Annotated in this window: 46 protein-coding genes and 1 tRNA gene (1 of these 47 only partly in view); 22 read left to right on the top strand and 25 right to left on the bottom strand. The window is 61.3% G+C overall.

The genetic code is table 11. The features are described 5' to 3' along the window. Nucleotides 1–24 precede the first annotated feature (24 nt). Nucleotides 25–933, bottom strand: coding sequence for a class I SAM-dependent methyltransferase (locus G6N74_RS24225; RefSeq protein ID WP_165120577.1), 909 nt, complete (start codon nucleotides 931–933; stop codon nucleotides 25–27). A gap of 104 nt (nucleotides 934–1,037) precedes the next feature. Between G6N74_RS24225 and G6N74_RS24220 the strand changes: the two genes are divergently transcribed. Next, nucleotides 1,038–2,048 carry a ligase-associated DNA damage response exonuclease gene (locus G6N74_RS24220; protein WP_165120576.1) on the top strand — a complete coding sequence of 337 codons (1,011 nt, stop codon included), beginning with the start codon at nucleotides 1,038–1,040 and terminating at the stop codon, nucleotides 2,046–2,048. Between the two features lie 3 nt (nucleotides 2,049–2,051). Beyond that, the gene (locus tag G6N74_RS24215) at nucleotides 2,052–3,653 is read left to right on the top strand and encodes a cisplatin damage response ATP-dependent DNA ligase (protein WP_165120575.1); all 1,602 of its coding nucleotides are present in this window, start codon (nucleotides 2,052–2,054) and stop codon (nucleotides 3,651–3,653) included. A 158-nt stretch (nucleotides 3,654–3,811) separates the two neighbouring features. Here the strand turns inward: G6N74_RS24215 and G6N74_RS24210 are convergent, their stop codons facing one another. Continuing rightward, nucleotides 3,812–4,885 carry a hypothetical protein gene (locus tag G6N74_RS24210; protein WP_165120574.1) on the bottom strand — a complete coding sequence of 358 codons (1,074 nt, stop codon included), beginning with the start codon at nucleotides 4,883–4,885 and terminating at the stop codon, nucleotides 3,812–3,814. A gap of 228 nt (nucleotides 4,886–5,113) precedes the next feature. Between G6N74_RS24210 and G6N74_RS24205 the strand changes: the two genes are divergently transcribed. From G6N74_RS24205 to G6N74_RS24190, 4 genes are all read left to right on the top strand, one after another. After that, the gene (locus G6N74_RS24205) at nucleotides 5,114–6,067 is read left to right on the top strand and encodes an NAD(P)H-dependent flavin oxidoreductase (protein ID WP_165120573.1); all 954 of its coding nucleotides are present in this window, start codon (nucleotides 5,114–5,116) and stop codon (nucleotides 6,065–6,067) included. 192 nt (nucleotides 6,068–6,259) lie between these two features. Further along, a tRNA-Thr gene (locus tag G6N74_RS24200) sits at nucleotides 6,260–6,335 on the top strand. 166 nt (nucleotides 6,336–6,501) lie between these two features. Further along, entirely contained in the window at nucleotides 6,502–7,815 is a 1,314-nt protein-coding gene (locus G6N74_RS24195; protein WP_165120572.1) for an ABC transporter ATP-binding protein, read from the top strand. Between the two features lie 3 nt (nucleotides 7,816–7,818). Then, nucleotides 7,819–8,610 carry an ABC transporter permease gene (locus G6N74_RS24190; RefSeq protein WP_281354033.1) on the top strand — a complete coding sequence of 264 codons (792 nt, stop codon included), beginning with the start codon at nucleotides 7,819–7,821 and terminating at the stop codon, nucleotides 8,608–8,610. 43 nt (nucleotides 8,611–8,653) lie between these two features. On the opposite strand, the gene G6N74_RS24185 is transcribed toward G6N74_RS24190, so the two are convergent. The 10 genes from G6N74_RS24185 to pdxR all read right to left on the bottom strand — a co-directional run bounded on the left by G6N74_RS24185 (nucleotide 8,654) and on the right by pdxR (nucleotide 21,010). Then, a complete protein-coding gene (locus tag G6N74_RS24185; RefSeq protein WP_165120570.1) occupies nucleotides 8,654–9,382 on the bottom strand; it encodes an FkbM family methyltransferase in 729 nt (242 codons plus the stop codon). A gap of 42 nt (nucleotides 9,383–9,424) precedes the next feature. Continuing rightward, nucleotides 9,425–10,735, bottom strand: coding sequence for a glycosyltransferase (locus G6N74_RS24180; RefSeq protein WP_165120569.1), 1,311 nt, complete (start codon nucleotides 10,733–10,735; stop codon nucleotides 9,425–9,427). Then, entirely contained in the window at nucleotides 10,728–12,128 is a 1,401-nt protein-coding gene (locus G6N74_RS24175; protein WP_165120568.1) for an FkbM family methyltransferase, read from the bottom strand. Before G6N74_RS24175 ends, G6N74_RS24180 begins: the two co-directional genes overlap by 8 nt. 16 nt (nucleotides 12,129–12,144) lie before the next feature. Further along, nucleotides 12,145–13,440 (bottom strand): glycosyltransferase, encoded by a 1,296-nt coding sequence (locus G6N74_RS24170; protein ID WP_165120567.1) that lies wholly within the window; start codon nucleotides 13,438–13,440, stop codon nucleotides 12,145–12,147. 11 nt (nucleotides 13,441–13,451) lie between these two features. Beyond that, nucleotides 13,452–14,435, bottom strand: coding sequence for a polysaccharide pyruvyl transferase family protein (locus tag G6N74_RS24165; RefSeq protein WP_165120566.1), 984 nt, complete (start codon nucleotides 14,433–14,435; stop codon nucleotides 13,452–13,454). Nucleotides 14,436–14,450: 15 nt separating this feature from the next. Continuing rightward, nucleotides 14,451–15,689 carry a glycosyltransferase gene (locus G6N74_RS24160; RefSeq protein WP_165120565.1) on the bottom strand — a complete coding sequence of 413 codons (1,239 nt, stop codon included), beginning with the start codon at nucleotides 15,687–15,689 and terminating at the stop codon, nucleotides 14,451–14,453. 8 nt (nucleotides 15,690–15,697) lie between these two features. Beyond that, entirely contained in the window at nucleotides 15,698–16,405 is a 708-nt protein-coding gene (locus G6N74_RS24155; protein WP_165120564.1) for a class I SAM-dependent methyltransferase, read from the bottom strand. Between the two features lie 151 nt (nucleotides 16,406–16,556). Continuing rightward, nucleotides 16,557–17,621 (bottom strand): GDP-mannose 4,6-dehydratase, encoded by a 1,065-nt coding sequence (gene gmd, locus G6N74_RS24150; RefSeq protein ID WP_165120563.1) that lies wholly within the window; start codon nucleotides 17,619–17,621, stop codon nucleotides 16,557–16,559. A 74-nt stretch (nucleotides 17,622–17,695) separates the two neighbouring features. Next, a complete protein-coding gene (locus G6N74_RS24145) occupies nucleotides 17,696–19,285 on the bottom strand; it encodes a trimethylamine methyltransferase family protein (RefSeq protein WP_165120562.1) in 1,590 nt (529 codons plus the stop codon). Between the two features lie 231 nt (nucleotides 19,286–19,516). Beyond that, the gene (gene pdxR / locus G6N74_RS24140; RefSeq protein ID WP_165120561.1) at nucleotides 19,517–21,010 is read right to left on the bottom strand and encodes a MocR-like pyridoxine biosynthesis transcription factor PdxR; all 1,494 of its coding nucleotides are present in this window, start codon (nucleotides 21,008–21,010) and stop codon (nucleotides 19,517–19,519) included. A 272-nt stretch (nucleotides 21,011–21,282) separates the two neighbouring features. Between pdxR and pgi the strand changes: the two genes are divergently transcribed. Then, the gene (gene pgi, locus G6N74_RS24135; RefSeq protein ID WP_312857914.1) at nucleotides 21,283–22,926 is read left to right on the top strand and encodes a glucose-6-phosphate isomerase; all 1,644 of its coding nucleotides are present in this window, start codon (nucleotides 21,283–21,285) and stop codon (nucleotides 22,924–22,926) included. Nucleotides 22,927–22,932: 6 nt separating this feature from the next. Next, nucleotides 22,933–23,640 (top strand): HAD family hydrolase, encoded by a 708-nt coding sequence (locus tag G6N74_RS24130; RefSeq protein WP_165120559.1) that lies wholly within the window; start codon nucleotides 22,933–22,935, stop codon nucleotides 23,638–23,640. A 46-nt stretch (nucleotides 23,641–23,686) separates the two neighbouring features. Here the strand turns inward: G6N74_RS24130 and G6N74_RS24125 are convergent, their stop codons facing one another. Both G6N74_RS24125 and G6N74_RS24120 read right to left on the bottom strand, forming a co-directional pair. After that, nucleotides 23,687–24,343, bottom strand: a complete 657-nt coding sequence (locus G6N74_RS24125; protein ID WP_165120558.1) for a histidine phosphatase family protein — start codon at nucleotides 24,341–24,343, stop codon at nucleotides 23,687–23,689. 135 nt (nucleotides 24,344–24,478) lie between these two features. After that, the gene (locus tag G6N74_RS24120; protein WP_205826841.1) at nucleotides 24,479–26,401 is read right to left on the bottom strand and encodes a long-chain fatty acid--CoA ligase; all 1,923 of its coding nucleotides are present in this window, start codon (nucleotides 26,399–26,401) and stop codon (nucleotides 24,479–24,481) included. Nucleotides 26,402–27,471: 1,070 nt separating this feature from the next. Between G6N74_RS24120 and G6N74_RS24115 the strand changes: the two genes are divergently transcribed. The 5 genes from G6N74_RS24115 to G6N74_RS24095 all read left to right on the top strand — a co-directional run bounded on the left by G6N74_RS24115 (nucleotide 27,472) and on the right by G6N74_RS24095 (nucleotide 32,726). Beyond that, complete coding sequence (locus G6N74_RS24115; protein WP_165120557.1) at nucleotides 27,472–29,067, top strand: ABC transporter substrate-binding protein; 1,596 nt, start codon at nucleotides 27,472–27,474, stop codon at nucleotides 29,065–29,067. A 64-nt stretch (nucleotides 29,068–29,131) separates the two neighbouring features. After that, nucleotides 29,132–30,139: an ABC transporter permease subunit gene (locus G6N74_RS24110; protein ID WP_119820924.1), complete on the top strand. Its 1,008-nt coding sequence runs from the start codon at nucleotides 29,132–29,134 to the stop codon at nucleotides 30,137–30,139. A 7-nt stretch (nucleotides 30,140–30,146) separates the two neighbouring features. Further along, nucleotides 30,147–31,052, top strand: coding sequence for an ABC transporter permease subunit (locus G6N74_RS24105; RefSeq protein WP_165120556.1), 906 nt, complete (start codon nucleotides 30,147–30,149; stop codon nucleotides 31,050–31,052). 1 nt (nucleotide 31,053) lies between these two features. Beyond that, nucleotides 31,054–31,899 carry an ABC transporter ATP-binding protein gene (locus tag G6N74_RS24100; RefSeq protein WP_165120555.1) on the top strand — a complete coding sequence of 282 codons (846 nt, stop codon included), beginning with the start codon at nucleotides 31,054–31,056 and terminating at the stop codon, nucleotides 31,897–31,899. Beyond that, nucleotides 31,896–32,726, top strand: a complete 831-nt coding sequence (locus tag G6N74_RS24095; RefSeq protein WP_165120554.1) for a dipeptide ABC transporter ATP-binding protein — start codon at nucleotides 31,896–31,898, stop codon at nucleotides 32,724–32,726. Before G6N74_RS24100 ends, G6N74_RS24095 begins: the two co-directional genes overlap by 4 nt. Nucleotides 32,727–32,769: 43 nt before the next feature. Here G6N74_RS24095 and G6N74_RS24090 read toward each other — a convergent pair whose 3' ends face one another. Continuing rightward, entirely contained in the window at nucleotides 32,770–34,572 is a 1,803-nt protein-coding gene (locus G6N74_RS24090; protein ID WP_165120553.1) for an IlvD/Edd family dehydratase, read from the bottom strand. Between the two features lie 192 nt (nucleotides 34,573–34,764). Between G6N74_RS24090 and G6N74_RS24085 the strand changes: the two genes are divergently transcribed. Next, nucleotides 34,765–35,217 carry an SRPBCC family protein gene (locus G6N74_RS24085; RefSeq protein WP_165120552.1) on the top strand — a complete coding sequence of 151 codons (453 nt, stop codon included), beginning with the start codon at nucleotides 34,765–34,767 and terminating at the stop codon, nucleotides 35,215–35,217. Between the two features lie 103 nt (nucleotides 35,218–35,320). After that, nucleotides 35,321–35,617, top strand: a complete 297-nt coding sequence (locus G6N74_RS24080; RefSeq protein WP_165120551.1) for a hypothetical protein — start codon at nucleotides 35,321–35,323, stop codon at nucleotides 35,615–35,617. 98 nt (nucleotides 35,618–35,715) lie between these two features. Here the strand turns inward: G6N74_RS24080 and G6N74_RS24075 are convergent, their stop codons facing one another. Further along, nucleotides 35,716–36,894, bottom strand: a complete 1,179-nt coding sequence (locus tag G6N74_RS24075) for an Mrp/NBP35 family ATP-binding protein (RefSeq protein WP_165120550.1) — start codon at nucleotides 36,892–36,894, stop codon at nucleotides 35,716–35,718. Nucleotides 36,895–37,064: 170 nt separating this feature from the next. Here G6N74_RS24075 and G6N74_RS24070 point away from each other — a divergent pair, with 170 nt between their 5' ends. The 6 genes from G6N74_RS24070 (at nucleotide 37,065) to G6N74_RS24045 (ending at nucleotide 44,094) form a co-directional block, all read left to right on the top strand. Then, the gene (locus G6N74_RS24070; protein WP_165120549.1) at nucleotides 37,065–37,961 is read left to right on the top strand and encodes a LysR family transcriptional regulator; all 897 of its coding nucleotides are present in this window, start codon (nucleotides 37,065–37,067) and stop codon (nucleotides 37,959–37,961) included. Between the two features lie 96 nt (nucleotides 37,962–38,057). Next, nucleotides 38,058–38,537 (top strand): formate dehydrogenase subunit gamma, encoded by a 480-nt coding sequence (locus G6N74_RS24065; RefSeq protein ID WP_165120548.1) that lies wholly within the window; start codon nucleotides 38,058–38,060, stop codon nucleotides 38,535–38,537. After that, the gene (locus G6N74_RS24060; RefSeq protein WP_165120547.1) at nucleotides 38,534–40,090 is read left to right on the top strand and encodes a formate dehydrogenase beta subunit; all 1,557 of its coding nucleotides are present in this window, start codon (nucleotides 38,534–38,536) and stop codon (nucleotides 40,088–40,090) included. Before G6N74_RS24065 ends, G6N74_RS24060 begins: the two co-directional genes overlap by 4 nt. A gap of 12 nt (nucleotides 40,091–40,102) precedes the next feature. Further along, nucleotides 40,103–42,979 carry a formate dehydrogenase subunit alpha gene (gene fdhF, locus G6N74_RS24055; protein ID WP_165120546.1) on the top strand — a complete coding sequence of 959 codons (2,877 nt, stop codon included), beginning with the start codon at nucleotides 40,103–40,105 and terminating at the stop codon, nucleotides 42,977–42,979. Nucleotides 42,980–42,983: 4 nt separating this feature from the next. Beyond that, a complete protein-coding gene (fdhD, locus tag G6N74_RS24050) occupies nucleotides 42,984–43,814 on the top strand; it encodes a formate dehydrogenase accessory sulfurtransferase FdhD (protein ID WP_165120545.1) in 831 nt (276 codons plus the stop codon). Then, a complete protein-coding gene (locus G6N74_RS24045) occupies nucleotides 43,804–44,094 on the top strand; it encodes a formate dehydrogenase subunit delta (RefSeq protein ID WP_119820942.1) in 291 nt (96 codons plus the stop codon). The genes fdhD and G6N74_RS24045 overlap by 11 nt, the downstream gene beginning before the upstream one ends. A 32-nt stretch (nucleotides 44,095–44,126) precedes the next feature. Here the strand turns inward: G6N74_RS24045 and G6N74_RS24040 are convergent, their stop codons facing one another. The 9 genes from G6N74_RS24040 to G6N74_RS24000 form a co-directional block, all read right to left on the bottom strand. Next, the gene (locus tag G6N74_RS24040) at nucleotides 44,127–44,975 is read right to left on the bottom strand and encodes a sugar phosphate isomerase/epimerase family protein (protein WP_165120544.1); all 849 of its coding nucleotides are present in this window, start codon (nucleotides 44,973–44,975) and stop codon (nucleotides 44,127–44,129) included. Between the two features lie 133 nt (nucleotides 44,976–45,108). Further along, nucleotides 45,109–46,533, bottom strand: a complete 1,425-nt coding sequence (locus G6N74_RS24035; protein WP_165120543.1) for a gamma-aminobutyraldehyde dehydrogenase — start codon at nucleotides 46,531–46,533, stop codon at nucleotides 45,109–45,111. A gap of 116 nt (nucleotides 46,534–46,649) precedes the next feature. Beyond that, complete coding sequence (locus G6N74_RS24030; RefSeq protein ID WP_165120542.1) at nucleotides 46,650–47,465, bottom strand: ABC transporter permease; 816 nt, start codon at nucleotides 47,463–47,465, stop codon at nucleotides 46,650–46,652. 194 nt (nucleotides 47,466–47,659) lie between these two features. After that, on the bottom strand, nucleotides 47,660–48,628 hold the full coding sequence (locus G6N74_RS24025) for an ABC transporter permease (RefSeq protein WP_165120541.1): 969 nt from the start codon (nucleotides 48,626–48,628) through the stop codon (nucleotides 47,660–47,662). Further along, nucleotides 48,625–49,620 carry an ABC transporter ATP-binding protein gene (locus G6N74_RS24020; RefSeq protein WP_165120540.1) on the bottom strand — a complete coding sequence of 332 codons (996 nt, stop codon included), beginning with the start codon at nucleotides 49,618–49,620 and terminating at the stop codon, nucleotides 48,625–48,627. Before G6N74_RS24020 ends, G6N74_RS24025 begins: the two co-directional genes overlap by 4 nt. A gap of 206 nt (nucleotides 49,621–49,826) precedes the next feature. Then, a complete protein-coding gene (locus tag G6N74_RS24015) occupies nucleotides 49,827–50,984 on the bottom strand; it encodes an ABC transporter substrate-binding protein (RefSeq protein WP_165120539.1) in 1,158 nt (385 codons plus the stop codon). Nucleotides 50,985–51,117: 133 nt separating this feature from the next. After that, on the bottom strand, nucleotides 51,118–52,029 hold the full coding sequence (locus G6N74_RS24010) for a LysR family transcriptional regulator (RefSeq protein WP_091917323.1): 912 nt from the start codon (nucleotides 52,027–52,029) through the stop codon (nucleotides 51,118–51,120). Nucleotides 52,030–52,072: 43 nt separating this feature from the next. After that, nucleotides 52,073–52,711 carry a DedA family protein gene (locus G6N74_RS24005; RefSeq protein ID WP_165120538.1) on the bottom strand — a complete coding sequence of 213 codons (639 nt, stop codon included), beginning with the start codon at nucleotides 52,709–52,711 and terminating at the stop codon, nucleotides 52,073–52,075. After that, the gene (locus G6N74_RS24000) at nucleotides 52,708–53,307 is read right to left on the bottom strand and encodes a class I SAM-dependent methyltransferase (protein WP_165120537.1); all 600 of its coding nucleotides are present in this window, start codon (nucleotides 53,305–53,307) and stop codon (nucleotides 52,708–52,710) included. The genes G6N74_RS24005 and G6N74_RS24000 overlap by 4 nt, the downstream gene beginning before the upstream one ends. Nucleotides 53,308–53,625: 318 nt before the next feature. On the opposite strand from G6N74_RS24000, the gene G6N74_RS23995 reads away from it, so the two are divergent. Beyond that, nucleotides 53,626–54,065: the 5' portion of a response regulator transcription factor gene (locus tag G6N74_RS23995; RefSeq protein ID WP_165120536.1), read on the top strand. It continues 235 nt past the right edge of the window; the window shows 440 of its 675 coding nt (coding positions 1–440); the start codon lies at nucleotides 53,626–53,628; the stop codon falls past the right edge of the window.

The raw sequence follows: 54,065 nt of genomic DNA, 5'->3' as shown, positions 1-54,065 counted from the left end.
CTCAAGGGGGAGGGAAAACCCGCGCTATGCCTTGCGCGCCACCGCGATCAGCCCGTCCACCGGCTCGCGGCGGTCCTGCCGGATCACGGCGGTCTCGATGGAAAGCGGCGCAAAGCCGTTCGCGGCAAGCATGCCGCGCACATAGCCGTCCGAATGCGCGTAACGCCGCGATGGCTGAAGGACAAAATCCCCCTCGCCACGCAAAAGCTCCACAGAGAAGGCGAACAGCCCCTCGGATTTCAGCATCACCGCCGCGGTGTTAAAAACGCCGTCGAGCGCGCCGACATACATGAAGACGTCCGCCGCCGTGACGAGATCGGCCGGCTCGCCGTCATAGGCGAGCGTCTGCAGATCGGCCTTGACCAGTTCGTCATAGACGGCCTTGTCGCGCGCCTTGCGCAGCATTTCCGCCGAGATGTCGTAGCCGACGAGATGATCGTAGTTGGCCCGCAGGCGCTCGCCCATCAGCCCGGTGCCGCAGCCGAGATCGATCGCACGACCAAAGCGACCGGCATGCGTAGCGCGGATCGCCTCTGCCAGCAGGTCCGGCACGCGGTATTCGAGCTTGTTGACCAGCGCATCGTCGAATTTCGGCGCATACTGGTCGAACAGGGCCTCGACGAAGGCGCTGGGCGGCGCGTCGGCCGCCTCAGTGGCGCCGATCAGTTCGAGCTTCAGCGCAGCGCCCGGACGATCCAGCGGCTCCAGTTTCAGCACCATGCGCCAGGCTTCCGCCGCTTGTGCGAGATTGCCGGCGGCCTCGTGCATTTCGCCGAGCCGGAACCAGCCCATCGCCCATGCCGGCGTACGCTCGACCGCGCCGAGCATGAGTTCGGCGGCGGCGGCGTGATCACCCGACCCGAACAGGAATTCGGCGTAATCGGCGCGGCGGTCCGCCAGCAGGTCACCGGAAGAGGTTTGCAAGGGTTTCAAGTGGCGCATTCCTGCGGCGGAAGCGCCGGTGGAGCGCTATATCGCTTGTCAGGAGCAAAATTCAACAGGCTTTTCTGGACGCTACAAAACCCTATCTTGAGCGGATGCGCGCACGCGACCTGCTCCACACCCGCCCGGAAGGGCTCTATTGCCCTCCCGGCGATTTCTATATCGACCCGGTCCGGCCGGTCGCAAGCGCCCTGATCACCCATGGCCATTCGGATCACGCTCGCTCGGGCCATCGCTCGGTGCTGGCGACGCGCGAGACGCTCGAAATCATGGCCCTGCGCTACGGCGCGGATTTTGCCGGCACGACGCAGGCAGCCAGGCTCGGCGAGACGATCGATGTCAACGGCGTCGCGGTGACCTTTCACCCGGCAGGCCATGTGCTTGGCTCTGCCCAGATCTGCGTCGAAAAGGACGGCATGCGCATCGTCGCTTCCGGCGACTACAAGCGCCGGGCGGATTCGACCTGCGCGCCCTTCGTGCCGATCCGCTGCAACGTGTTCATCACCGAGGCGACTTTCGGCCTGCCGGTGTTCAAGCATCCGCCCGATAGCGGTGAAATCGCGCGGGTGCTGAAGTCGGCCGAACAGTTTCCCGAGCGCGCGCATATGATCGGCGCCTATGCGCTCGGCAAGGCGCAGCGTGTGATAAAGCTGCTGCGCGAGGCCGGCTATGAACGGACGATTTTCATCCACGGCGCGTTGGCAAAGCTGTGCGACTATTATGAAAGCCAGGGCATTGCGCTCGGCGATCTCCAGCCGGCAACGGTGGACAGCGGTGCGAAAACCGATTTCGCCGGCGCCATCGTCGTCGGCCCGCCCTCGGCCTTCGCCGACCGCTGGGCGCGGCGCTTTCCCGACCCGGTTTCGAGCTTCGCGTCGGGCTGGATGCGCATCCGTCAGCGCGCCAAGCAGCGCGGCGTCGAACTGCCGCTGATCATCTCGGATCATTCGGACTGGGACGAACTCACCGAGACGATCACCGAGACCGGCGCCGGCGAGGTGTGGGTGACGCATGGCCGCGAGGAGGCGCTGGTGCGCTGGTGCGAACTCAACGGCATTGCGGCGAGCCCGCTGCATCTGGTGGGTTATGAGGATGAGGGGGATTAAGCGATGAACCGCTTCGCCGAACTCCTCGACCGGCTGGTGCTGACGCCGTCGCGCAATGGCAAGCTGACGATGATGACCGACTATTTCCGCACCGTCGAAGACCCCGATCGCGGACTGGCGCTAGCAGCGCTTACCGGCGACCTGTCGATCGCGGCGGTGAAGCCGGCCATGCTGCGCATGCTGATCACCGAGCGGATGGACCCGGTGCTGTTCGGCTACTCCTACGACTATGTCGGCGACCTCGCCGAAACCGTCTCGCTGGTGTGGCCGGAGCCGGACGCGCATCTCACCGCCAACAGCCAGCCGACGCTTGCCGATGTGGTCGGCGCGCTGCAATCGGCGAGCCGATCGGACGGGCCGAAAGTGCTGGTGCGCCTGCTCGACCGGGCCGACATCTCGGCGCGATACGCCATCATCAAGCTGGTGACCGGCGGCCTGCGCATCGGCGTTTCGGCGCGACTTGCAAAGCAGGCGCTGGCCAATCTCGGCGCCGTAGACGTGACGGAAATCGAGGAGCTGTGGCACGGGCTGACGCCGCCTTACACGGAACTGTTCGCATGGCTGGAAGGCAAGACAGAGCGTCCGGAAAAGACCGCCAAGGCGCTGTTCCGGCCGGTCATGCTGTCCAATCCGGTCGGTGACGGCGACCTCGAAAAGCTCGATCCCGCCGACTACGCGGCCGAATGGAAATGGGACGGCATCCGCGTGCAGGCTGTTTGCGAGGGCGGCGTCAGGCGACTCTATTCGCGCACCGGCGATGATATTTCGCCGGCCTTTCCCGATCTCGTCGAGGCCATGGTCTTCGACGGCGCGCTGGACGGCGAGCTGCTGGTTGGCGATCCGGTTCATGAAACCGGCACGTTCTCCGATCTACAGCAACGGTTGAACCGCAAGACCGTGACGCCCAAGATGCAGCAGAGCCATCCGGTTTTCGTGCGCTGCTACGACCTGCTGCAGGACGGCACGGAGGATTTGCGCGCCCTGCCCTTCATCGAGCGTCGCGTCCGGCTCGAAGCCTTCGTGGCCAAGCTCGATCCCACGCGCTTCGACCTCTCGCCACTGGCGCCGTTTGCGGATTGGGCAGCGCTTGAAGACATGCGCCGCAACCCACCGCATCCGGTGATCGAGGGCGTCATGCTGAAGCGCCGGGATTCGCCCTATCTTGCCGGGCGCCCGAAAGGCCCGTGGTTCAAATGGAAGCGCGACCCTTTCACCGTCGATGCCGTTCTGATGTATGCGCAACGCGGCCACGGCAAGCGTTCCAGCTTCTATTCCGACTACACGTTCGGCGTCTGGTCCGGGCCGGAAGGCGGCGAGGAACTGGTGCCGGTCGGCAAGGCCTATTTCGGCTTCACCGACGAGGAACTGCGCCAGATTGACAAATATGTCCGCGACAACACCATCGAACGTTTCGGGCCGGTGCGTTCCGTGCGCGCCGACCGCAAACAGGGGCTGGTGCTGGAGGTCGCCTTCGAGGGGCTGAACCGCTCGACACGGCACAAATCCGGCGTCGCCATGCGCTTCCCGCGCATTTCACGGCTGCGCTGGGACAAGCCGACGGCGGAGGCCGACCGCATAGAGACGCTGCAGGCGCTGCTGGATTAGGATTTGTTGGTATTCAGGTGATGTCGGCCTGCAAATGACAGTTTTCTGCGCTTCCGGTGCTCACGTACCCAAATGTACGCTCCGCTCCGGTTCTCGAAACCCATCATTTTCGGCACGACCTGACCTGAATCTCAACAAACCCCAGGTAGGGGCGGAAGTTACTGCGAAATCGAAACCTTGATTGCGTAGATGTCCACCGCCTTGCCCGTGCCGGCAACATCGGAATTGATGGCGATGGTGCCGCCTGCGCCGGGTTTCTTCTTCGCGAAATCGATCTCGAAAAGATAATCGCCCTCCTCCTGGCCGAGCGCGTAGCGCTTGCGTCCGCAATCGCCGAGTTCGCCGAAGTTGCAGTCCACCGACATCTGGGTTTCCTTGCCATCCTCGCCGCGGGCAACGATGTCGAAGGTGGCCGACTTGCCACCGACCTGCTCGAGCACGCCCTGGCCGATATCGAACAGCACGGTCGCGCCCGACTGGCCGGAACGTATACGCAGGAAGCTGCCCGACGCATCCTGCATGACTTCCGCCTTCGAATCTCCCGGCGTCGTCACTTTCGTGGCGTCCTCGGGTGAGAAGACACTGATCCAGTTGCGGTTCGCGTCAGCCTGTCCCGGCCTTATCGGAGCGCCTTCGTTTTCCGGAATGAAATCCTCGCTCTGGGTCGCCGCCGGTGGGTTGGGAACCGAAGTGTCGCGCTCGGCCGGCGATTTCAGCAGACCGGTCTGGTAGGCCCACCAACCGCCGATGCCGATCGCGGCAAGCAAGGTTGCGGTGACGAAAATCCGGGTGAACGGTATATGGAACCTGCGCGCCCGCGCCTCGTTGCGGTCGGGCTCGACGGGCGTTGCCCTGTCGCCGGCAAGCGGCCCGGCGCTTGTCGCCTCTCCCCGGCCAGGCATGTCGACGCGCGGCACCGCAGCACCTGCCGGACCGTCGACAGCAATTTCCGGCGTCGAAGCCGTCGAAGCGCCGCCGCGCTCGGGGCGGACATCGTCGAGCCCCGGCTCGATCGCCGGCACGGCAGGCTGGAATTCCGATTCGATCTCGGTGATCTTGGCCTGCATGGCCTTGCGGCGGTTGATCGCCGCCTCCACCGTCAGGCTGGGGTTTGCCTTGAGCGCGCGGTCAAGGGCGGCAAATGCCGAACGATAGACCCTCTCGCGGAAGGCCCGATCATCGGCATCTCCTTTTTCGAAGGCGTTTCGGATCGCCTTTTCGATCGCATCCAAACCGTTTTCCCCACGATGAAAGTAAGTGCTACCAGATGGTTAGACGTAGCCGCGTAATCAAGCAACGGCCAGCGGGGGCAATTAGCCTCCTCAATTCGGCCGCAACGACGATTTTCCCCGCAAAGTTTGTATCAATTCTGTCAGAATTGCTGATTGCCCGCTGGAATCGATCTGCTAAAACAGATTACGTTTACGAAAACGTCAATATTTTAGCGAGAGGCACGAACAGTGGCGCTACCTGACATTTTGAAGAAAAACCTGCGTATCCCGGTCGTCGGGTCGCCGCTTTTCATCATTTCTCACCCGCCGCTGGTGCTGGCGCAGTGCAAGGCCGGCGTCGTCGGCTCGTTTCCGGCGCTGAACGCGCGGCCCGAATCACAACTCGATGACTGGCTGGCCGAAATCACCGAAGATCTCGCCAGCTATGATGCCGCCAATCCCGATCGGCCGTCTGCTCCCTTCGCGGTCAACCAGATCGTCCACAAGTCCAACACCCGCTTGCAGCACGATCTTGAGCTTTGCGTCAAATACAAGGTGCCGATCGTCATCTCCTCGCTCGGCGCGGTGGAAGAAGTCAACCAGACGGTCCACTCCTATGGCGGCATCGTCCTTCACGATATCATCCATGACCGTCATGCCCGCAAGGCAATCGAAAAGGGTGCAGACGGACTGATCGCGGTGGCGGCGGGGGCCGGTGGCCATGCCGGCACGCTGTCGCCTTTCGCCCTGATACAGGAAATCCGGCAATGGTTCGACGGCCCGCTTCTGCTGGCCGGCGCTATCGCCAATGGCGGAGCGGTGCTTGCAGCTCAGGCGATGGGCGCCGACCTCGCTTATATCGGCTCGCCCTTCATCGCCACGACGGAAGCCCGCGCCGCGGATCCTTACAAGCAGATGATCGTCGAATCGAAGGCTGCCGACATTATCTATTCGAATCTCTTCACCGGCATCCATGGCAATTACCTCAAGGGTTCCGTGCGCGCCGCCGGCATGGACCCGGACAATCTCGCCGTCTCCGACCCTTCGACGATGAATTTCGGCGGCGACAGGTCCAAGGCCTGGAAGGACATCTGGGGCTGCGGCCAGGGTATCGGCGCGGTGGGTGAAGTAGGCCCGGCATCCGCCCTTGTCGACCGCCTGGCCAACGAATATGCGGCGGCTAAACTGCGCCTGGCAGCGTAGGCGCTCGCTGGCCCGGCGTATATGAAGTTCACAGACCGTGTTCGCCGACGAGGCGAGGCGTGTCAGGCGCCGGTTTCATCGGCGCACCACGCTGTGCAACGGTATTTGCAAATTACGCGATAGCGGCTTGAATTTGCCGCGCAATGCAGATATCACGCGCCCACTGTTTCGCGCGTCAGCGTGAAAAGAGTTGCCGCTTTAGCTCAGTTGGTAGAGCACATCATTCGTAATGATGGGGTCAGGTGTTCGAGTCACCTAAGCGGCACCACTCGCTCATTCCCAAAATCGACTTCCGCCGAAGGCGAGGAAGCGACAAATCGAAGCCGACCACCACGCAATTGCCGTTTCGGCAGAAACAATGCTAGTGCGTGCTGACGCATGATCGACGGCGTCAGGCTCTCGCCGTTTGGGCGGCGATATGAGGAAAATCGACCTTGCAAGACGTAGTTCTTCAAATTGAAAATCTCACGAAGAAATTTTCAGCGAAGCAATCGCCTGGTCGAGCCCTCCGAAACGCGCTGTTTCCCAGCCGGGCGATACTGGATCGGTCGTTTGTTGCTGTCGACGATGTTTCGCTAAAGCTTTCGCGTGGCGAGGTCGTCGGGATAATCGGCCACAATGGCGCCGGCAAATCGACACTGCTCAAGATGATATCGGGGGTCGTTCCGCCAACTTCGGGAACGGTGAAGATACAAGGCCGGGTTTCGGCGATGCTGGAATTGGGATCGGCAATCAATCCCGAATATAGTGGCATCGAAAACATATATTACTACGGTGCTGTTCTCGGAATCGACCGGAAGACCATGAAGAGTCTGGAAGAGAAGATCATCGAGTTTGCAGACATCGGGCAGCATATAAATCGGCCGGTCAAATTCTACTCGAGCGGCATGAAAGCGCGCTTGTCGTTCGCCATCGTCACCAGCATCAATCCAGACATACTGATCGTCGATGAAATCCTGTCGGTCGGCGATGCCGCGTTCTCCGCGAAAAGTGCCGCACGGATGCGGGAACTCATCGGAAGCGGGGCTGCAGCGCTTATTGTGTCCCACAGCGTCGCCACGATGACGAGTTTATGCGATCGCGTCGTCTGGCTCGATGAAGGAAAGGTCGTCATGAACGGCCCCCCATCCGAGGTCATCACGCAATATTCGGCGACCATGATGATGTCGTCCGCTGCCCGCAAACAGCATTTGCTCGACCTTATCTCAACGGACAAATCCACACCCAAGGCGGCCGCACCATCGGGCAAGACCGAGAAAAAAGGCATATCCGAGAAGGAAGCGGCAAGGAGCGAGCCTCCTCCGGCCATGATCGTCAACAATGGCGGCGCCAGTATAGAAGCAGTGGAAATCGTCGACGAAAAGGGACGGCCGACGCGGCAACTATCGTCCGGGCAGCACTATACGATCAAGATCACGGCGGCCACCGAGCGGGTGATCAACGATCTAAGCATCGGCCTGTCCATAAGAACCCGCAATGGCGACGTCCTTGGCGGCCAGATCTACAAGCTCAAGAATCGGAAGGCCCCGGGGACAGTCAACGTGGCGTGCTCGTTCCTGAATCCAATCGTCACCGGGCACTACTACCTGACCTGTGACATTCGATCCGACAACCGAAAAAACATCCATCACATCATCGACCTTGTCACCCCGTTTACCGTCTTGTCCCCGCCGAAGAACTGCGTTGGCCAGATAGATTTCAACCTTTCCTGGTCTGTCGAAAATGACCAGGTGGCGAAGGTGTCTTGAGCGATGGCTTTTGTGGCGTCCAAACTGACAAGGCCGGGCCAAGGATCCCTGACACGGGAAATCTGGCGGCGCGAGCTGCGCGCGATGACGGCAAATCGCGCACTGTCGTTTCTGTGGCTGATCTTCGAGCCGATCGCCATCCTGTTCCTGATATGGTTCGTGTTCAAAAGAACACTCTTCAATGTGAACGGACCATCCTATTTCATATATATGGGAACCGGCTACATAGCCTGGCAGTGTTTTATTCGCATCCTTATTTCCGGATGCAACGTTTTCATAAAATACAAAACGATACTGAATCAGTCGACCGCGAGCCCGATAAGCATATTTCTTGGCGTCGTCCTCGCAGAAGCCACTGTCAGCATAATTCTGTTTTCGATATATTTCATCCTCGCGCTGTTCATGGGATGGCGCCCTGGCTACTCGCTATTTCTATTTCCTTTTGCCTTCGTGACGCTACTGTCCGTGGCTGCGTTATTTGCGCTTGCGGCAGGATCGATCAACGTCTTCGTAAGGGACGTCGGGAACGTCGTGGGGATGATCTCAAGGTTCGGCATGTGGATATTGCCGATATTCTGGAAGCCGGAGCACGTCACCGGGATATTCCATACGATCTCGGTCGGAAATCCCGTTTTCTTCCTGCTCGAATTTTGCCGCTGGACCATCGATACATCGACCGTGACGGCAGGCACGATGGACAGCATCCCCTACTACGTCTCGGCGATATGCGTCATCGGAGCCATATCAACCTGGATTTATCGGCGGCTGAAGCCCAGCATGGCCGAATATCTGTAGCGCGATCCACTCATGACCGACCTGACGCCGCTTCGTCGTCAGGTCACGGCTTTGCCGGGCGGAAGACGGCATTTCCCCATTTGAGCTGACCCGACGCATCGTAGACGAAGTCGTAGAAGTCATACAGCGCATAGCCGAAGCCGCCGAGATAGCCGGCGACGTCATAGAAGGTCGCCTGCCCCTCATAGACGGGCACAAAAATCATCTCGCAATAAACGGATGCGACGGCATTTCGCGACAAAAGGCCTTGGGTTCCCTCAAGAACCTGGCGTTCGAACCCTTGTGTATCGATCTTCAACAGGTCGATGCCGGCGATGCCTTCCGAAGCACAATAGGCATCAAGCGAAACCGCTTTGACCGAGCACTCGGTCGAAGGCGCGGATTGCGGCATGTATTTGCCCGAGTCTTCGTGAAACGGAAGCAGCGAGTTGGTGACGCTCAATTCAGCGTGCACATGCATCGTCTTGGTTCCGTTCACCGCATCGGCAGCCGCTTCGACGCAGGTTACCCTCGGCTGGTTTCGAAAACGGGCCTTGAGCTTTGCCGCGGATGCCGGAAACGGCTCAAAGGCATGGATCTGCGCGCCGGGAAACGCTTCCAGCAGCACCGCGGTCGTCTGTCCGACATTGGCGCCGACATCGAATATCGTGGCAGTGTCCGGCATGAAGCCTTGATGATCAGACACCCAGTCCTTCGGGCGGAACCCGCGTGCGAATTTTTCTTCCACCGGCATTTCATTCCCAACGAGTTGAGCCAAGTTGAAACCTTTCATCGAGATCATCCTCGGAAGATACCTCTTCCGATCAGGCTTTTCCTAAAGCCTATTGCGGCCAGCGAGTTCGCCAAACAACGCCTTGTAGCGCTGCGCCTGAACGTCGAAAGCACACTCCCGTTCTATCAGCCTGCGGGCATTCTGCGCCATTCCGGTCCTGTCCGATTTCAATATCCGCAGAGCGACTTCGCCGAAAGCCCCGGCATCTCCGGCAGAAGCCAGCGCGCCAGTTTGACCAGGCAGGACGAAGTCGGGCACTCCACCCGTGTTGAAGCCCACGACCGGCGTGCCGCAAGCCATGGATTCGAGCATTGTATTGGGCAGATTGTCTTGAAGCGAAGGGAGAATGGTTATGTCCGCCGCGGCATAGGCCGCAGCCATTTCCCGATCGTCGCGAATGGTTCCAAGGGACCGGTGTTCTACCGCTGAAGGAAGCTTGCCACCGCCCACGGTGACAAGAAGAGCGCCCGGCAGACCAGCGCGGATGCGCTCCATGATCTGCGCCACGAACTGGCCCCCCTTTCTTCCGTTCGAAAGATTGGCAGACACCAACAGCACAATAGGCCGGTCCACAGGCAACCCCAAACTGTGGCGGGCCTCGTCTTTCGGTCGCGGCGAGAATGTTTGCAGGTCGACAGAGTTGGGTATCACCTCGATCCGCCGCTCGCCAAGCAATGCGCTCTTCGTGCATTGTTCGGCCATCCATCGGCTTGGCGCGACGATGGTCAGGCGATCGGCAGGGATACTGGAATATGCGCGGCGTTTCCGCTCGAAATTTCGACGCGAAAGGTCGTTTGGTCCCGGTCTGAAAAGCTGCGGACATTGGCCACAAGCCTCCTCAAAACGTCCGCACCCATTGTCGTAGTGGCAGCCTCCGGTAAACGGCACCATGTCGTGAAGCGTCCAGACGATCGGGGCGCGCGTGTCGGCGATCCAGGCAATGGTTTCGGGAGTCAGAAAAATCGATACCCAATGCAGGTTCACGATATCGCAGGACGGAATTGAGAGCCGAGCCGCTTTCTGCGGTATGATCGGCTGGAGTTCGAATGTCTCGGCCAATTTCGGGCGCAGGGCCGTACCCGCTCTTGCCTGCGCCGAGCGAACCGCGCGAAGCGCCAGACGCCTGGCGGCCTCAAGCGGATTGGCGGAAGGCTGCGGATGCAGATCACCGGCTTGATATCCATCAAGACAAACAAAGCGTGCGTCCAGGCCTGCCTGTCCCAGCGACGCGTGCAAACGCTGGGCAGCAAGTGCTGCGCCGCCCTGCCCCCGGATGGCGTTGACGACGGCTACGGACATTGAAGCGCTTTTTGTTCGATCGTGTGCGATGGGACCGGATTGACGGTCAGCCATCTCCGCCGCCCTTCGGCGTTCCGCGGGTCATGCGGCGCCACAAAGAACCAAGAATTGCACGAAATGAATTTTGAAGCTGATGAACGCGGGCATCGAGTTCCTGTTGCCGGTAACGTCGGCGCTCTATCTCGGCGTCCCTTTTGACCAGCAAGGCTGCAGTGGCGCGCGCCCTCGCCAATTCAAGATCAAGCTGGCGCTGCCGAACGCGATACCGCTTCGCCTCCGCGCTCTTGCGTGCAATCTCGATGTTCTTCTGCCCAATCTCGGCATCTTTCTGATCAAGCAGCGTGGTGTGCTGCCGGGCTCTTTCCAGCGCCCGGGTAAGATCAGTGCCACGTTGGCGCAGGAGTTCCGATGTGCGTTGAGCCGTGGTGCGCTGAGCCCTGACCTTCTTCAGAATTTCTTCCAGTTCGGTCGCTCGCGCGCGGAGCACTTTCAGCGCCCTCTCGGACGCCACGTTTTCCTTGCGCGTTTCTTTTAACGCCTTTTCAACTGCTGCGGCGCGCTCGCGTGCGGCAGCCAGTGTTCCGGTGAGATGCGTTGCTTCCTTTTCCTTGACGTCCGCTTTCGCGCGAATACGGCCGATATCAAGAAAAGCCTTATGCAGCTTCTGGTCTCTTATCTCGTCGATTATCTTTCCACGAACGATGCCGGGAAACGAATATTGCGCGCCTTTCGGATGCGTCTGCTTCTCTACGAAACACTGCATTTGATACGACTGAAGTTTCTTGGCGTCTTCCTCGGCCGCGACGAAGATGCGGTTCTGGGCTATTTTTCGACCGAGTTTGTAGCCGAAACTGTCCATATAGGAGTCAAGGTGCTCCGCCTGCTCGGCGTTGTTGGCTTCAATGACCAGCGCCCGCGGCCGGATCTTGTCCAGCCCCAGACCGTTCAGAACGCGTATTTCACCGCCCTCCACATCAATGGAGATGAAGTCGATCACTTCTTTCGGCGCATACTCGCTAATGATGCTGGAAAGCGTCCGGGCAGCGACTACGGTTCTGTCAAAACCCTCAACCTTGAGATCGTGCTTCTTATAGGACGCCTTGAGTTGCTTGACGTCCCCCTCTTCCAGTTCCAGCCGGGAATAGACGCCAATCTCTTCGGTATAAAAGGGAACCTCGCGCAAGTTCTCATCGTCGACGCAAGCCAACTGGAGCGTGCGCGCGAGAGGGCGATTTTTCTCGCAAATCCTGGAGTATTCCGGATGGGGCTCGACGCAAATTCCGCGCCATCCCTGCTGCTCGAATGAGAATGTATTGCTCAAATAGACGCCATCAAAGGCGCCGACGTCTACATAGAATCCAGTCGACCTGTCCTCGAAGAGATGCCAAAGCAAACAGTCTTCGGCGTTTTCGCCATAATAACGAACAAGTCGTTCATACTCGGACATCTTGATACTGGCAGCTCTACGCGCTTAACAATGCGCCCTGTTTTGTTCTCGCCCGCCGATTACTAACTTCAACAAAAAGATCCATGTAGCGTCTGGCCATCAGCTTGACATTAAAATTAAGCGCATATTCCCGAGAGGAAGCTGACAGCCGAGCCAATGACTCGGGATTGTCTAGATAGTGCCAAATTCGATCAGCTAACTTGTCCGGACTTTCGACGGAGCCAAGCAATCCGCTGGTTCCGTCTTTTATGACTTCTCCGCAACCCCCTACATCGAACGTCGCAGCCGGTAAGCCGCAGGCGATCGCCTCCACCAACGTATTGGGTAAATTATCCGCTTCCGTCGGAAAAAGAAAGAGATCGGCCGCACGGAATATCTTAACTAGCTCATGTTCCTTGGAGATATACCCCATACGCCGTGACTTGATATTCGTCAGTTCGCGAATCCAGGGAAGCTCACCCTCTCCCACCAGCAGCACATCAATTCTGGAGGTCGCCACTTCGTTCAGCCTGCGAAGAGTAACCTCCAGGGCCTTGCCGCCCTTTCGCGCATTGCCGCCGACCCGTTCGGCCGCAAACACAAGCACTTTTGCGTCTTCTGCAATCCTGAGCGACTGGCGTGCTGCCTTCTTGCTGCCGGGAGAGAACAGATCAAGATCAATGCCATTCGGAATCGTCCTGATATTTTCGGGCACGACCAGCTTGGTATCGTGGCAGAGCTGCCCAAGCCACTTCGACGGCGTAACGACGGTAAGATCGCTGTGTGCGTAGATGCTGCGCTTCCACCGCCACAGGCCGGCCGATTGATCCTTCTTTATGGGAGGATAGAAATTCATATGCGGGCAAGGGCCGCAGCCGTCTCGCCAAAGATCGCATCCCATCGAATAGGCGCAATGGCCCGTCAGCGCCCACATATCGTGAAGTGTCCAGACAACAGGCGCTATTTGAGAAAGATCCACTATCAGGTCGGTCTGGAAAAAACCGTCCAGCGTCCCGCCATGCAGATTGTGAAGGTTGATGACATCAGGCTCAAATCTTCGTGCCGTGGCAAGGATTCGCTGCCGCTGCACAGGAAGGAACCGATATTGCCAGCCGCTCCATTTCTGAAACGCCCCAGTCAGCTGGCGTAGGCGCCGAGCATAAGGGCTGCCCTCGCGGCCGATATCTATGACGTCCTTTTCGTTGGTGACCTTCCGTGCAACCGCACTGATCAGGCGGGTGCGAAACTGGGAAACCAGCTCGGCATTCAGCCGGTAAGCAGCGATTGCTGCGCCGCCTGCCTTGTCGCTCGATCCGATGGATAGCACTCTCATGGTGACCAGCCTTAAAGAGCAGAGCCATTTGGCTGAGAGAATTGTCGCTTCCAGGCCTCGATCGCCTCGACCGGCCGGTTGACTACCGTAGCTCGGTCCTCGGCGAGCAAGGTCTTCAGATTTCCGACATCCTTGCGCTCGATAACGGGCAGGTTGAAGTCACGACCCATTTCCGTAGCCCTGTTGTCCACCGAGACGATCATGGTGCGGCGCTTGTGCTGCAGTGCGCGTATTCCCGCATGCAAGCGCGTGCCTACATATTCAAGGTCAAGGTTCGACGACAACACCTCGTCGAAAGCCTTCAGTGTCGGATCGACGATCTCGGCACGCGTGCCGCAGATGGACTTGGAGTATTCCAGGTCGCGCGATCCCTGCAGCCAGAGATACACCTTGCTGTATTGCTTCGCCAGAATGTTGAAAAGATACTTATCCTTTTCAGGATACGGCTTGTAGTCGGTCAGGGTGAAGATGACGTTCTCCGCCTTGCGCTGCGGAATCTGGCTCGTGTGCTCGGCATCGAGATCCCACAGGGTCATGCACCCGGTGTTGACGACGTTGGGAAGCCCCATCTCCTGCAGCTTGCGCTGGGTATATCCGTCTCTGACCGAATGCAGCATGTTTCCATGCAAAAAACGCTTGAGAAGAGTACGAGTATAGAAGGTCGGCTCCTTCTGGTACTGCCACCAACCCACGCCCATCAAAATGACGTTCTTCAATCTGAAGTAGTCTTTGTAGCTTACTTTCCACTGATTATATTTCCACATATCTGCAGTAAGCAGATTTGTGCCGCCGACAATCGCGAACGGACTCTGCTCGAGGATCTTGAAGCTTTCGCTCGACAAATAATCGTGCGTTGGCAAAGAGCAGAAAAAGCTGCGCGGATAGATTCGCCTCAACTGAGTATTGACTGCATCCATAATAATCTGGTCACCCAGATTTTTTGTACAGACAGAAGTGTCAAGAAGCGCGATGAGTGGAGTATTTTGTTCTGTCATAGTTCCGCAATATTCTCACGCGCTCAACAAAATTCGTTGGAACTCGTCGACCGAATTGTTCCGAGCGTAGTTAATACAGTTGGTGGAAAGGCCCTGATACTCTGGTTCCGAGGGGCGCGGCAAGGAAAAAAGGACTTCCGCCATTTTAGCAATATTTGCCGATGGATAGACGAAACCCATTCCAAACCGCTGAACCCGGTAGCCGACGCAGCCGTGATCGGTCGCTACGATCGGCTTGCCGGACCTTGCCGCGTTTGCCATGACACCGCTCGAGCTTTCGAAGTCGCGCGCATAGGGAAGCAGGACATAGTCCGTTTCGCTGTAGCGGCGCTGAATCTCGACTTCAGGCAGATATTCATCCACCCATTCCAGGAGCCCGGCCTTGCGGGCGGCCACCAGTTTCGGCCGCAGTGGTTCGCTTTCGGCGACGAGCGAACCACATAGCACGAACTGGAAGCGTTCCTTGAGGTTCGGGCGCGCCTGAAGAAGCCGCGTAAAGTCCTCGATGCCCTTGCGCTTCGATTGCAGGCCGACGAGAAGAACCCTGGTCTTGTCGTGAACTTCGCTCGCGTCCGGCGCCAAAGGAGCCGGACCGACATAGCGCGGCGGCGGATCCGGAAGCTGGACGAGGAACGAACGCCCGATTCGCGTTGCCAGCGTCCGGTCGAACGCCCTTTCATCGAGAATGGCAACGCGTAGTCCCGGTATCGCACGTCGCAGGGAACGCAGATTTTGACGCTGCCTTTCGCGACGGAACCAGACCCGGAATTCGCGCCGCAGGCGCTCGATCGGATTGCGTGGTCGCGGCGCCTGCAAGCCGCGAAGCAGGTAGCGGGCATCGTATTCTATCGCCACCAGAGGTGTGCGCCCGAGCGTGGCCCTGAGTTCATTTCTGTGAGCAACGCACGCATCGGTGAACTCGCGATTCAGTTCGTTGATGCCCGCTGCCAGAATGCGCTCGAACTGGAACTCCTTGTGCAGCGAAACCAACGCGCCGATCAGTGCTTCGACGGCCTCGCCACCGATCTTTCCGTACCAAAATCCGGCAGGCAATGGCACCTTGCGATGCAAGGTGACGGGCGTGCCTTCGAAGAGTTCGAAGTAATGCTCGGTTTCTGCTTCCTCGCGCGTAAGGATGTGCACTTCCCAGCCTTGCGCAAATGCACCTGCAGCCGCCATCGCACTGTAATAGAGGCGGCTGCCGCGAAAAATCGGGTCGATAATCAGTAGCCGACGCGTGGCTGGCATATTCATAGGCCCGCTCATCCGCGCGTCTGACGGGGAGGAAGGAAATCGAGAAGCAGTGGGTTGCTGATAGCCTGCCTCGACGCCACGAAAATCGCGCGCGCATGGGAGCCCCACGCATCCTTGCGCGTCCAGTCCGTCGGGAATTCTTCGTGGTAGGGCTGAAAGACCGGGACATAGACGTGCGAGAACAGTTTGTTCAGGCGATTATGCAGCCAGGCCCGCGTCGGACGCGTGCCTGTGCCGCTGAACGACTGCGAGGCCATTTCTTTCTTTTCTGCCACCGCCACAAGCTTGTCTTCGGACCCGAAGGAAACACAGGTTTCAAGCAGAAGCATCTTTTCGCAGCGCGATGCCATCCAGTTCAACGCGGTTTCCGGATCGCCAAGGTGATAGAGCAGCCCGTAACAATAGACGATCGAATGCGGCTTCACGTCTACGTCACCCGGACGCTCGAGGTCTCCAAGAACCGTCGATACTTTGCCTGCGCCCTTCGGGTTCAGGCGCTGATTGAGAAGATCAAGATTTTCCTGACGCGCATCGATCGCGGTTACGCTGCAGCCTCGATCCAGAAAGAAAGTCGTATGGTCGCCAGGCCCCGAACCCAATTCGAGGACGTCCGACTTCTCTATAGGCAACGACAGGCGTGCGAGATGCTCCAGGCGACGCGCATTGTGCCTCTGGTAGTGCACGCTTCCAAAAATCTCGGAAGGCGTCTTGGACATACTCGGACCTCGGCATCCTTCTGTGTATCGGGCGGCTAGACGCCGTCGATCACACTCGATCAAGTAACGGAAACTGGGTGGACATTCCTTCGACTAACAGGAACCGGCTGCGTCGATCAAATTCGATGTGCAGCCGGGTTCGCAGCCAAACTCAACGATCATTGCGCCACGCTTCCCGCGACACGACGCGCAAATCGCTCTGGACCATTTCGCTGACCAGGTCCTTGAACGGCGTCGAGCTCGCCCAGCCCAGCTTTTCGCGTGCCTTGCTCGGATCGCCGAGCAGCAAATCGACTTCGGTCGGACGGAAATAGCGCTTGTCGATCTCGACCAGTATCTCTCCGCTCTTGGCGCATACGCCCTTTTCATCGACGCCGGACCCCGTCCATTCGATGCGACGATCGACTTCGCCGAATGCCAGGTCGACGAATTCACGCACGGTATGCGTTTCGCCGGTGGCAAGCACATAATCGTCCGCAACTTCCTGCTGCAGGATGCGCCACATGCCTTCGACATAGTCGCGGGCGTGGCCCCAATCGCGCTTGGCGTCGAGATTGCCGAGATAAAGCTTGTTCTGCATGCCGTGATGGATGGCAGCGACGGCGCGCGTGATCTTGCGGGTCACGAAGGTCTCGCCGCGTGTCGGCCCTTCATGGTTGAACAGGATGCCGTTCGAGGCATGCATGCCATAAGCTTCGCGGTAGTTCACCGTAATCCAGTAGCCATACAGCTTGGCTGCGGCATAGGGGCTGCGCGGATAGAACGGCGTGGTTTCGCGCTGCGGCGTTTCCTGGACAAGCCCGTAAAGCTCCGAGGTCGAAGCCTGATAGAAACGCGCGCGCTTTTCCATGCCGAGGATACGGATGGCTTCGAGGATGCGCAGCGTGCCGATGCCATCAGCGTTCGCCGTATATTCCGGCGTTTCGAAGCTCACCTGCACATGGCTTTGCGCGGCCAGATTGTAGATCTCGGTCGGCTGCGTCTCCTGGATCAGGCGAATGAGGTTCGTCGAATCCGTCATATCGCCATAGTGAAGATGGAATTTCACATCGGTGTTGTGCGGATCTTCATAGAGATGGTTGACGCGCTCCGAATTGAAGGACGAGGCCCGGCGCTTCATGCCGTGGACCACATATCCCTTCTTCAGCAACAACTCGGCGAGATAGGCTCCATCCTGGCCGGTCACTCCAGTAATGAGCGCTACACGTTCATTCATATCTTGATTCCACTTGATGACGGGCAACTCCTTAGAGGCAACGCCGCCATCAATCAACTGTGGTGATTCCGCACTTAACCGCCCATGCCGCTGCGCGGCAGGAGGATATTTTCAAAACGTGCGCGCAGGCGATCATCGATATTCTTGGGAACGTGGCGCGGGAAGCGCTCGGCCAGTATCTTTTTCTTTTCAACGATCGCGCGCTGCAAAATGTCGGGCCGACCCTTCTCGTTCCATTCCTTTGGACTGAAGCGATCGCCGATTGCAGGATAGAAATATTCGGTCTGCATCAGCCTCAACGTCTGCTCGTTGCCGAGATAATGGCCTGGCCCGTTCATGCAGACTTCCGTGATCGTATCAATCGACAGCGCCTCGTCGGTGACCTCGATGCCGCGCACGCAGCGCTGGCAATGGCCGAGCATGTCGTTGTCGATGATCAGGCTTTCCAGGCAGAAACCGAGAAGCGAGGCGTGCATACCGGCTGACTCATAGACGAGATTGAGCCCCGACAGCCCGGCCATGACATTGGTGATGCCCTTTTCGTAGCCGGACTGGATATCGGGCAGCTTGGAATCGGCCATGCCGGCAGCCGAGCCGCCCGGCAGGTCGTAGAATTGCGCCATCTGCGCGCAGGCCGCCGTCAGCAGCGCCTGCTCGGCCGAGCCGCCCGACATCGCGCCGGTGCGCAGGTCCGACACGAATGGCCAGGTGCCGAAGATCGCCGGATGACCGGGTTTCAGCGCGTTGACGTAAACGAGACCGGCCAGCACCTCGGCAACGGCCTGAACCACCGCGCCCGCGATTGCCGCCGGTGCAGTAGCGCCCGCCTGCCCCGCCGAAAGCAGCAGGATGGGAATGCCACCCTCCACGCAGGCTTCAAGCACGCCGCAGGCGTCCTCCGCGAATTTCATCGGCGGCACGACGAAGCAGTTGGAGTTGGAGACGAACGGCCGGGCGCGGAAATTCTCCTCGCCGCCGGCAATCGCGTAGAGCATCTCCAAGGCGGGTGCTACGTTCTCGCGCACGGTGAAGCTGGTGCCGACATGCTTCGACGTGCCCATGACGCAGGCATAGAGCGTGTTGAAGTCCATATCGGCGGGATCTGGGATGTCGCGTGGCACCATCGGCCGCTGGAAGAAATGGATGTTGTCGAGCCCGTCGACGATGCGGGCGGCGTCATAGATGTCCTGCAACAGCGATTCGCGGTATTCGCGCTTTTCGACGTCGACCAGATGCACGGCGGCCCCCGCCGTGCCGTAATGGACGCGCTTGCCCTGAATCACCATGTCGTGCCTGGGATCCTGGCCGTGCAGCGTGAAGTTGCGCGCGGCGGTCCTGACGGTCGACATGACCAATTCACGGGGAAAGCGGATGCGGCCGTCGGCACTGTAGCTTGCGCCGACGCGGGTCAGCGCCTCGATACAGCTTGGAATTGCATTGGCGAAACCGACAGTTTCCAGAAGGGTCAGGACCGCCTCGTGGATTCTTTCGAGATCGTTCTGGCCCAACGGCTTGTACCTGCCGCCTTCCAGCCCGGGACGAATGGGGCGGACGTCGTCCGCCAAGGGGGCTGCACGCATGGCGCGCCGCGCTTCCCGGCCGCCGGAACGGCGGGAACGTTGATCTGCTGCCGTATGGTCATGCTGTTCCAGGGCGGTCGACATCGAAACCTCCACCGTATTTTGGAAGCATCCCCGCGCCGAATGTGCCTTCGGTCACGCTGCTTCGTTCCCCTTGATTGCAAGACTATGCAGCGGCCAAACGGCGTGCGTATGGGCCACGGATTTCCGCCAGATGGGCCACAGAATGCGGCTTGTTCAGGCTGGATTCGATGAAGCGCCTGCGCATCCGTCGGAATGCGCAGGCGAGGTCATCGCAGCTTGGGAGGGCTACGGTTAGGCCGCGGCTGGCCTACGTCCGGCTGCCGTTGCCAGTTCGCGGATACCAGGCTCGATGTGCTGGAGCGCGATCGACGAAATGCCAAGCCGCATGAAGCGCGACGGCTTGTCGGCCTGGTCGAAGAAACGGTCGCCCGGTTCTATAATGACGCTGCGCGCTGCGGCCGCTTCTGAAAGCCCGCGCGAATCCGTGCCGCGCGGCCCTTCCAGCCACAACGATGTGCCGCCAGCCGAATCCGTCGAGCGCCATTCCGGCAGGAAGGCCGAGATCGCCTGGACCAGACGCTTGCGCCGTTCGTCAAAGGCCGACGACAGGCGGCGCACCAGCGCCTCGTGATGGCCGAGCGACAGGAACAAAGCCACGGCGCGCTGGTTGTTTGCCGGCGGGTGGCGCAGCATGAAGCGGCGCAGCGCCCTGAGTTCGGAGATAAGATCGGCCGAGGCGACGATGTAGCCGAGCCGCAGGCCTGGCGCCAAGGTCTTCGACATGGAGCCGACATAGATGACGCGGCCCGAACGGTCGATGCTCTTCAACGCCTGCTGCGGCGCTTCATCGAGCAACTGGCTGTCATAGCCGTCCTCGATGATGATCTGGTTGTGACGGCTGGCGCGCGCCAGAAGATCCTGCCGGCGCTCGGCGCTGAGCGGCACCATGGTCGGGCAATGATGGCTCGGGGTCACGAAGACGAAGCCGGCATCGTTCGGGATCGAGGAAGTGACGATGCCCGACTGGTCCACCGGGGTCGGATGGATGTCGGCACCGGCGAGCCGGAAGATCGAGCGCGCGTCGGGATAGCCCGGGTCTTCCATGGCGACCTTGCTGCCCTTGGTCATAAGAAGCGTCGCCAGCATATAGAGCGCGTGCTGTGCACCGAGCGTGACGATGATCTCGTCCGGATTGGCGAAGATGCCGCGCCGCGGCAGCAGACGCGCCTGGATCTGCTCGATCAGCAGCGGGTCGTCGCGATCGACCATGTCGGCTGCCCAGTTGCGGATTTCGAGAACGGCCAGCGCCATGCGGTTGCATTCGCGCCATTCGGCAGTCGGAAACAGCGCCGGATCGAACTGACCGTAGACGAAGGGGTAGGAAGACTTGATCCAGTTTTCCTGCTTGGCCGGGCGCGGCATATCGCTTGCGGCGATCTGCCGGCGCGACTTCCAGTCGATCTCATTGGCCTGGTCGATAGACTTCTGCTGCGGCTTGGCCGGCGTTGCCAGCACTTCCGGATTGACGAAGTGGCCACGCCGCTCGCGCGCGACGAGAAAGCCCTGGTCGACAAGCTGCTGGAAGGCCAAAACCACGGTGCCTCGCGCGACGCCGAGCTTTTCGGCCAGGATGCGGCAGGACGGCAACGGCATGGAAGCGGCGATCTGGCGGTCGAGAATGGCGGCGACAATCGCTTGGCGAATCTGGGCCTGAAGGGTCTGGCCCGACTCCGCCGAAATACGGAACAGCCCCGACCATATGGCCGAATCGTTTCTCTGTGGCATGAGCGTTTCCTTAAACAGGCGCAGTATTTTTCTCTTTTTGGACCATTGGAGCGTATCTGTGGTCCAACCGGTTGCGCCAATGAATTTTTCTAATCGTAAGGATTTATGCCAGTGATCTATCCCTTGACGGCCCGACTCCGCGCCAGCGTGGGCCAGAAAACTCAAATCGATTGAAATTTTCATCCACACGAGCGTCAAACTCTCTCCATGATCTGAGTGGTCTGATAAGGTGAACTGAAATCATTGCTGCAGAGAAATTTTGGAGAATGGCCGTGACCGACGCCCCCCTTCACTCCGCGCTGACGGCGCTTCGCGACGATCAGGCCGACACGCCGAAAAACATGCGCGAGGCCTTCAAGGCCGATCCCCAGCGTTTCGCCAAGTTCTCGCTGACTGATGGCGACCTTTTGTTGGACTGGTCCAAATGCGCCGTCACGGCTGACACCATGGCACTGCTGGACAAGCTGGCGCACGCGGCCCGGCTGCCGGAGCGCCGGGATGGCATGTTCTCGGGCAAGAAAATCAACGTCACGGAAGGGCGCGCCGTGCTGCATACGGCCCTGCGCGACGGCCCCGGCGACACGGTGCTACTGGATGGCAAGGATGTGATGGGCGACGTGCGGGCGGTACTGGATGCGATGGCCGCCTTCGCCGACGCCGTGCGGTCCGGTGCTGCACCGGGCGCGACGGGCAAGAAGATCACCGACATCGTCAATATCGGCATCGGCGGCTCCGACCTCGGCCCGGCGATGGCGACGCTGGCGCTGGCACCCTACCATGACGGGCCGCGCGCGCATTACGTCTCCAATGTCGACGGCGCGCACATCCATGACACGCTGAAGGGTCTTGAGCCCGAAACGACGCTGTTCATCATCGCTTCCAAGACCTTCACCACCATCGAGACGATGACCAACGCCGAGACTGCCCGCAAATGGGTGGAAAAGGCGCTGGGCAAGGAAGCCGTGTCGAAGCATTTCGCCGCCGTCTCGACCGCGCTCGACAAGGTAGCAAGCTTCGGCATCGCGCCGGAGCGGGTGTTCGGCTTCTGGGACTGGGTCGGCGGACGCTATTCGCTGTGGTCGGCAATCGGCCTGCCGATCATGATCGCAGTTGGGCCGAAGAATTTTCGCGATTTCCTCGCCGGCGCGCATGAAATGGACCAGCATTTCAAGACAGCGCCGCTGTTGAAGAATATCCCGGTGGTGATGGGGCTGATCGGCTATTTCCACCGCGTGGTCTGCGGCTATCCGGCGCGCGCGGTCATCCCCTACGACCAGCGTCTGTCGCGGCTGCCGGCCTATCTGCAGCAGCTCGACATGGAATCGAACGGCAAGCAGGTCACCGTCAACGGCTTGCGCGTGACGACGCCGACCGGCCCGCTGGTGTGGGGCGAACCCGGCACCAACGGCCAGCACGCCTTCTTCCAGCTTCTGCACCAGGGCACGGACATCATCCCGGTCGAGTTCCTCGCGGCGGCCGAAGGGCATGAGCCGGAGCTTCGCCACCATCACGACCTTCTGCTTGCCAATTGCCTGGCGCAGTCCGAAGCCTTGATGAAGGGCCGCACGCTGGAGGAAGCACGCCGGCAGATGCTGACCAAAGGCATGCCGGTGGAGGAGGTCGACCGCGTCGCGCCTCACCGCGTGTTCCCGGGCAACCGGCCGTCGGTGACACTTCTCTATCGCAAACTCGACCCGCATATGCTGGGGCGGCTGATCGCACTTTACGAACATCGTGTTTTCGTGGAAGGGGTGCTCTACGGCATCAATTCCTTCGACCAGTGGGGTGTCGAACTCGGCAAGGAACTGGCGACTGGTCTTCTGCCTGTCGTTGAAGGAACGGAAGATGCCGCGCGCAACGACGCCTCGACCGCCGGTCTGGTGCGTCATATCCACCAGCTAAGGGCAGCGGGGTAGATTATCTTGAACGGCATCAAAGGCATCCTGTTCGATAAGGACGGGACACTGATCGACTTCCAGAAAACATGGTTCGCCATCGGCGATCGCATGGCGCTGAAAGCGGCCGACGGCGACCGCGTTAGAGCGGATGCGCTGATGGCTGAAGCCGGCTACGATTTCGACCGGAAGTGTTTTAGGGCCGACTCGGTCTTTGCCGCAGGCACCAATGCCGACATCGTGGCGCTGTGGTATCCGGAAATCGGCGTTGAAGAACGCCAGGCGATGACGGTCGGCTTCGACACCTTCACCGCGGAAGAAGGTGCGGCAGCCTCCGTGCCGCTGCCGGGCAGCAAGGACGCGATCTCCAGCCTGCATGGCTCCGGCTTCCGGCTCGGCGTGGCGACCAACGACTCCACCGGCGGCGCGGAGAAAACCCTGCTGGCGCTCGGCGTGGCGCAAATGTTCGATGCCGCTTACGGTTACGACGCCGTCGCCAACCCCAAGCCCGCCCCCGACGCGATCCACGCCTTCGCCGACCTGACCGGCTTGAAGCCCTCTGAGATCGCCATGGTCGGCGACAACCGCCACGACCTCGAAATGGCCAAGGCCGGCGGCGCAGGACTTGCCATCGGCGTGCTCAGCGGCACCGGAACGCGCGAGACGCTGGCGCCACTGGCGGATGTCATTCTGGATTCGATCGCAGATTTGCCGGGGTATCTGGCGTCGGCCTGACCCTCGCCAGCAATTGCGGCTCATACCGGAAAGTCTGGTGCAAAGGCTATGCGCGACGGTCTTCCGGCGCCGAGATTTGGCTCTGCGTCAAATGGGAGACGTCAGCAAGGCTGATCACGGACCGGTTTCTCCAGAAATCGTCCTGACGCAAATGCGTGATGCTTCCGGATTTGGCGGGAAAACTTACGAAGCCGGCGGCTTCGATCGGCATCTTGATCCACGCTGCTATAACGAGAGTAAGCGCAAAACCGTGTGTCACGATAATCTGTGTCTCGCAGTCCCGCTCCACGATCGCATTCACACAGCGAAAGACGCGGGCCGCAACCTCGCGACGTGTCTCCGCATCGTCGATACCGCCGCGATGATCTAGCCGATTGTGGTCCGGCGCCGGGACGTAACGTGCGTCCAACCATTCCTGCGCCTTTCCGCCTGCTGAACCATAGCTGATTTCACGCAGATCGGCAGTCTGGAAGAACGGCTGCCGAAAGCGCTCGGAAATGGCAGCCGCGGTTTGAGATGCGCGCAGAAGGTCCGAACTATAAATCTCGACGTTGCTGTCACCAACCAACGCCGCCAGCCGCGCAGCTGTCGCTTTTGCTTCGTTCTCGCCTTGCGGGGTCAGGCCGGTATCGTACCAGCCACCCACCTTGTTCTCCATATGATGGATGGACTGGGTGTGCGTTACGACAAACAGATTCTTCATGCGGTGTCCGAGGTTGGTAATCGCCGTCCAGCGTCCTGCAGCGGTTCCGAATACGGCTGGACGCGATCAGTCTTGCGTGTCTCCCGCGGATCGGGGGAGACACGCAAGACGGTCAACGGTGAAAATCCGGTCGGACTACCCTCTAAGCTCCCGCCGCAGAATTTTCCCGACATTGGTCTTCGGCAGTTCCGTGCGGAATTCGATCAGCTTCGGGCGCTTGTAGCCGGTCAGGTTCTGCTTGCAGTAGGCGAGCAGTTCCTCGGCGGTCAGGTTGGGGTCCTTCTTGACCACGAAGAGTTTTGGCACTTCGCCCGAATGCTCGTCCGGCACGCCGATTGCCGCCACTTCCAGCACGCCCGGATGCTGGGCGACGACCTCCTCCAACTCATTGGGATAGACGTTGAAACCGGAGACCAGGATCATGTCCTTCTTGCGGTCGACAATCTTGGTGTAGCCGGCCTCGTCCATGAAGCCCATGTCGCCGGATTTGAAGTAGCCGTCGGGCGTCATCACCTTGGCTGTCTCGTCCGGACGGTTCCAGTAGCCGGCCATGACCTGCGGGCCCTTGATGCAGATTTCGCCGACCTCGCCGAGCGCCACATCCCGGCCGTCCTCGTCGCGGATGGCAATTTCGGTGGAGGGGATCGGCAGGCCGATCGTGCCGCTGAACGCGTCGGCGTCGAACCGGTTGGCCGTCGCAACGGGTGCGGTTTCCGAAAGGCCGTAGCCCTCCGAGATCAGGCAGCCGGTCAGCTTCTGCCAGCGATCGGCGACGCCGCGCTGCACCGCCATGCCACCGCCGAAGGACAGCAGCAGCGGCTTGAAGTCGAGCTTGCGGAAATCCTCGTTGTTGAGCAGCGCGTTGAACAGCGTGTTGAGGCCGGGGAAGACATTGACCTGATACTTGGCGAGTTCCTTGACGAAGCCCGGAATGTCGCGCGGATTGGGGATCAGCACGTTCTGCGCTCCCTGCTGCATGCCCATCAGCGCGTTCACGGTCAGCGCATAGATATGATAGAGCGGCAGCGCGCAGACGAAAGTGAGGGTTGCCGGCCGCGGCTTCTTCACGAAAGCCGTTTCCATCCACAGCAGGTTCTGCGCGACATTGGCCAGAACGTTCCGATGCAGCAGGATCGCGCCCTTCGACACGCCCGTGGTGCCGCCGGTATATTGCAGGAAGGCGACGTCATCGGCTTCCGACTTGACCGGCTTGAAGGTGCGCGCGGCCCCTTCCTTCTGCACCGCCGGGAATTTGGTATGGCCCGGCAGCGACCAGGCCGGAACCATCTTCTTGACGCGGCGCACGACCAGATTGACGATCAGTCCCTTCACTCCGAGCATGTCGCCCATCGAGGCGACGACGACGTGCTTGACCGGGGTCTTGGCAATTACTGCCTGAAGCGTTGTGGCGAAGTTCTCAAGGATGATGATTGCTTCCGCACCCGAATCCTTGAGCTGGTGCTCAAGCTCGCGCGGTGTGTAAAGCGGATTGACGTTCACCACCGTATAGCCGGCGCGCAGAATGCCCATCATCGCCACGGGATATTGCAGCACGTTGGGCATCATGATCGCCACGCGCGCGCCCTTGGCCAGGCCCTTCGACTGGAGCCAGGCGCCGAAGGCAGCAGACTGGCGTTCCAGCTCACCATATGTGATCGTCTTGCCCATGCAGGTGAAGGCGGGCCGCGTCGCGAATTTCTTGGACGAGTTGACCAGGAAATCGCCGATGGAATCGAATTCCAGCGGAGCGATTTCGGCCGGAACGACAGACGAATAGCTTTTCAGCCACGGCTTCCCCGCCGCCGTAGCGGTTTTCTTTGCCGACGGCTTGTCGGCAGCCTTGGCTGCTTTCGGCGCAGCTGCGGCTTTTGCCGGGGTTGCATGGCCGGCAGCGCCGTTCGTCAGCGGCACCTTGGCAGCTGCGGGTTTGGGCGGAGTTTCGGCCTTGGCTGCCGGCTTCGCGACCTTGGGCGCGGCAACCGCTTTCGGCTTCGCGGCAGCGGGCTTCTTTGGTGCAGTCTTCGCCGCACCGGCCTTGGCTGCCACAGCATTCGGCAACTCGATAAGTGCAGCTTTCGCAGCCGGCTCGACGGCAGGAGATGAAGCAACCGACGCCTTGCTGGATGCGGCTTTCGTCGCCGGCTTGGCGCGCGATTTCGACGGCGCGGATTTTGCGGCTACTGGTTTTGCTACGGGTTTGGCAGGGCTTGAGCTCTTCGAGCTTGTCTTTGCGGTGGCAGGCGCGGTCTTCACCGCCGGCTTGGCCGCAGCCGTCTTTGCGACGGGCTTGGCCGTTGCCTTGGCCACTTGAGTGGGTTTAGCAGCTTTCGCCGGCGCGGCCTTGGCCGCTGGTTTGACTGCGGCGGCTTTCACCGCCGGCTTCGTCTGCGATTTCGCCGCTGGTGTTGCCTTGCCGGTTGCTGCCGCTTTCGCAGAGGGTTTCGCCGCCGGCTTGGCGGCTGCGGGCTTAGAGGATTTCGCAGCACTCACAGCCTTCGGCGCCTTGGAGCCGGCCTTCGTGGAAGCCGCGGATGCCGTCGTGGCAGCCGCCTTCGGCGCCGCTGTCTTTTTCGCTGGGGCTTTCTTGGCCGGATCGTTTTTCACTGCCGCCGCAGCCGTTGCCTTGCCCGCCTTGCTGATCGTCGTCTTGGCCACTCGTTCCTCCCTGCCCTGTATTCTATTTCTTGGTCTCTCGGTCCTCACCGTGCATTCGCCCCGGCTTGCCCGCCTCGTCTGCCTCCTGCAGCATCTCGCGCAAAACCGCTGTGTCTCTATGTATTGTCACAAGGGCTGGCCATGCAAGTCTTGCCCCAGCGTAATGAAGGCAATGAAATTTACTGCTTGTTTCTGAACAATTTTTCAGAGCAGCCGCGCTTCAATGGTAAAATCCTGATCAGGCGAGAGGCGCGAAAATCAAGCTTTCGCCGTCATTGCACGACTGCGACGCTCTATTTCGCCGAGGCGCCCCAGGATGAAATATTATGTCTATAATTTATCGGCTTCTTGAAACTTTGTTCCTCTTCCCAAACGGCATGTAGACAGGGAGTTCCAAAGCCCCGAAAACGATGCTTATATGCGGGCTCGAAGCCTGTTCAGAGGGGCTTGGTATCATGACAGGGAGTGTTTCAATGATAAGGAAGCTGACTTTTGCAGCTGCGCTTGCGGCTGCAACCGTCTTGGGCGGCGCGGCGGCAAATGCCAAAACGCTGGTTTACTGCTCGGAAGCGTCGCCGGCCGGTTTTGACCCGTCGCCATGGAGCGGCGGCAACGATTTCGACGCATCCTCGCGCACCATCTATTCGCGCCTGGTCGAATTCGAGCACGGCAAGACGACGATCACGCCCGGCCTCGCCGAAAGCTGGACCGTTTCGGATGATGGTCTCGAATACACCTTCAAACTCAAGCCGGGCGTCAAGTTCCAGACGACCGACTATTTCACGCCGACCCGCGACCTCAACGCAGACGACGTGATCTTCTCCTTCGAGCGTCAGTGGAAGAAGGACAACAAGTGGTTCGAATATCTTCCCGGCACCGGCTGGGAGTATTTCACCGGCATGGGCTTCCCGGAGCTGCTCAAGGAAATCGTCAAGGTCGACGACCTGACGGTAAAGTTCGTGCTCAACAAGCCGGAAGTCGCCTTCCTGCCTGACCTTGGCATGGACTTCGCATCGATCGTCTCCAAGGAATATGCCGACTCGCTCGAAAAAGCCGGCACCATGCAGCAGTTCACGCAGAAGCCGATCGGCACTGGTCCGTTCCAGTTCGTCGACTACCAGGTCGACGCCGTCATCCGCTATGCGGCATGGGACGGCTACTTCGGCGGCCGCCAGAAGATCGACGACCTGATCTTCGCGATCACGCCCGACCCGGCAGTGCGCGCGCAGAAGCTGAAGGCCGGCGAATGCAACATCATGTCCTATCCTGCTCCGGCCGACATCGCCGGCCTGCAGGCTGACGAGAACCTGAATGTTGCCGAACAGGAAGGCCTCAACATCGGCTACATGGCCTACAACACGACCGTGGCGCCGTTCGACAAGGTCGAGGTCCGCAAGGCCCTCAACATGGCCGTCAACAAGCAGGCGATCATCGATGCGGTCTATCAGGGCGCCGGCCAGGTGGCCGTCAACCCGATCCCGCCGACGATGTGGTCCTACAACACCGCGATCAAGGACGACGAATACAATCCGGAAGAATCAAAGAAGATGCTTGAGGCCGCCGGCGTCAAGGATCTGTCGATGAAGATCTGGGCCATGCCCGTCAGCCGTCCGTACAACCCGAACGCACAGCGCGTCGCGGAACTGATCCAGGCCGACTACGCCAAGGTTGGCGTGAAGGCCGAGATCGTCAGCTACGAATGGACCGAGTATCGCGAACGCGGCAAGCAGAAGGACCGTGACGGCGCCTTCCAGCTCGGCTGGACCGGCGACAATGGCGATCCGGACAACTTCCTGTTCCTGCTTGGCTGCGATGCCATCGGCCAGTCCAACTACGCGATCTGGTGCAACAAGGAGTTCCAGGACCTGCTTCTGAAGGGCAAGGCCACGACGGATCAGGCCGAACGCACCAAGATCTACGAAGAAGCGCAGGTCGTCTTCAAGCGCGAAGCGCCGTGGTTGACCATCGCTCACTCGAAGGTCTTCATGCCGATGTCCAAGAAGGTCTCGGGCTTCGTCATGGACCCGCTCGGCATCCATCGCTTCGACGGCGTCGACATCGCCGAATAACAAGGCAAGCGAATCGAGGGGACGGCGCCTTTAACGGGGCGTCGTCCCCTTCTCGCAAGAAAAAATGCTCCGATATATTCTCAACAAGCTCGCTCTGATCGTTCCGACGATCTTCGGCATCTCGCTTGCCGCATTCGCCTTCGTGCGCCTGCTGCCCGGCGACCCCATTCTGGCCATGGCCGGCGAACGCGGCGTCAGCCCCGAGCGCTATCAGGAACTGCTCGAACGCTTCGGCTACAATCGCCCGATCTGGCTGCAATATTTCGACTACATCGGAAACGTGCTGCAGGGCGACTTCGGCATCTCCATCGCCACCAAGCGCCCCGTCATCGGCGAATTCCTGGCGCTGTTTCCGGCGACGCTGGAACTGGCCACGGTCGCCATGATCATCGCGGTCGTCATCGGCATTCCGGCCGGCATCTTCGCCGCCGTCAAGCGCGGCTCGTGGTTCGATCAGTTGACCATGGGCGCGGCACTGACCGGCTATTCCATGCCGATCTTCTGGTGGGGCCTGCTGCTCATCATCTTCTTTTCCGGTTATCTCGGCTGGACGCCCGTGTCGGGCCGTATCGGCCTGCAATATTTCTTCCCGCCGGTCACCGGCTTCATGCTTATCGACAGCCTGCTGTCGGGCAAGAGCGGCGCTTTCAGCTCCGCCGTCAGCCACCTGATCCTGCCGTCGATCGTGCTTGCCACCATTCCGCTTGCCGTCATTGCGCGCCAGACACGCTCGGCCATGCTGGAAGTGCTGGGCGAAGACTATGTGCGCACCGCCCGCGCCAAGGGCCTGACGCCGCGCCGCGTCATCGGGATGCATGCCTTCCGCAATGCGCTGATCCCGGTCGTCACGACGATCGGCCTGCAGGTCGGCACGCTGATGGCTGGCGCCATCCTCACCGAGACCATTTTCTCCTGGCCGGGTATCGGCAAGTGGATGATCGATTCCATCGGCAAGCGCGACTATGTCGTGGTGCAGAGCGGCCTGCTTTTGATCGCGCTGATCGTGATGGCCGTCAATCTGATCGTCGATCTCCTCTACGCCGTCATCAACCCGCGAATCCGCGTGCAGTGAGGCAAAGATGAGCAACGAAACAGCCACATTGCCCGTAGAAGCCAAAGCCCGTTCGGGCGCCTTTGGCGAGTTCTGGCACTATTTCTCCATGAACCACGGGGCCGTCCTCGGCCTCATCGTCTTCGTCCTTCTCGTTCTGGTCGCGATCTTCGCGCCGCTGATCGCACCGCATCTGCCCAACGAGCAGTATCGCGACGCGCTTCTGACACCGCCGATGTGGCACGAGGGCGGCAAATCGACCTTCATCCTCGGCACTGATGCCGTCGGCCGTGATATGCTCTCGCGGCTGATCTACGGTGCGCGCTATTCACTGTTCATCGGTCTCGTCGTCGTCGTCTTCTCGCTCACCAGCGGCATCATACTCGGCGTGCTCGCCGGCTATTTCCGCGGCTGGGTCGACACGCTGATCATGCGCGTCATGGACATCATCCTCGCCTTCCCGTCGCTGCTTCTGGCGCTGGTGCTGGTGGCGATCCTCGGGCCTGGCCTGTTCAACGCCATGCTGGCGATCGCGGTCGTCCTGCAACCGCACTTTGCCCGCCTGACCCGCGCTGCCGTGATGGCGGAAAAGAACCGCGAATACGTCATCTCGGCCAAGGTCGCAGGTGCCGGGCATCTGCGGCTGATGGCGGTGACGATCCTGCCGAACTGTCTGGCACCGCTGATCGTGCAGGCGACGCTGTCCTTCTCGAACGCCATTCTCGAGGCTGCGGCACTGGGCTTCCTCGGCATGGGCGCACAGCCGCCAACGCCGGAATGGGGCACGATGCTGGCGGCAGCGCGCGAGTTCATCCTGCGCGCACCCTGGGTGGTGACCTATCCCGGCCTTGCCATCCTTATCACCGTGCTTGCCATCAACCTGATCGGCGACGGCCTGCGCGACGCCTTCGACCCCAAGCTGAAGAGGTCGTAAGATGCCGCTTCTCCAAATCAAGAACCTCTGCGTTTCGTTCGACACCAGCGTCGGCGCGTTCATGGCGGTGAAGGGCATCGACATGTCGATCGAGCCGCGCGAAGTGCTGGCGATCGTCGGTGAAAGCGGCTCGGGCAAATCCGTGTCGATGCTGGCGGTGATGGGCCTTCTGCCCAAAACCGCGACGGTGACCGCCGACCGCATGGCCTTCAACGGCGTCGACCTGCTCGGCCTCACCGGCGAGCAGCGCCGCAAGATCATCGGCCGCGACATCGCCATGATCTTCCAAGAACCGATGGCAAGCCTCAACCCGTGCTTCACCGTCGGGTTCCAGATCGAGGAAGTGCTGCGCGTGCATATGGGCATGGACCGCGCCCAGCGCCGCGCCCGCGCCATCGAGCTCATGCAGCAGGTTGGCATTGCCGAACCGGCCGAGCGGCTTGGTTCCTACCCGCACCAGATGTCGGGCGGGCAGTGCCAGCGCGTGATGATCGCCATTGCCATCGCCTGCAATCCGAAGCTGCTGATTGCCGACGAGCCGACGACCGCGCTCGACGTGACCATCCAGAAGCAGATCCTCGATCTTCTGATGCGCCTTCAGGCCGAGCACGGCATGGGGCTGATCATGATCACCCACAATATGGGCGTGGTGGCCGAAACCGCCGACCGCGTCATCGTCCAGTACAAGGGACGCAAGATGGAAGAAGCCGACGTTCTGTCGCTGTTTGAATCGCCGAAGAGCAACTACACCAAGGCGCTGCTTTCGGCCCTGCCCGACAACGCCACCGGCGACCGGCTGCCGACAATCTCCGACTTCGCACTCGACCCCGAGGGAGCGACGGCATGACCCAGACGGTCCTCCAGGCAAAGAACCTCGTTCGCGACTACCATGTCGGCGGCGGCCTGCTGACGAAAGCGCGCACCGTTCACGCGGTGAAGGGTGTCAGCTTCTCGGTCGAAAAAGGCAAGACGCTGGCCATCGTCGGCGAAAGCGGCTGCGGCAAGTCCACGCTCGCCCGCATCATCACGCTGATTGACCCGGCGACTTCCGGCGACCTTCTGATCGACGGCAACAAGGTCGACATCGCGCATTCGGCGCTGACGCCGGAAATGCGGCGCAAGGTGCAGATCGTGTTCCAGAACCCCTACGGCTCACTCAATCCGCGCCAGAAGATCGGCGACGTGCTCGGCGAACCGCTGAAGATCAACACCGACATTCCGGCAGCCGAGCGGCGCGACCGCGCCATGGCGATGCTGAAGAAGGTCGGGCTCGCACCTGAGCATTACAACCGCTATCCGCATATGTTCTCCGGCGGCCAGCGCCAGCGCATCGCGATTGCCCGCGCGCTGATGCTGAACCCGAGTCTGCTGGTGCTCGACGAGCCGGTCTCGGCGCTCGATCTTTCGGTGCAGGCGCAGGTGCTGAACCTGCTTGCCGACCTGCAGGACGAGTTCCAGCTGACCTACGTCTTCATCAGCCACGACCTGTCGGTGGTGCGCTACATCGCCGACGACGTGATGGTGATGTATTTCGGCGAGGCAGTCGAATACGGCTCGCGCGACGCGGTGTTTTCCGACCCCAAGCACAGCTACACCAGGACGCTGTTTGCCGCGACGCCCCGCGCCGACGTGGAGAGCATCAAGGCTAGGTTGGCGAAGAAGAAGGCGGCTTGAGCCGACGCCCACCTCCCCCTTGAGGGGAGGGAAATGCTGCGCTTCAATGATTGTCCCGCGGAACACCCTTCGTCTGCGCCACACGCTGGTATTTCACCGCCGGCTTCAGCACCATGCCTTCCGACAGCTGGTCGACCATGCCGCGCTGGATTTCCTGCCATGGCGTCTGGTGCTCGGGGAAATGATAGCCGCCGTTGTTCTGCAGCTCGGCGCGGCGGCGCACGATCTCGTCGTCGGTGACGAGGATGTCGGCAGTGCCCTTCCGCAAATCGATGCGCACCCGGTCGCCTGATTTCAGCAGCGCCAGCCCGCCGCCGACCGCCGCTTCCGGCGAGGCGTTGAGGATGGACGGCGTGCCGGATGTGCCGGACTGGCGGCCGTCGCCGATGCAGGGCAGCGAGTGGATGCCCTTCTTGATGAGATAGGCGGGCGGCTGCATGTTCACCACCTCGGCACCGCCGGGATAGCCAACGGCGCCTGCCCCACGCATGAACAAAAGCGTGTGCTCGTCGATGCCAAGTGCTGGATCGTCGATGCGGGCGTGATAATCCTCCGGCCCGTCGAACACCATCGCCTTGCCTTCGAAGGCTTCGGGGTCCTTGGGGTTGGAGAGATAGCGGTCGCGGAATTCCGGCGATATCACGCTGGTCTTCATGATGGCGCTGTCGAACAGATTGCCTTTGAGGTTGATGAAGCCGGCACTTTCCTTGAGCGGATTCGAGACCGGGTGGATGACCTCCGGGTTGAGGTTTTCGACATTGGCGCAGTTGTCGCCCATCGAGCGGCCATTGACCGTCAACGCGGCGGGATGCGGCAGCAGGCCGGCCTTGAGCAGTTCGGCCGCCACCGCAGGCACACCGCCGGCATGGTGATAATCCTCGCCGAGATATTCGCCGGCCGGCTGGAGATTGACCAGCAGCGGGATCTTGTGGCCGACAGCCTGCCAGTCGTCATTGTCGAGCTTGACGCCGAGATGGCGAGCGATGGCGTTGAGGTGGATCGGCGCGTTGGTCGAGCCGCCGATGGCTGAATTGATGACGATGGCGTTTTCGAAGGCTTCGCGGGTCATGATGTCGGACGGCTTCAAATCCTCATGGACCATGCCGACGATGCGCTTGCCGGTCTCGTAGGAAATCTGCCCGCGCTCGCGATAGGGCGCGGGAATGGCGGCCGAACCCGGCAGTTGCATGCCGAGTGCTTCAGCCAGCGAGTTCATCGTGGTCGCCGTGCCCATGGTGTTGCAATAGCCGACCGACGGTGCGGACGAGGCGACGATGTCCATGAACTCGTCATAATCGATCTCGCCGGCCGAAAGCCGCTGGCGCGATTCCCAGACGATGGTGCCCGAGCCGGTGCGCTTGCCCTTGTGCCAGCCGTTCAGCATCGGGCCGACCGAGAGCGCGATGGCCGGGATGTTGACGGTGGCCGCGGCCATCAACATGGCCGGCGTGGTCTTGTCGCAGCCGATGGTCAGCACGACGCCGTCGAGCGGATAGCCGTAAAGCACCTCGACCAGCGACAGATAGGCGAGGTTGCGATCAAGCGATGCGGTCGGGCGCTTGCCCGTCTCCTGGATCGGATGACAGGGAAACTCGAAGGCGACGCCACCGGCTGCCACGATGCCTTCGCGCACCCGCTTGGCGAGCTCGATGTGATGGCGGTTGCAGGGTGACAGGTCCGACCCGGTCTGGGCGATGCCGATCAGCGGTTTGCCCGATTGCAGTTCCTCGCGCGTCAGGCCGTAATTCAGGTAGCGCTCGAGATAGAGCGCGGTCATGCCCGGATTGTCGGGATTGTCGAACCACTCCTGCGAGCGGAATTTTTTTGTTGTTTTTGCGCCGGCCATGAGGTTCTCCCGAATTTGGTGCTGAATGGTTATGACAAGGCGGGAACGCTCGCAAGGGGCACTTTGGGCGTTCCGGGCCGCAAGCTTGAGGAGAAGCGCATGAGTGTGCGTGGCAGCCCCCAACACTTTGGTGCGATGGACAAGACCTGCCGGGTTCGCTACGCCTCATGAAGCAATCAGTCGGAGGACGTCATGGCCCTGATTATCGAAGGCGAGGAACACATCGCGGCACCCGTGCAGAAAGTGTGGGAAGCGCTGAACGACCCGGCGGTTCTCAAGGAATGCATTCCGGGCTGCCAGAACCTGGAAATGAAGACGCCGACCGACATGGCCGCAACCGTGGTGCTGAAGATCGGGCCCATCAAGGCGACATTCGCCGGCGAGGTCACTCTGAAGAACCTGAAGCCGCCGCACTCCTACACCATTCAGGGCGAAGGCAAGGGCGGCATCGCCGGCTTTGCCAAGGGCGGCGCGGATGTGACGCTGACCGAGGACGGCGCGAACTCCACCCTTCTCAAATATGAGGCCAAGGCCGATGTCGGCGGCAAGATCGCACAGCTTGGCAGCCGATTGATCACCTCGACGTCGAAGAAGCTGGCCGGCCAGTTCTTCTCGAGTTTCAATGAGAAAGTGAGCGCCGGGTAACAGTTCGTTATGGCAAGGTTGTCAACTTTGTGAACTGACGGACTATTTTTGAGCCTTGTGCGGCTGGACGTAGCCTGATTGTCTCTTCTTCGTGAGGTGAAACATGAGAGTTATCGTCCTGTCGGCAATGGGCTTTCTTTTGCTGGCAATAGCCGGTTGTGTCAGTGCGCAAGATCAACAACCGGATCAACAGCCAGCAGCCCCGCAGTCGCAGCAGCAAGACCAGCAGACTGCCAATCCCGACTCCGCCAATACCGATATCGACCACGACAGGATGTTAAGCACGCAACGGCAAGGCGACGATCGTTATCCGGTTTGCAGCCCGATGGATTCGAACAACCATGTGGATGTTTCCACAGGCAAATGGGTCGGTCCCAGCTGCCAGATGGAAGCTGACTGAGGGTAAGGGGGTCTACGGTAGAAAGCGTAACGCGCTTCAACGATGACCCCACCCGGCTCTTTGGGCCACCCTCCCCTCAAGGGGGAGGTGAAGTCTTGCTACTCGAATACGATGCTCGGCACAGCAGCTTCCGCCGCCCCGCGTTCTTCGTTGACCCGCTCCCAGACCTTCGAGGCGATGCCGCGATAGATCTTGGCTTCCGGTCCCTCGGGCTTCGACACCACGACCGGCGTGCCGGCGTCCGAGGTTTCGCGGATTTCCATCTGCAGCGGCACTTCGCCAAGGAAGGTGACGCCGAGACGCTCGGCCTCCTTCCTGGCGCCGCCGTGGCCAAAGATGTCGTAGCGCTTGCCGGTGTCGGGGGCGATGAAATAGCTCATATTCTCGACGATGCCGAGTAGCGGCACGTCGACTTTCTTGAACATATTCAGACCCTTGCGGGCATCGATCAGCGCCAGATCCTGCGGTGTCGAGACAATGACCGCGCCGGCCAGCGGAACCTGCTGGGCCATGGTGAGTTGCGCGTCGCCGGTGCCGGGCGGCATGTCGACCACGAGCACGTCGAGCGGACCCCACTCGACCTCACGCAGCATTTGCGTGAGCGCCGACATGACCATCGGCCCGCGCCAGATCATCGGCGTTTCCTCATCGACGAGGAAGCCCATGGACATGACCTTGAGGCCGTATTTTTCCATCGGCTTCAGGATCTTGCCATCGACCGTCTGCGGCCTGCCGTGGAGATCGAGCAGCTTCGGCATGGACGGGCCGTAGATGTCGGCGTCGAGCACGCCGACCTTCAGCCCGTTCGCCGCGAGGCCGAGCGCGATGTTGATGGCGGTGGTGGATTTGCCGACGCCGCCCTTGCCGGATGCGACCGCGATGATCGCCTCGATGCCCGGCACGCCACGCTTGCCCGGTTGATGGCCGGCCGGCGCTTGGGGCGCGGGCCGAGCTACCGGAGCGGCAGGAGCCGGACGAGGCGCTGCCGGACGCGCCGGCGGCGGGGGCGCTTCCATGCCGCCGCCCTTTTTCTCGGCGGTCAGCGCGACAACGGCGCCGGCAACGCCGGGAATGGCGCGCACCACGCGTTCGGCTGCAGCACGCAGGGGCTCCATTTCCTTGGCCCGTGCCGCCGGCACGGTGATGGAGAAGAAGACCTTCTGGTCAGCGATGAAAATCTCGGAAACCAGGCCGAGACTGACGATATCGCCGGAAAAATCCGGGCCATTGACCGTCTTCAGCCGTTCGAGAACGATTTCCTTGGTGACAGTGGTCATGGCAGCCCTTTTCGGTCCTTAGTCGCGTTTCAGATAATGCAGTTCGGCCAGAACACCAAGAAGCCAGTGAATGTCTGCGACAATGGCAGCTTGCATGGACGGTGATTTTCCCGGACCTTGCGCAAACAACATTTGACCGGCACCCGCCGGTCGCCTGACAGCGACATGAAATGATCGACAAGCTGGAATTCTTCATAGCTCTCGCCAAGCAGCAGCATTTCGGCCGCGCGGCGGAAGAGTGCGGCGTGACGCAGCCGACGCTTTCGGCTGGCATCAAGCAGCTGGAAGAGGCGCTGGGCGTGATGCTGGTGCAGCGCGGCTCGCGTTTTCAGGGGCTGACGCCGGAGGGAAGCCGCGTGCTGGAATGGGCGCGGCGCATCGTTGGCGATGCCCGCACCATGCGTGAGGAAATGCGCGCGGCGCGCCACGGGCTTGCCGGCCATGTGCGGATTGCGGCGATCCCGACCGCACTTGCCATGACGCCGCGCCTGACCACGCCGTTTCGCGAAAAGCACCCGGGCGTGACCTTCTCGATCCTGTCGCGCACCTCGATCGAGGTGCTGACGCTTCTCGAAAACTTCGAGATCGATGTCGGCATCAGCTATCTCGACAATGAGCCGCTTGGGCGCGTGGCGACCGTGCCGCTCTACTCGGAGCGCTATCAGCTCATCACCGCCGCCGGCAACCCGTTTTCCGACAGCGAGACCGTGACGTGGGCGGAGGTGGCCGCGCTGCCGCTGTGCCTGCTGACCCCTGACATGCAGAACCGGCGCATCATCAACCAGCATCTCGGAGAGGCCGGAGCGGAAGCGCATCCGACGCTGGAATCGAACTCGATGATCGTGCTGTTTTCGCATATCCGCACGGGAAAATGGTCTTCGATCATGCCGCTCAACCTTGCCGAAACCTTCGGCTTCGCCGAGCCGATCCGCGCCATTCCCATCGTCGAGCCGGATGCCAGCCATCTCGTCGGACTCGTTGCCGCGCATCGCGAACCGCATACGCCGCTGGTTTCGGCACTGCTGCATCAGGCACGGATATTGGCTGCCGATCTTTCCCTTCTTTGATAGAAATTTCCTATCGTTCAACGAAAGAGCTCTCTTGATTGAGCTTTTCCGTTTTGATTAGTTCTAAAGTGAGGAAATACATAGGGAGGGCGCTGCATGTCGATGCAGGCTGCAAGTACCCAGATCGCGTCGCGGGCGACGGCGATTATTGACGAGATGAAGGCGCTCGAAGGCCCTCTCCTGCCCATCCTGCATGAGATCCAGGAAGAATTCGGCCATGTGCCCGCCGAAACGCTGCCGATCATCGCCAAGGCGCTGAACATCAGCAACGCCGAAGTGCACGGCGTTGTCACTTTCTATCATGATTATCGCAACCATCCGGCCGGCCGCCACGTTCTGAAGGTGTGCCGGGCGGAAGCCTGCCAGTCGATGGGCGGCGATGCCATTGCAGCCCAGATCAGCCAGGCGCTGGGCATAGGCTTCCACGAGACGACGAAGGACAATTCGGTTACACTAGAACCGGTCTATTGCCTCGGCCTTTGCGCCTGCGCGCCCGCCGCTATGCTCGACGGCGAAGTCATCGGCAGGCTCGACGCCGACAAGATTGAAGAGATCGTTCAGGAGGTACGCTCGTGACGGTCACTATCTACATACCCCGCGATTCCGGCGCGCTGGCGCTCGGCGCCGAAAAGGTCGCCAAAGCGGTCGCGCAGGAAATCGAAACGCGCGGGCTGGACGCAAAAATCGTGCGCAACGGTTCGCGCGGCCTCTATTGGCTGGAGCCGATGGTGGAAGTGGCGACCGATGCCGGCCGCGTCGCCTATGGCCCGGTTACGGCCAAGGATGTTGCCTCGCTGTTCGACGCCGGGCTGACCTCCGGTGGCGAGCACAAGCTTTCGCTCGGCGATCCTGAGAAAATCCCGTTTCTTGCCAAGCAGACCCGCCTCACCTTCGCGCGCTGCGGCATCACCGACCCGCTGTCGCTGGAAGACTACAGGACCCATGGCGGCCTGAAGGGTCTGGAGAACGCGATTGCGATGACGCCTGCCGACGTCGTCAAGCAGGTGACCGACTCGGGCCTGCGCGGACGCGGCGGCGCCGGCTTCCCGACCGGCATCAAGTGGAAGACCGTTCTCGATACGACCGCCGACCGCAAATATATCGTCTGCAACGCCGACGAGGGTGACTCTGCGACCTTCGCCGACCGCATGATCATGGAGGGCGACCCCTTCGTGCTGATCGAAGGCATGACGATTGCCGGCATCGCCACAGGCGCGACCAAGGGCTTCGTCTATATCCGCTCGGAATATCCGCATGCGGTGGCGACGATGCAGAAGGCCGTCGAGGTGGCGCGCAAGGCCGGCGTGCTCGGCGTCAATGTGATGGGTTCGCCCAACGCCTTCGACATGGAAATTCGCGTCGGCGCGGGTGCTTATGTCTGCGGCGAGGAAACCTCGCTGCTCAACAGCCTGGAAGGCAAGCGCGGCATCGTGCGCGCCAAGCCGCCGCTGCCGGCGATCCAGGGCCTGTTCGGCAAGCCAACCGTCATCAACAATGTGATTTCGCTGGCCTCCGTGCCGATCGTCATGGATCGCGGCGCGCAGCACTACAAGGATTTCGGCATGGGCCGCTCGCGCGGCACGATACCGATCCAGATCGCCGGCAACGCCAAGCATGGCGGGTTGTTCGAGGCAGCGTTCGGCCTGACGCTCGGCGAGATCGTCGACGAGATTGGCGGCGGCACCGTCACCGGACGCCCGGTCAAGGCGGTGCAGGTCGGCGGGCCGCTGGGTGCCTATTTCCCGCGCTCGCTGTTCGACACGCCGTTCGACTATGAAGCCTTCGCGGCACGAGACGGGCTGATCGGCCATGCCGGCATCACCGTTTTCGACGACACCGCCGATATGCTGAAGCAGGCGCGCTTCGCCATGGAATTCTGCGCCATCGAGTCCTGCGGCAAGTGCACGCCCTGCCGCATCGGCTCGACGCGCGGCGTCGAGACCATCGACAAGATCGCCCACAACATCGAGCCCGAGAAGAACCTCGCGCTGGTCACAGACCTCTGCAACACGATGAAGTTCGGTTCGCTCTGCGCCCTGGGCGGTTTCACGCCCTACCCGGTGATGAGCGCAATCAACCACTTCCCCGAAGATTTCCGGCCGACGCCGGTCGCTCAAGCAGCCGAATAAGGAGACAGGATCATGGGTCTCGTCCACGAAATCGACTACGGCACCCCGGCCTCGAAAGCGGAAAAGCAGATCACGCTGTCCGTCGACGGCTTCACCGTGACCGTGCCGGAAGGCACCTCGATCATGCGTGCCTCGATGGAGGCCGGCATTGCCATTCCGAAGCTTTGCGCCACCGACATGGTCGATGCTTTCGGCTCCTGCCGCCTCTGCCTGGTGGAGATCGAGGGCCGCAACGGCACGCCCTCCTCCTGCACGACGCCTGTCGCACCCGGCATGGTGGTTCATACCCAGACCGGCCGCCTGAAAGACATCCGCCGTGGCGTGATGGAGCTTTACATCTCCGACCATCCGCTCGACTGCCTGACTTGTGCTGCAAACGGCGACTGCGAATTGCAGACGCAGGCCGGCGTCGTCGGCCTGCGCGACGTGCGCTATGGCTACGAAGGCGACAACCACGTCTTCAAGAAGATGGACGGCGCGGAAAACTTCAAATGGATGGCGAAGGACGAGTCCAACCCGTACTTCACCTATGACCCGTCGAAATGCATCGTCTGCTCGCGCTGCGTGCGCGCCTGCGAAGAAGTGCAAGGCACATTCGCGCTGACCATCGAAGGCCGTGGCTTCGGCAGCCGCGTGTCGCCCGGTATGCACCAGCCCTTCATCGATTCGGAATGCGTTTCCTGCGGCGCCTGCGTGCAGGCCTGCCCGACCGCGACGCTGACGGAAAAGAGCGTTATCCAGATCGGCCAGCCGGAGCATTCGGTGGTCACCACCTGCGCCTATTGCGGCGTCGGCTGCTCGTTCAAGGCCGAAATGCGCGGCGACGAGCTGGTGCGCATGGTGCCCTACAAGGACGGCAAGGCCAATCGCGGCCATAGCTGCGTCAAGGGCCGCTTCGCCTATGGCTATGCCACGCACAAGGAGCGCATCCTCAACCCGATGATCCGCGAAAAGATCACCGATCCATGGCGCGAAGTGTCGTGGGAAGAGGCGCTGACCCACACCGCCAACGAATTCCGCCGCCTTCAGTACCAGTATGGCCGCACGGCAATCGGCGGCATCACCTCGTCGCGCTGCACCAACGAGGAAACCTATCTCGTCCAGAAGCTGATCCGCCAGGGCTTCCTCAACAACAATGTCGACACCTGCGCCCGCGTCTGCCATTCGCCGACCGGCTACGGCCTCGGCCAGACATACGGCACCTCGGCCGGCACGCAGGATTTCGACTCGGTCGAGGATTCCGACGTGATCATGGTGATCGGCGCCAATCCTTCGGCCGCGCACCCCGTCTTTGCCTCGCGCATGAAGAAGCGCATCCGCCAGGGCGCCAAGCTGATTGTGCTCGATCCGCGCGTCACCGAGACTGTGGATTCGGTCCACGCCAAGGCCGACTATCACCTGCCGCTGAAGCCCGGCACCAATGTCGCCGTGGTCACCTCCCTGGCGCATGTCATCGTGACGGAAGGGCTGTTCGACGAGCAGTTCATTCGCGAGCGCTGCGACTGGTCGGAGTTCGAGGACTATGCAGGCTTCGTCTCCGACGAACGCCACAGCCCGGAGCAAGTGGAAAAGCTGTCCGGCGTGCCGGCAGAGAAAATCCGTGAAGCGGCCCGGCTCTATGCGACGGGCGGCAATGGCGCGATTTATTACGGCCTCGGCGTGACCGAACACAGCCAGGGTTCGACCACCGTCATCGCGATTGCCAACCTCGCCATGCTGACCGGCAATATCGGACGGCGCGGCGTCGGTGTGAACCCGCTGCGCGGCCAGAACAACGTGCAGGGCTCATGCGACATGGGCTCGTTCCCGCATGAGCTGCCGGGCTATCGCCATATCTCTGGCGACGCCGTGCGCGACATCTATGAGAGCCTGTGGGGCGTGAAGCTCGACAACGAGCCGGGCCTGCGCATCCCCAACATGCTGGACGCGGCTGTTGAAGGCACCTTCAAGGGCATCTACATCCAGGGCGAGGACATCCTGCAGTCCGACCCGGACACCAAGCATGTCTCGGCCGGCCTCGCCGCCATGGAATGCGTGGTGGTGCACGACCTGTTCCTGAACGAGACGGCGCGCTACGCCCATGTCTTCCTGCCGGGCTCGACCTTCCTCGAGAAGGACGGCACCTTCACCAATGCCGAACGCCGCATCAACCGCGTGCGCAAGGTGATGGCACCGAAGAACGGCTTTGCCGACTGGGAAGTGACGCAGAAGCTTGCCCAGGCGATGGGCCTGAACTGGAACTACCAGCACCCGTCGGAAATCATGGACGAGATCGCGCAGACGACGCCGAGCTTCGCCAAGGTTTCCTACGACTATCTCGACAAGATGGGTTCCGTGCAGTGGCCGTGCAACGAGGCGGCACCGGAAGGCACGCCGATCATGCATATCGACCATTTCGTGCGCGGCAAGGGCAAGTTCATCCGCACCGAATATGTGGCGACGGACGAAAAGACCGGCCCACGCTTCCCGCTGCTGCTCACCACCGGCCGCATCCTGTCGCAATACAATGTCGGCGCGCAGACACGCCGCACCGAAAATGTCGTCTGGCATTCGGAGGACCGCCTGGAAGTCCACCCGCACGATGCCGAGAATCGCGGCATTCGCGACGGCGACTGGGTGCGCCTGCAAAGCCGGGCTGGCGAGACGACATTGCGTGCGCTGATCACCGATCGCGTGTCGCCGGGTGTCGTCTACACGACCTTCCACCACCCCGACACGCAGGCCAACGTCATCACCACCGACTTCTCCGACTGGGCGACCAACTGCCCCGAATACAAGGTCACCGCCGTCCAGGTCGCGCCATCCAACGGCCCGTCCGAGTGGCAGGAGGAGTATGAGGACCTGTCGCAGCGCTCGCGCAAGATTGCGACGCTGGAAGCGGCGGAGTAAGGTAGTGGCTGCGGCCCGCAAACCCATCACCCAGACCTCCCGCCTCGCCCGGCGCGCGGCTGGAACGGCGGCGGCAAACCGCATGGTGCCGGAGGAAACGCCGGTGGCGTTTTCGTTTGCCGGCACCACACATGCGGTGATGATGGCGAGCCCGGCGGATTTTGAGGATTTCGCGCTGGGGTTTTCGCTCACCGAAGGCATCATCTCGTCGATTGACGAGATCGAGGCGATCGAGGTCGAGGACCAGGGCGCCGGCATCGACATCCAGATCCGGCTGAAGGACAAGGCCAATACGCGTTTCCAGGCGCGTCGCAGGCGGCTGGCAGGGCCGGTCGGCTGCGGGCTCTGCGGCATCGAATCCATCGAGGAAGCGATGCGCTCGGTTGATCAGGTCGGTGCGTCGCCGCTTACGCTCAGCGAGAACGATATCGTCCAGTCGGTGAAGCTGCTTTCCAAGGTACAGCCGATGCATGCCGAGACCGGCGCGGTGCACGCCGCCGGCTTCTACGTGCCCGGCAAAGGCATCATCAAGGCGCGCGAGGATGTCGGCCGCCACAATGCGCTCGACAAGCTGGCAGGCGCGCTCGCCCACAAGGGCATCGACGGTTCCTCCGGCGCGGTCGTCGTCACGTCGCGCGTTTCGGTCGAGATGGTGCAGAAGACGGCGGCGATCGGCGCGCGCTTCATCATTGCCGTGTCGGCACCGACCGCCCTTGCCATCCGCACCGCGGACGAGGCCGGCATGACGCTGGTGGCGCTGGTGCGCGGCGACGATTTCGACATTTTCACCCATCCAGACCGCGTCACTTCCGGAGCAGCCAGACATGTCGCTTGAAGAACACAAGGCCAGTACGCGCGACAAGCTGATCCGCATGGCCAACCAGATCGCGACGTTCTTCCATTCGAAGCCGCGCGAGGAAGGCCTGGCCGGCACGGCCGAGCACATCAACAAGTTCTGGGAGCCGCGCATGCGCCGGCATCTGTTCGAGGTTCTCGACAGTGGCGGCGAAGGGCTGGACGAACTGGTGATCGCGGCGTCGGAAAAGATCAGGCGGCCGAGCGATCCTGTGACGCCCGCACAGGCCGCGGAGGCAAATGCCGACGTCAGCGGCTGAGGGTCGGCTGACCGCCCACCGAGGCCGTCGTCCTATGCCCGCTTCCAGCCTTTCCGGATGTGTGTAAAGCCCTCGCGGTAGACCGCTTCCGGGTTTTCGGCGAAATCGCGCCAGACCTTTGTCGCCGCCGCCAGATCCTTCAGCCCGCGCCCGAACGCCTCGATGGTGAGCCAGCCGTCATAGCCGCTCTCCTTGATCGCGGAAAACGTCTTCTTCCACGGGATATTGCCGCGCCCCGGCACGCCGCGATCATTCTCCGAAATATGAATGTGGGCGATGTTGCGGACGTGCTTGGTATAGGCGCCGATGGGGTCCGTCTCCTCGATATTGGCGTGGAAGGTGTCGTACATGGCGCGGATGTTCGGATGGCCAATCTCGTCGATATGGGCCGAGAGGTCGGCCATCGTGTTCAAGAGATAGCATTCGAAGCGGTTCAGCGCCTCAAGCCCGATGGTGACGCCATGCTGGCCGGCATGGTCGCCGATGGCGCGCTGCGAGGCGACCGAGCGCTTCTTTTCGGCCGATGTCGGGCCGACGCCGGAAAACTGGCCGAGTGTGGAATGAAGCGGGCCGCTGAGCGTTTTCGCGCCGAGCGCCTCGGCACAATCGATCGCCCATTTCATGTAGTTCATGCCGGCCTTGCGGGTGGCAGCGCTCGGCGAGATCAGGTTCATCGCCGGATCGCCCATGGCCGACACGGCGGTGCGCTCAAGGCCGATGCGATCGAGCATTTCGCCCAGCCGCCTGTAGTCGTCGGGCGTGCCTTCGAAGACCGGGATTTCGACGCCGTCATATCCGGTCGCCTTGATGTCGCGCAGCAGTTTTTGGTGCTTTCCTGTGACATTGGTGGTCCACAGGAACATGCAGAAGCCGATTTTCATTTTTGTCCCCTCCGATGGCCGCTCTGCTGGCGGTTCAACGGCAATCTAGCGGGGAAAATCTGGTAGGACCAGATAGGCAAGACAAAAAGAGAGCCCGGCGAACCGGGCTCCAGGGCAGAAGTTCGGTGGCCGCTTAGTGCGCGATCATGACGTGGCGCACCGCCGTGTAATCCTCCAGCGCATAAAGCGACATGTCCTTGCCGTAGCCGGATTGCTTCAACCCGCCATGCGGCATCTCGTTTGTGAGCATGAAGTGCGTGTTGATCCAGGTGCAGCCATATTGCAGCCGTGCGGCGGTCGACATGGCGCGCGAGACGTCCTTGGTCCAGACGGATGAAGCAAGGCCGTAGTCGGAATCATTGGCCCAGTTGACGGCTTCGTCGGCGTCGGAGAAGCGGGTGACGGAGACGACCGGCCCGAACACTTCGCGGCGCACGATCTCGTCTTCCTGCAAGGCGCCGGCAACCACGGTCGGCTGGTAGAAGAAGCCGCCGCCCTCGCCCGGCTTGCCGCCGGTGGTGATCTCGACATGCTTCAGCTCCGAGGCGCGCTCGACGAAACTCGCGACGCGGTCGCGCTGCCGGCTGGAGATGAGTGGCCCGATCTCGTTTTCTGTATCGTCCGGCTGGTTGAACTTTATGGTCGAGACGGCCGATGACAGGTCGGCGACCAGCTTGTCGTAGATTTTCTTGCCGGCATAGATGCGGCAGGCGGCGGTGCAGTCCTGCCCCGCGTTGTAATAGCCGAATGCGCGCAAGCCATTCACAACAGCTTCCAGATCGGCATCGTCGAAGACAATGACCGGCGCCTTGCCGCCCAGTTCCAGATGCGTGCGCTTGACCGACTTGGCGGCGGCCTGCAGCACCTTCTTGCCGGTGGCGACGTCGCCGGTAATCGAGATCATGTTGACCTTGGGGTGGTTGATCAGCGCGTTGCCGACGCTTTCGCCTCGCCCAAGCACAACATTGACCACGCCTTCAGGCAGGATTTCAGCCATGATCTTCGCCAGCTTCAGCGCCGTCAGCGGCGTCTGTTCGGACGGCTTGAACACCACCGTGTTGCCGCCGCCGATGGCCGGCGCGAGTTTCCACGCCATCATCATCAACGGGTAGTTCCACGGCGCGATGGATGCGACGATGCCGATCGGGTCACGGCGCACCATGGACGTATGACCGGGCAGATATTCGCCCGCCACGACACCCGGCATGGAGCGCACCGCGCCGGCGAAGAAGCGGTAGCAATCGACGATCGCCGGGATTTCGTCGTTGAGCACGGCATTGATCGGCTTGCCGCAATTCAGCGCCTCGAGCTTGGCAAAGCTCTCCGCCTCGGCCTCGATGCGGTCGGCGATCTTCAGGAGATAGCCGGAGCGCTGCGCCGGCGTGGTGCGCGACCACCCGGTGAAAGCTTTTTCTGCGGCAGCGACTGCCGCCTCGATCTGCGACTGGCTCGCCTCCGGCAGGTTGAGGATGATCTGGCCGGTCTTGGGGTTGAGGATCGGCTCCTCGGTCTCGGTGCCCTTTTCGAAGCGCGAACCGATCAGCATCTCGGTGTCCATGTAAGCTCTCCCTGGCTTGGTGTCTCAAGAGAGCGAGTAGTTAGTAGTGAGTGGTGAATAGGTTTGAACGCGTTGCTTTTTCCTATTCACTATTCACCACTCCCTATTCACTCATTTCATTTGCCCGAACCGGCGACCTGGTCGCCGTCGCGGGTCAGGTAATAGGCGGCAAGGATGGGCAGGAACGTCACCAGCACGACAACCATGGCGACGACATTGGTGACCGGGCGCTGGCGTGGTCGCACCAGTTCCTCCAGCATCCAGATCGGCAGCGTCTGCTGCTGGCCGGCGGTGAAGGTGGTGACGATGACCTCGTCGAAGGACAGCGCGAAGGCGAGCATGCCGCCGGCCAGAAGAGCCGTGCCGATATTGGGCAGGATGACATAGCGGAAGGTCTGGAAACCATCAGCGCCGAGATCCATCGAGGCTTCGATCAGCGAACCGGACGTGCGGCGGAAGCGGGCGACCGCATTGTTGTAGACCACGACGACGCAGAAGGTGGCGTGACCGAGAATGATCGTCCAGAACGAGAATGGGATTTCGGCGAGACTGAAGGCTGAGCGGAGCGCAATGCCGGTGATGATGCCGGGCAGTGCAATGGGCAGGATGACCAGCAGCGAGATCACCTCACGGCCGAAGAACTTTGTCTGCGACACCGCTGCGGCACACAGCGTGCCGAGCACCATCGCAATTGCCGTCGACACTGCCGCAACCTTCACAGACAGGCCGAGGGCGGACCACACGTCCGGCCGGTTCCATGCGACAGCGAGCCATTGCGTGGTGAGACCGGGCGGCGGCCACTGATAGCTCTTTTCCTCCATCGTGAAGGCATAGACGAAGATCAGCAGGATTGGCAGGTGCAGGAACAGGAGGCCTGCGGCAGCGGCGATCTTGAGCCCGAGGGGTGCGGATTGATGGCGATCAGAGCGCATGGGAACCTCGCGCACTTACGCTGACGTATTTACCCCCACCCCTAACCCCTCCCCACAAGGGGGAGGGGAATCTTTCCACCTCGCCCTCGGCAGGGACACACTCAGACAAAGAAAAATTCGGCAAGAATGAATGCATGAGATATCCCCCTCCCCCTTGTGGGGAGGGGTTAGGGGTGGGGGTCTTCTCCGAAGAACTAAAGCGCATCGAACGCCCCCATGCGCTTGGCCGCCCAGAGATAGATCCCCATGATCACGACCGGGACCACGGTGAAGGCCGCTGCCAGCGGAATGTTGCCCGCCGTGCCCTGCTGGGCATAGACGGCCTGCCCGATGAACAGGCGCGACGTGCCGATGATCTGCGGGATGATGTAGTCGCCCAGCGTCAGCGAGAAGGTGAAGATGGAGCCGGCGACGATGCCCGGCAGCGCCAGCGGGAACAGCACGTTGCGGAAGGTCTGGCCGGGCGTGGCGCCAAGATCGGACGAGGCTTCGACCAGATTGCCCGGCACGCGCTCGAGGGCTGCCTGTATCGGCAGGATCATGAAGGGCAGCCAGACATAGACGAAGACGATGAAGGTGCCGGTGAAGGAAACCGACAGCGAATTTCCGCCGACATAGGGCAACGACAGCCAGGCATCGAGCAGCCACGACAGATGCAGCTTGGCGAACAGCCATGTGAGGATGCCTTCTTTGGCGAGGATAAGCTTCCAGGCATAGATCTTGACCAGATAGCTGGACCACAGCGGCAGCATGATCCCGAGATAGAACAACGCCTTCCATTTGCCGCGGGCATAACGGGCTGCGAAATAGCCAATGGGAAAGGCAACGACCGCCGAGGCCAGCGTGACGCAGGCGGCCATGGTAACCGTGCGGACGATGATGTCGAAATTGGCCGGGCGCAGCAGCTCGCCATAGGTCTTCAGCGTGAATTCGCGGTTGATGAGCCCGGAAAAATCATCGATCGAAAAGAAGCTCTGCAACAGCAGCGCAAACAGCGAGCCGAGATAGACGATGCCGAGCCACAGCAGCGGCGGCGTCAGCATCAGGAACAGAAGCAGTTTCGGCCTGCGCCAGAAAATGTCCGACAGCGCGCCGGCAATGCCGCCGCGGCTGGGCAGGATGACCGGCGCGGAACCGGCAGGCATGACAGCCTCGGTCCTCATGCCGGCTCGTCCATGAGATGAAGATCGGCCGGCAGCCAGACCAGCGAGACATCCGCGCCATCTTCCGGCACGGGCTGGCCGGCGGGCGTTATGACATGCAGGCGGGTGCCTTCAGCATCGACGGTGAACCGGTTGGTTGCGCCGAGAAAGCTGCGGGCGCGCACCGTGCCTGCAACGCCCTGCCCTGCCTTTTCGGCCAGCCTGATCTTTTCCGGCCGCAGGCTTGCCCAGCGGCGCTTGCCACTATAGCGGGCGACGAAATCCGGCGACAGCACATTCGAGGAACCGACGAAATCTGCAACGAAACGCGTTTGCGGTCGCTCATAAATGTCCTGCGGCGTGCCGATCTGCATGATGCGGCCATCGTTGAAGACGGCGACGCGGTCGGCCATGGACAGGGCCTCGCCCTGATCGTGCGTCACGAAGACGAAGGTGATGCCGAGCGCGCGCTGGAGCAGCTTCAGCTCCTCCTGCATGTTTTCGCGCAGCTTCAGGTCGAGCGCGCCGAGCGGCTCGTCTAGCAGCAGAACGCGCGGCTTGTTGACCAACGCACGTGCCAGCGCCACGCGCTGACGCTGGCCGCCGGAAAGCTGGCTCGGGCGGCGCGCGCCATAACCGGGAAGCTGCACCAGCTTCAGCGCGTCTTCGGCTTGTTTGGCGCGCTCAGTGCGGCCCACGCCCTTGACCATCAGTCCATAGGCAACGTTGTCGAGCACGTTGAGATGCGGGAACAGCGCGTAGTCCTGGAACACCGTATTGACGTTGCGGCGATAGGGCGGAACGCCCTCGGCGCGTTCGCCGAAGATGGAAATCGAGCCCGCCGTCGGCTGCTCGAAACCGGCGATCAGGCGCAGGCAGGTCGTCTTGCCCGAACCCGACGGGCCGAGCATGGCGAAGAACTCGCCGGGCCGAATATCGAGGTCAACCGCATCAACGGCGCGCACGGCGCCGAAATGGCGGGAGACTTTTTCGAAGGAGACGGCTGTGGTCATGGGATTGTGGATTACCAATTTCTGACGGTGTTTTTCGGCCAACACCCCTCATCCGTCTCGGCGCTACGCGCCGATCCACCTTCTCCCACAAGGGGAGAAGGAAAGGGGCTCTCCCTTCTCCCCTTGTGGGAGAAGGTGGCCCGAAGGGTCGGATGAGGGGTGTTGGCCGAAGCGCGGCCTATCCAGCCACGCTTCGGACCAATAACTCACCGTCCGCCGATCACGCCGATATAGTCCGACACCCAGCGGTAGTAAGGCACGCATTCGCCCTGGCTGCCGCATTTGGCGACGGGCGTCTTCCAGAACTTGATCTTGGCGAAGTCCTCGAAGCCGTTGGTCTTGCAGCCTTCGTCGGTCAGCAGTTCGTTGCCCTTGCAGGCAGCCGGCACGGCCGGGTTGGAGCCGAACCAGGCGGCGAGATCGCCCTGCACCTTGGGCGAGAGCGAATGCTCCATCCACATATAGGCGCAGTTCGGGTTGGCGGCATCGACATGCAGCATGGTCGTGTCGGCCCAGCCGGTGGCGCCCTCTTCCGGAATGGTCGAGGCGATCGGCTGCTTTTCCGCTTTCAGCAGGTTGACCTGGAACGGCCATGAGCCCGAAGCGACGACGCCTTCGTTCTTGAAGTCGTCGATCTGGATCATGGCATCGTGCCAGTAGCGGCCGGCCAGCGTGCGCTGGACGCGCAGCAGGTCGAGCGCTGCCTTGTACTGGTCCTCGTTGAGTTCGTAGGGGTCCTTGATGCCGAGATCGGGCTTGTGCGCCATCAGGTAGTTGGCGGCGTCGGCGATGTGAATCGGCCCGTCATAGGCCTGGACGCGGCCCTTGTTGGGCTTGCCATCGGGAAAATCCATCGCCTCGAAGACGACGTTCCAGCTCTTGGGTGCTTCCTTGAAAACGTCGGTGTTGTACATCAGCACGTTCGGGCCCCACTGGTAGGGCACGCCGTAATGCACCTTGTCGACGGTGAACCAAGGGGCGTTCTGCAAACGCTCGTCGACGGTTCCCCAGCTCTTGATGAGATCGACATTGACCGGCTGCACGCGCTTGCCGGCGACCAGACGCAGCGAGGCGTCGCCGGAGGCAGTGACGAGGTCGAAGCCGCCCTCATTCATCAGCGCGACCATTTCGTCGGAAGTGGCGGCGGTCTTGACGTTGACCTTGCAGCCAGACGATTTCTCGAAGTCCGAGACCCAGTCATAGGCCTTGTCGGTTTCGCCGCGCTCGATATAGCCCGGCCAGGCGATGATGTTGACCTGGCCTTCGCCCTTGCCGATTTCCTTCAGCATCTCCTGCGCCATGGCCTGGCCGGAAAAGCTCAGCGCCATCGTCAGAGCGGTGCATGTCTTCAGAAAAGATTTCATGACTTTCTCCCATTTGAGGGGCCGCTCTGGGTGGCGACGTTGATCCCTGAAATGAAAGGTGATCTGAATCCGGAGCATTCGCAAACGGATTTATCAGAAAGTCGTTATCGGCTTTTCCGATAGGTTGCGATTTCTACGGTCTTTGCCGTGTTTGCCTCTGCGACTGGGCCACGCCGATGAAATCGCGCGCTGCCTGCGGCAGGCTGGAGCCGCGCCGCCAGACCATGCCGACCTGGACGACGGGCAGCGAACCGGAGATATCGCGCGATTCGATGCGGTCGCCTTCCAGCGACCATGGCCGGTAGACGAGATCGGGCAGGAGCGCCACGCCGGCACCGGTGGCGACGAGGCTGCGCACGGCTTCCACGGAGCGCGTGCGGAAGGCGACATGCGGGCGTGCGCCGAGCGCCACCAGCAGTTTGCCGGTGTTCTCCTCGATTTCGTCGACAGTGAGCATGATCAGCGGTTCGCTGACGATATCGTTGATGCCGATGATGTCGGCGCTCGCCAGATGATGGCCAAGCGGCAGCCACAGGCGATAGGGCGAGACTTCGAGGATTTCGGCCTGCAGCGCCATGCGGTCACGCAGGTTGGAGATGACCATGACGGCAACGTCGAGCTCGCCGCCGACCAGCAGGTGCTCGAGATAGTCGCCATTGTCCTCGATGGCCGAAACATCGATCGAGGGAAAGGCACGGCGGTAACGGGCTAGCAGATCCGACAGCACATAGCCGGCGACCAGTGAGGTGACACCGAGCTGAAGCCTGCCGGTCGCACGCTCCTTGTCGTCGGAAAAGGTGCGGCGGGCGTCGGAGACGTCGGCCAATATCTTGGTGGCGTGGCGCAGGAACTGATGGCCCTTGTGGGTGATGTTCAGCCCGCGCGGGTGGCGCTCGAAAAGCTCGACGCCGAGATCGCGCTCCAGATCCTTGATCGCTTCGGTGACTGCCGATTGCGAGATCGAGAGGTTCTGGGCCGCGCCAGAAACCGTGCCCTGCTCTGCGACCGCGACGAAGAATTGCAACTGCCTGATGGTGAATGCCATGGTGCGAATAAACACGCGCCGTGGCGGAATGGGAAGAGGCCGCTCAGCGTCCTCTTCGCCGAAATGTCACGGCACGCTGCCAGGCGCGGATGCGGCCGACAGCGCCGTAGCGCAGTGCGACCAGGAACGCCGTCTCCAGCACCAGGACGACCGCGACGATGCGCAAGCCGATCGTCACCGGGTCCTGACCGGCATGGCGCATGAGATAGCCGGCACTCAGGAACGCGGCATTCCAGACAAGAGTGCCGCAGAATGTGCCGGAAAGGAAAGGCAGGGCTGCGAGCCGCCAGGCACCGGCGGGGATAGCAAGATAGATGCGCACCGTCGGTACGAGCTGGGCCAGAAGCGTCACGCGAAACTGGTTACCGCGATAGGCCCGCGCCAGCCGCTGATAGGTCGCCTTGGGCAGAAGGACATATTTGCCGAAGCGGTCCACCAGCCTGTCGGCGCGATCCGACCCCAGCCAGCGGCCCATGCCGTACCAGAACATCGAGCCGATTGTGGAACCGAGCGCGGTGATCAGCAACAGCGTGGCGAGGACTTCGCTGTTCGGCGCCGCAGTCATGCCGAGGAACAGCAGCAGCACATGCGAGGGCGGCACGGGCAGTAGCTTTTCGGTGAAGGCGAGAACGCCAGCGCCGAGAAGCCCAAGGCCGAGCATCGTCGCTACAGGTCCGATCATCGGATGCGCCAATCATATCTGTTAGCGTTCGCAATCCGGCTTATACGGTAGACGGCCGCCGGGGGGAAGTTTCGAAAGGTGTGGCCGATGCGGGTCGCTTCGAGATCGAGACGGTCAAGCATCGTCTGCTCGATCGGGCAGCGCCAGCTATAGGTGAACTGATAGAGCGCCCCACCAGGGCGAAGATTGGCAAAAACGCCTTCGAGGATGGCCTGCGTCTTGCGCGGCGGTATCGACAGGAAGGGCAGCCCGCTGATCGCAGCACCCAGTACCGGCCCCTCGAACAGGGCCAGATGACGCAAGCCCACGGCATCCATCTCGAAGACCCGCGCCTCGGGAAAGCGATGCCGAAGCATTCCGGCAAAGTCGGCACCTGCCTCGATCAGGGTAAGGTCCTCTTCCTTCACCCCGCACGCCAGCAGCGCCCGGGTGAACGGACCGGTGCCGGGACCGAGTTCCAGCACAGGGCCGGTCGCAGCGTCTATCTCGCTCGTCATCAACGCCGCGAGGCTCGGGCTCGACGGCGTGACCGAAGCGACCCGCAACGGCGCCGCAGCCCAGGCCATAAGAAAGGACAAAGTATCACTCGCAGGCATATCGACCCTCAATCCACATGTCGGCAGCAAGGCGAATCGACCGCCAGCTTTAATGAGGGCTGTTTGCGACGACTGGATTACACCGGCATTGCATGGCGCGATAGTGCGCCAAAAAAAGCTGGGAATCCGGTGCCGGCGTCGCCATTTCAAATTCGCAATGTTTCTGCAATGTTGGCGCATTAGATCGCCATGCGTCCGCTCGGACGCATAAAGGACGATCTAACACTTTGAAGGAGCATCGGAATATTCCGAAAACCGGATTCCACTTTTCGGTCCGATGCTCTAGCGGGCAGGGTTTAGCCGTCGCAAGGATATCGAATGCGCATATTACTGGTCGAAGACGAGCCGGAGATGGTTTCGGCTTTGCGCGCAGCTTTGAAGCGGCATGACATGGTCATGGACCATGCCGGTTCGCTCAAAGCGGCGGAAGGCTTCGTCGCCATCGATACCTATGACGCGATCCTGCTCGACCGGCGGTTGCCGGACGGAGACGGCCTGTCGCTGGTGTCGAAATTGCGTGCCGAGAAGAATGCCACGCCGGTTCTCGTTCTGACCGCGCTTGGCGACCTTGCAGACAAGGTCGCCGGCCTCGATCTCGGTGCCGACGACTATCTGGCGAAACCCTTTGCCTTCGAGGAGCTTCTGGCACGCCTGCGAGCCTTGCTGCGCCGCCCGGCAACCGTGCAGGCACAAACATTCCGTGCCGGCCACGTCGCCTTTGACGTCGGGCATCGCGAGGCTTCCATTCGTGGCGAGCC

The sequence above is a fragment of the Mesorhizobium zhangyense genome, assembly GCF_011045115.1.
Classification (GTDB): Bacteria; Pseudomonadota; Alphaproteobacteria; order Rhizobiales; family Rhizobiaceae; genus Mesorhizobium_M; species Mesorhizobium_M zhangyense.
Note: the sequence above shows the minus strand (reverse complement) of the source record. Positions and strands in the feature narration are given on the sequence as shown.

Bases quoted from the DNA above. Each gene is read 5' to 3' on its own strand.
- G6N74_RS24190 (WP_281354033.1), top strand. From the start codon at position 7,819: ATGGCTTTTGTGGCGTCCAAACTGACAAGGCCGGGCCAAGGATCCCTG.
- G6N74_RS24110 (WP_119820924.1), top strand. From the start codon at position 29,132: ATGCTCCGATATATTCTCAACAAGCTCGCTCTGATCGTTCCGACGATC.
- fdhF (WP_165120546.1), top strand. From the start codon at position 40,103: ATGGGTCTCGTCCACGAAATCGACTACGGCACCCCGGCCTCGAAAGCG.
- G6N74_RS24095 (WP_165120554.1), top strand. From the start codon at position 31,896: ATGACCCAGACGGTCCTCCAGGCAAAGAACCTCGTTCGCGACTACCAT.
- G6N74_RS24015 (WP_165120539.1), bottom strand. From the start codon at position 50,984: ATGAAATCTTTTCTGAAGACATGCACCGCTCTGACGATGGCGCTGAGC.
- G6N74_RS24005 (WP_165120538.1), bottom strand. From the start codon at position 52,711: ATGATCGGACCTGTAGCGACGATGCTCGGCCTTGGGCTTCTCGGCGCT.
- G6N74_RS24070 (WP_165120549.1), top strand. From the start codon at position 37,065: ATGATCGACAAGCTGGAATTCTTCATAGCTCTCGCCAAGCAGCAGCAT.
- G6N74_RS24030 (WP_165120542.1), bottom strand. From the start codon at position 47,465: ATGCGCTCTGATCGCCATCAATCCGCACCCCTCGGGCTCAAGATCGCC.
- G6N74_RS24105 (WP_165120556.1), top strand. From the start codon at position 30,147: ATGAGCAACGAAACAGCCACATTGCCCGTAGAAGCCAAAGCCCGTTCG.
- G6N74_RS24000 (WP_165120537.1), bottom strand. From the start codon at position 53,307: ATGCCTGCGAGTGATACTTTGTCCTTTCTTATGGCCTGGGCTGCGGCG.
- G6N74_RS24020 (WP_165120540.1), bottom strand. From the start codon at position 49,620: ATGACCACAGCCGTCTCCTTCGAAAAAGTCTCCCGCCATTTCGGCGCC.
- G6N74_RS24220 (WP_165120576.1), top strand. From the start codon at position 1,038: ATGCGCGCACGCGACCTGCTCCACACCCGCCCGGAAGGGCTCTATTGC.
- gmd (WP_165120563.1), bottom strand. From the start codon at position 17,621: ATGAATGAACGTGTAGCGCTCATTACTGGAGTGACCGGCCAGGATGGA.
- G6N74_RS24180 (WP_165120569.1), bottom strand. From the start codon at position 10,735: ATGGCTGACCGTCAATCCGGTCCCATCGCACACGATCGAACAAAAAGC.
- G6N74_RS24125 (WP_165120558.1), bottom strand. From the start codon at position 24,343: ATGAAGAATCTGTTTGTCGTAACGCACACCCAGTCCATCCATCATATG.
- G6N74_RS24085 (WP_165120552.1), top strand. From the start codon at position 34,765: ATGGCCCTGATTATCGAAGGCGAGGAACACATCGCGGCACCCGTGCAG.
- G6N74_RS24065 (WP_165120548.1), top strand. From the start codon at position 38,058: ATGTCGATGCAGGCTGCAAGTACCCAGATCGCGTCGCGGGCGACGGCG.
- G6N74_RS24175 (WP_165120568.1), bottom strand. From the start codon at position 12,128: ATGTCCGAGTATGAACGACTTGTTCGTTATTATGGCGAAAACGCCGAA.
- G6N74_RS24090 (WP_165120553.1), bottom strand. From the start codon at position 34,572: ATGGCCGGCGCAAAAACAACAAAAAAATTCCGCTCGCAGGAGTGGTTC.
- G6N74_RS24165 (WP_165120566.1), bottom strand. From the start codon at position 14,435: ATGACAGAACAAAATACTCCACTCATCGCGCTTCTTGACACTTCTGTC.
- G6N74_RS24215 (WP_165120575.1), top strand. From the start codon at position 2,052: ATGAACCGCTTCGCCGAACTCCTCGACCGGCTGGTGCTGACGCCGTCG.
- G6N74_RS24170 (WP_165120567.1), bottom strand. From the start codon at position 13,440: ATGAGAGTGCTATCCATCGGATCGAGCGACAAGGCAGGCGGCGCAGCA.
- G6N74_RS24040 (WP_165120544.1), bottom strand. From the start codon at position 44,975: ATGAAAATCGGCTTCTGCATGTTCCTGTGGACCACCAATGTCACAGGA.
- G6N74_RS24115 (WP_165120557.1), top strand. From the start codon at position 27,472: ATGATAAGGAAGCTGACTTTTGCAGCTGCGCTTGCGGCTGCAACCGTC.
- G6N74_RS24075 (WP_165120550.1), bottom strand. From the start codon at position 36,894: ATGACCACTGTCACCAAGGAAATCGTTCTCGAACGGCTGAAGACGGTC.
- G6N74_RS24160 (WP_165120565.1), bottom strand. From the start codon at position 15,689: ATGAATATGCCAGCCACGCGTCGGCTACTGATTATCGACCCGATTTTT.
- G6N74_RS24045 (WP_119820942.1), top strand. From the start codon at position 43,804: ATGTCGCTTGAAGAACACAAGGCCAGTACGCGCGACAAGCTGATCCGC.
- G6N74_RS24145 (WP_165120562.1), bottom strand. From the start codon at position 19,285: ATGTCGACCGCCCTGGAACAGCATGACCATACGGCAGCAGATCAACGT.
- G6N74_RS24035 (WP_165120543.1), bottom strand. From the start codon at position 46,533: ATGGACACCGAGATGCTGATCGGTTCGCGCTTCGAAAAGGGCACCGAG.
- G6N74_RS24155 (WP_165120564.1), bottom strand. From the start codon at position 16,405: ATGTCCAAGACGCCTTCCGAGATTTTTGGAAGCGTGCACTACCAGAGG.
- G6N74_RS24025 (WP_165120541.1), bottom strand. From the start codon at position 48,628: ATGAGGACCGAGGCTGTCATGCCTGCCGGTTCCGCGCCGGTCATCCTG.
- G6N74_RS24080 (WP_165120551.1), top strand. From the start codon at position 35,321: ATGAGAGTTATCGTCCTGTCGGCAATGGGCTTTCTTTTGCTGGCAATA.
- G6N74_RS24010 (WP_091917323.1), bottom strand. From the start codon at position 52,029: ATGGCATTCACCATCAGGCAGTTGCAATTCTTCGTCGCGGTCGCAGAG.
- G6N74_RS24100 (WP_165120555.1), top strand. From the start codon at position 31,054: ATGCCGCTTCTCCAAATCAAGAACCTCTGCGTTTCGTTCGACACCAGC.
- G6N74_RS24185 (WP_165120570.1), bottom strand. From the start codon at position 9,382: ATGAAAGGTTTCAACTTGGCTCAACTCGTTGGGAATGAAATGCCGGTG.
- pdxR (WP_165120561.1), bottom strand. From the start codon at position 21,010: ATGCCACAGAGAAACGATTCGGCCATATGGTCGGGGCTGTTCCGTATT.